Here is a 40,957-nt window from a genome sequence, read left to right on the forward strand (position 1 = left end):
TCGCCGCCACCGCCTACAACCTCAAACGCATCTACATCCTCCAGAAATCCCACTAAAACAGCTCCCATCCACACTCAACAATGAAATCCTCCAACAACGGCTCACTCATCCAGAGAGATGATGCCTCTCTCACACAGACTCTTTAGCCCTGGGCCTTTTTTCTCCATCAGGGAAAAAGCCCAGGGCTTAAAGCCCGCACGTTTCTTGAATCGATAGACCGTGGGCTAAAAGCCCACGGCTCCCACCCTGGTTCGAGCTTCGCTCGAATGCCCATGTCCCCGAGGGACATTGGGCACCCGGTGTATTGGTTCGTTGAAATCCTTTAGCGTCCGAAGCGTCCCATGCTGCCCATCTGGCTCATCAGGCGGCGTTGCATCTTACCGCCGCCGGCGCCCATGCCCTTGAACATCTTCCGCATCTGCGCGTACTGGCGCAGCAGGTTATTGACCTCCTGCACGCTGGTGCCGCTGCCTGCGGCGATGCGCTTACGGCGACTGCCGGAGATGATCTCGTGGTTGAGCCGCTCCTTCGCCGTCATCGAGTTGATGATCGCCTCCACGCGGGTGAACTGGCTCTCGTCTACCTGTCCGGCAGCTGCCTGCAGGCCCTGGAACGGGCCGACCGAGGGCAGCATCTTCAGGATGGACTGCATGGAGCCCAGCTTTTTGATCTGCCGCAACTGATCGCGGAAGTCTTCCAGGGAGAAGCCGTCGCCGGCGAGGGCTTTCTTGGCGAAGGCCTCAGCCTTGCCCCGATCGAGCTTCTCTTCGGCGCGCTCCAGCAGGGTGGCGATATCGCCCATGCCCATGATGCGGCTGACGATACGGTCGGGGTGGAAGGGCTCGAAGGCGTCGGGTTTTTCGCCCGTACCGATGAACTTGACCGGAGCTCCGGTGACCTGACGAATCGAGAGCGCTGCGCCTCCGCGGGCATCGCCGTCCATCTTGGTCAGCACCACGCCGGTAACGCCGAGCCGGTCGTGGAAGGCCTTGGCCGAGTTCACGGCGTCCTGGCCGGTCATGGCGTCGGCGACGAAGAGGATCTCAGAGGGATTGAGGAGCTTCTTCAGCTCCGACATCTCGCCCATCAGCTCTTCGTCGATGCCCAGGCGTCCGGCGGTATCGACCAGCAGGATGTCGCAGCCGAAGTTGGCGGCGTCCCGCTTGGCTTCTTTGGCCAGGCGAAGCACCAGGGGCGTTCCGGCTTCGTCGGCGCCTACATTACCGGTGTAGAGCTGGGCGCCGATGGACTTGGCGACAACGGCGAGCTGTTCGCGGGCGGCGGGACGATAGACGTCGACCGAGACCAGCATCGGGCGGTGGCCGCCCTTTTTTAGCCATTGAGCCAGTTTGCCAGCGGTGGTGGTTTTACCGGAACCCTGCAGGCCGGCCATCAGGATGACCGAAGGCGGCTGCGAGGCGAACTTGAAGCGGGCGGTGTCGCGGCCCAGCAGCTCGACCAGCTCGCCGTGGATGATCTTGATGACCTGCTCTGTCGGCGACAGGGCCGTCGCTACCTGCTGGCCCATCGCCTTTTCGCGGATGTGCTCGATCAGGTCTTTGGTGACGTTCAGGTTGACGTCGGACTCGAGCAGGGCAAGGCGGATCTCGCGCAGCGCCTCGGTGATGTTCTCCTCGCTGATGGTCCCCTGACCACGGAGGTTCTTAAACGCGCGCTGCAGTTTTTCCTGGAGATTCTCAAACATAGTCGCTTTTCAGTTTATCGCGGAGCGGGGGATATCGCCGCCGGCGCCTCCAGTGCGAATTCTGTCGTCCAACGCTGGGTTTTACCCGGAGCGACGTGGATGGCGATATAGGCCTCCGGGCAGGTAGCCCGGCTGTGCCCCCAGAAGTAGAAGCGGACGATCGGGGAATCAGTCTTCTGGCGGACGCGGAGACCGGTCGAAGTGTCCGATATCTCAGAGGTGTTTGGCGTCTCAGGAGTGTAACCAGTCAGGTAGGAGCCGATCGCCCTGCCATTGGGTGGGGGACCGAGAAAACGGATCGTCCTGTCTTCGACGGAGACCGACTCAGGGAAGGGCGTCTCCACGGTCGGCGCAAAGCCGAGGGTGACGCTGGTCCCGGGCCCCGGACCTTTCCCATCCAGTTGCAGAAAGACGTGGTTATACAGCGCCGAATCGATAGGGCGTTTACCCAGGTTCGTGAGTGTATGGCGCAGCCGGACAATGTTGGACTTCTTGTCGATCTCCACCGTCTTGGTATAGCGGTAGTCGAAGCCGATGGTGGAGTGCACCACCTGGGTCGAGGTGACCGAATTGCGGTTCGAGGTCGTCTTCCAGACGCCGGTGTCGACGATGGGATACTTGCCGCCGAAGCTGTAGGGTTTTTCGTCAAGCCGGCGAAGGACACCAACGCCGAGTTTGACGAAGAGGCCGCCAGGCGCGGCTTCGTTATAGCCGGGTTCGGCCCCGTCGGGCGAGCGGAACTCTTCCGCTGGGCCGGTAATGGCGTCGTTGCCCAGCGGATCATAGTGGGAGAACCACTGCCCCCAGAAGGTATGGCCATTCAGCGTGGCGCAGGCGATGCTTCCGCTCCAGTCGAAACGGTTTGAGCGATAGTAGCCGCGCTGCGCATCCGGCAGATGCACGACGGCGGTCAATTTGCCGTTGGTGATGGTGACGCGAGGAGCATCTGGTGCGGCGTCGGCGGGGCACTGTGCAAAGGCAACGTGCGCGGCAAGAAGGGGGACGGCCAGGGCGAGCATCAGTGATTTCATCGTGCCCATGGTAGCGCGGCGAACGATTAGGATGACCTGATGAAGAGTCTTCTGGTTCGTTCGGTTGTGCTGATGGTGTGCCTTGGTGGAATTGCGGGAGCCCAATCCGTAGCCCAGACTGCAGCTTTCCGCTCCGTTGATCCGATGATCGGCACAGGCCCTGACGGACATACCTTTCCCGGCGCCGTTGTGCCCTTCGGCATGGTGCAGCTCAGCCCCGATACCGAGATCAAGCCCTTCAAGCAGAGCTACAAGTGGGCCGCGGGGTATCGCTATGAAGACAGTTCGATCCTCGGCTTCAGTCATACGCATTTCTCAGGTGCAGGCCACTCCGACCTCGGCGATGTGCTGATTACTCCGGAGACGGGCGAGGTGAAGCTCGAGCCTTCCGACTACCGATCGACCTTCCAGCACCAGAGCGAGACGGCCGAGCCTGGCTACTACGCTGTGACGCTCGATACCCCGCAGGTGCGCGCGGAGCTGACTGCAACAACCCGCGTCGGTGTCCATCGGTATACCTTTCCGTCAGACAAGCCGGCGCACCTGGTCGTCGATCTGCGATCCTCGATCTACAACTACGCGGGAAAGGTGATGTGGTCGCGGGTTCGCCTGCGCGAAGGCGGTCTGGTGACGGGGATGCGTGAGACGCGTGGCTGGGCTCCAGCGCGTCAGCTGTACTTTGCCATGCGGTTCTCCGCGCCGTTGAACGGGCATCTCTTCCGCAATGTGGAGCCTTTACCGCAGGAGTATCTCGGCTTCTCCGGCGTGCGCCGCGATGCGACCGACGTTCCATTCAAGGAGGGCCGCGGTCTGGTCGCTGCCTTCGACTTCGGACAGCTTGCCCGTCCCTTGGTCGTAGAAGTTGCGCTCTCAACCGTAAGCGAAGAGGGAGCGATCGCCAATCTGAATGCCGAGGTTAAGGGTTTCGACTTCGATGGCATGCGTGCACAGGCTCGCGCCATGTGGGAGAAGGAACTGGGCCGCGTGGAGTTCTCCGGTACGGAGGCAATGAAGAAGAACCTCTACACCGCGCTCTATCACGCACTGATGGCTCCGAGTACGGCGATGGATGTGGATGGCCGTTACCGTGGTCCGGATGAAGAGGTGCACCAGGCGAAGAACTGGGAGTTTGTCTCGACCTTCTCGCTATGGGATACCTATCGTGCCGAGCAGCCGTTGATGACATTGCTGCAGCCAGAGGAGCGCACCAACAATCTTGTCCGTTCTCTGATCGCGTCGCAGCAGCAGAGCCCCTATGGAATCCTGCCCGTCTGGCAGTTTGCAGGGCTGGAGACCTGGTGCATGATCGGCTACCACGCCGTGCCGATCCTCGCCGATGCTTACAGGAAGAGCATTCGCGGGTATGACGCTGAGGCTGCGCTGAACGCTATGGTCGTCAGCGCCCGTTATCGCCAGTATGAGGGAGTCGGCGAGTACATCGATCGCGGCTATGTGCCGGTCGATCACGATGATGAGTCTGCATCGGAGACCATGGAATATGCCTTCGATGACTGGACCATCGCACAGATGGCCCATGCGATGGGTAAGAAAGAGATCGAGCAGGAGTTCACCAAGCGTGCAGCGTACTGGCGCAATGTCTTCGATGCAAAGAGCGGTTTTGTCCGTCCCCGGCTTGCGGACGGCAGCTTCCGTGAACCCTTCGATCCGGCTAAGGCGGGCAACGGCAGCGGCTTCACTGAAGGCAATGCCTGGCAATATTCGTGGTATCAGCCTCAGGATGAGGCCGGCTTGATCCAGTTGCTCGGTGGCGATGACAAGCTGATCCAGAAGCTCGATGCCATGTTCGATGCCAAGGTCGATCCCAAACAGTATGCGGATGTTGAAGACATCGCAGGCATGATCGGACAGTACATCCATGGCAATGAGCCCAGTCATCACCTGGCGTATCTCTACGCCTACGCCGGCGCGCCATGGCGGACGCAGGAGCGGCTGAAGCAGATCGTCGAGTCGCAGTATCGTCCTGCTCCGGATGGCCTGGTAGGCAACGACGATCTCGGGCAGATGTCCGCGTGGCTCCTGTTTACGTCGATGGGCTTCTATCCGGTGGCTCCGGGAAGTAATGAATATGTATTGGGCCGGCCATTCGTTGACGAAACTAAGCTGCACTTGCCGAACGGAAAGACGCTGCGCATTGTGAAAGAGGGAAGCGGCGACTACGTCGGCGGCGTTTCGTTGAATCGTCAACCTCTGACTCGGGTCTTCCTCCGTCATGACGAGCTGCTCGCTGGCGGTGAGCTTCGCTTCACGATGCAGAGCACACCCAACAAGGAGTTTGGACGCGCGGCTTCGGCTCGTCCTTACTCCATGTCGACGATTACACATTGAGGATGGAATAATTCCTCCGCTGAAACTCAGGGAGATTCCATCGCGATGAAAAAGCTGTTGTGCGTTCTTGGTATGGCGGCCATGGTGGCCGTGGCTCATGCTGCCAGCCGACCTGCGGATATTGCCTTTCGTACAACGATGATCGATCCGGGATATGGCGAGACCGTCGCCGTCGCGGACCTGAATAAGGACGGCAAGCTCGACATCGTCGCTGGCGAGAGCTGGTACGAGGGGCCGCGCTGGGTGAAGCATCCGCTGCGCCAGATCGACTACGCCAGCGGCTACATTGACAACTTCAGCGACCAGATTATGGATGTGGACGGCGATGGCTGGCCCGACGTGATTCAGTGCAGCTACTTCGCGCACAACATCGTCTGGCTGAAGAATCCGGGCAAGGCGGGCGGTGCGTGGAAGGTGACGGAGATCGACAACAGCGGTCCTACCGAGTTTGCTTTCCTGGTCGATCTGAACAATGACGGCAAGGCTGAGGAGCTTCTGCCCGAGTTCGACCGTGAGAACGTTCCTGCCGCATGGTTCGAGCTCAAAGACCATAAGTGGGTGAAGCACACTGTCTCGCACCAGAGCTACGGTCACGGCATTGGCGCGGGCGATCTGAACGGCGATGGCCGCATCGATATCCTCACACCGCGTGGATGGCTGGAAGCGCCTGCGGACATCAATAGCTCCGCGGAGTGGACCTTCCATGCCAATGACTGGGGTGCGAAGCCGATTCTTCCCGCGGGCACGCGCCAGGATGCGTCTGTGGTCCCCGTCAACAACGGGCGAATCTCCATGAGTCAGCTTCACCTGATCGATATCAACAGTGATGGCCGCAAGGACATCGTTGCGGGTATGGCCCACGACTATGGCTTCGCCTGGTACGAACAGAATGCGGATGGCACCTGGACGCAGCACATCATTGACGCTTCCTGGTCGCAGGCGCACGAAGTTGTTCCTGTAGATCTCAACGGTGATGGTCAGATTGATTTCGTCGCAGGAAAGCGCTACTTCGCGCACAACGGCAACGACCCGGGCGAGCGCGACCCTATCGGTATCTACTGGTACGAGTGGCGTAAGCTGCCCGGGATGCAGGCGAACCCTCGGAACGGCGGAGTGGAATGGATTCGTCACATCGTCGACTACGGCGGTCGCATGGGTGCGGGTGTTCAGACAGTCGTTGTTGATATCGATGGCGATGGAGACCTCGATATTGTCAGTGCGGGAAAGTCCGGCCTCTTCCTGGCGGAGAACCTGACAAAGTCGTCGAAGTAGAGCATTTTCCCTGTTACTGGGTATCCCGGAAGGGTCGTGCAGTGGCGTTTTCATTGCGGGAACGCCCATAGGTGCGAAAGCCCCACACTACACCCACAGCGAAAATGCTCTAGCCGTTACCATAGAGCGATGTCCTCGCTCTTCGCCCTGCTCTTCAAACGGAGCTATTGGCAGGTCGTTCTGGGCAAACACAGTTGGGTGCAGGCCTATGCCGACCTGAAGCGTGCCCGTAAGGACCGCCGTGCGCGCAAACGGTTGCGGCAGTTTCTGGCGCTACTGATTTTGCCAACACTCTGTCTCGCCTACATCGCATGGCTTTTAGGCAGCCGCGCAATGTTTATGCTCCCGCTCGTGTTCTCCGTGATCTGGTGGCTTAACCGGCGCGAACAGCAGGGTGATTCACCACCGAGCATCGCCCCCTCGAAGCCAGAAAGGCCGCTGCCTTCGGCCGAGGAGATACAGGGTGTTTGCAAACACTTTGCGGAGCAGATGTTGCTGCTCGCGGTCATGGTCGACCGCGCTGGGAGCGAAGGCTTCCTAAAGGAGAAGACCATCCCGGAGGGGATGGAAGTGCTCTCCCGCCGTCTCCACATCGACCTGCTACGGAAGCACGATCTGTGGGATCGCATGCCTCCAGAGGACAGAGAGGCCGTTCTAATGGCGGACGGCCACTGGGATCGTACAACGATTCACTGCGTGGCTCTTGAAGCCGAACCATTGCGTCTGCTTCGCTGGATCCTGCGACTGGACTTCTATCTGCCGACCGTCGGGCAGTGTATGCGCACCGACTACACCATGGCCTCCGATTTGGTGAAGACCCCCGAGCGTGCTTTTCAAGGGGACAAGCTCATCGATCTGCAGACCCTCGACGATGGGTTCGATGCAGCGGAGCAGACCTTTGCCCGCTGCATCGCTGAAGGTATCCATCGCGGCTACTATGAGCCGCGCGATCAGGAGGCTGCTGCGTGGGCGACCGGAGTGGTGAAGCGCCTTGGAGGCGATCAGCATGAGGATGTTGTTCTGGGTTCAGTGCTGGTCAGCGAGGCAAGCGAGGAAGAGGTGCGCTGGGCAACGGAACTCGCCTCCAGGCGCAGAAGCTTTCTTGCCTGGGTACGCGCCCTCCTTCGCGGTGAACAGCCGCTGACGGAGGGTTTTATCGTGACCAGTGTTTATACAGCCCGGGCGGCGATACCTGAGCTGTCAGGGGACGAAGCGCAGGTAGACCAGATAGGCAATCAAAGCTCCGGCGGCGGCGACAATCATGCCGGAGACTCTGCGCTTATACACGAAGAACAGAAGCACCAGACCAGTCAGTGAGACCAGCGTCAGTAGCGCGGCACAGATGTCGATGAACATCGACCAGGCCGCGCCTGTGTCACGTCCCTTGTGCAGGTCGTTGATAACGGCGACGAAGCCATTGCGGGTCTCCGTCAGGTCGTACTTGTTGGTGTCGCGATCGATGAAGATATCTGCCGCGTATCCCGGTCCTTTGAAGGAAACCTCAAGCTGGTTGTCATCGACACGAAAGTCCGAGACTGCGCCATGCAGCTTGTGACGCGCGCGGAGATCTTCGGCAATCTTCAGCTTGTCGGGCTCTGCACCGTTCGCAGGACGCAGCCACTCGTGCGGAAGCTCACCTTTAGTGACCGTGGTCTTCTCTTTTCCTCCCAGTGCCTCAGCATGGTTCAGTGTGATGCCGGTGATCGAGAAGAAGAGAACGATGGCGAACGAGACCATCGAGAGATAGATATGCAACCAGCGCGAGATGATGGCAGTGCGCCTGCGTAGACGCACTGCCATCGTGATCGGCCGCTTGGGTGGTGTGACCATTGTTGCCATAGAGCATTTTCCCTGTGGGTTGTAGTCCAGCGCTTCCTCATCATAGGGCGTTTTCCGTAATGAAAACGCCGCTGCACGCCCCTTCCGGGATACCGAGCAACAGGGAAAACGCTCTAGATCATCTTCCCGTCTTCAGCTCAATGCTTTCCGTAGTCGACCGTTGCCGTGCCAACTTCGGCCTTGCCGTTGAGCGTGAACTTGGCTGGGGTCTTGCCGTCGAGGTTGATCTCCTGCCGCAGCAAATCATAGCCACCGTGTTCACGCGCAGCTTCGATCAGGACGGTGTACTTGCCAGGCTTCACCTGCTTGCCGCTGTTGTCTTTTCCATCCCAGCGCAGCGTATAGGCTCCCGGGACGCGGGTCGCGGAGCTTAGCGTGGCGGTCAGATCGGTACCCTCGGCCATATTGCGCATCTGGTCATCGCGGTACCACTGCTTCAGCTCATGCAGCCAGCGCGGCTTGGCGAACCAGAGAGCCAGGGTGCGGACGGGGAAGTGATCCTGGTCTTCCACCCACACCGCGACGTAGGGACGACGGTATCGTGGGCTGTCGATGCGCGCAATTTCGAAGTTGATCATTAGGTCCAGACCGGCGGTCTTGGTCGCGGGTGCAAACCCGGTGGTGACCAGGCGAGGAACCTCGCGGTTCTGCCAACCGGCGGATGCGATCGTTGAGCCGTCGCGCAGCACGAGCATGTAATCGACGCCGGAAAGCTTCGCGGCGAGCTTCTTCGACTCTTCGGGCTGCATCACGCTGAATGCGGTCGCCAGTGCGCCGGCCATTGCCGGGTCCTTCGCGATGACGGTCGACGAGATGACGTTCTCTGCCGTCTCGCCGGTGCGCGGATCGATCAGGTGCGAATAGTGCTGCCCGCCGATGTCGAAGCCACGGCGGTAGTCGCCGGAGGTAGCAATGGTGCGGTTGGTTACACGGACCATGTCGATGGGTTCGTCATTATCGGCAGCGGCCTTGGGATCGGTAATGGCAACACGTTCCGTCAGGTCGCCGCGAACGACGATATCGCCGCCGATGTTGAGCAGAACGCCACTCGCGCCCGCAGTCAGGGCCTTATCGGCCGCATGGCCGGCGATGTAGCTCTTCGCGAATGAGTTCAGCGCGACAGGAGCGTCATCCAGATGGGTTGCGGTGCCGTGAACCTTATCCAGAGTCCAGTGCGGCTGCTGCATCTTCTCGACTGCTTTGCTGAGTTCCGCCTGCGTCGGGACGCGATTCTCCACGGCTGCCCGCTTCCAGACGCGGGTGGCGGTCTCTGCGCTGGGGTCCAGGGCCCCGCCGGTTTGCTGACGGTATTCATCGAAGAGAGCAAGCACTTCGAGCAGCTCTGGAGAGACCTTCACCGGAGTGTTGTGGGTCTTCATCCAGCGTGAAAATTCTGAGTTCGACTGCCAGGCGGAGAGAATTTTGTTCTCACTCTCGATCTCGCTCAGGACGGCCTTTTCGGCACGGTTAGTCTCACCGGCGGAGGCCGTATGCAGCTTCAGCTCCATCGAGGTGCCAAGGACGTTGTCGTAGTGAAAGACGTGGGTAGCCGGCTTCTGTGCCAGGGCAGAAGCGGTAAGGCAGAGCAATAGCGCCGTGTTCTTGTGAAAGGACATGCAGACCTCTTTCTTCGTTATACGAACCAGTTGGGCTTCCGTACGCGGTTGGCGGCGAAGTTAGTTGCGAGGGGCGTCAGACCGTTGCCCCTCGGGCACGCCTTCCGGCCGAGGTCCGCGCTGCTGCTGCGGCATATTGGCGAAGTAGGTAGTTGCTTCCTGCAGATCGATACCGCCGTCATGGTTCGTGTCGATCAGGCTGAACTGCGGTCCCATGCGCTCCGGGGCCTCTTCGATGGTTACCTTGCCGTCCTTGTTGGTATCCCACTCTTCAAAGAAGTGCGCTGCGCGGTCGGCGGGTGTCTGCTGGCGCATGCGAATCTCGACGGCGGAGAGGCTTCGGTCTCCATCCTTATCGAGAGCCTTCAGTGCTGCCGGTGCGGCGGCGATCTCAGCTGCGGAGATGACGCCGTCATGGTCGGCATCGAGCGCCGAGAGGATCGGGTCCATGCGAGTGACATTGGTTCCGCGCTCGACCCGCCCGTTTGGTCCGGCTGTCTTTGAGGCGGTGGACTTCAGCTCATCGGCGTTGATCTTTCCGTCGCCGTTCTTGTCCGCACGGGCGAAGATGCCGGCCATACGTTCCGGAACTTCGTCCCTGGTCAGAACTCCGTCACCGTTCTTATCGAAGGCCATCAGGCGCTGGGCCATCTCGTCGGCATTGTTCGCTTTGGGATCGGCCTGATTCGGCAGATACTCCAGCGAGGTCAACTGACCGTCATGATTCACATCCAGAGAGAGCAGGCCGGCTGAAGCTGCGGCAATCTCTGCAAGCGAGAGCTGGCCGTCGTGATCGGTATCCAATGCCTGCAGCACAATGCGCGGCGGAGGTCCGCCGGGGCCTCCACCTGGGCTGCCCGGTCCTCCAGGACCCTGGGCCAGGAGAGTAAGAGGAAGAGCAAAAAGAGAGAGGGGCAGGGCAGGACGCATACGAGAAACCGCCTTCTATTTAGGACACATTCAGTCCTATTTTTATAGGACAGATTGGTCGTAGTTCAAGAGGCGGCATCTGCGGTGAGTTGTTTCGTTCTATACGGGAGGAAGTCCGGAGACGATCTCGACCCCGGCAGGGGGTGTGAAGACGAAGTCGGAGTCCTTGGTCGGGACGTTCTCTTTCAGGGAGCTGAAGCTGAACTCAGTAACGGAGCCATCCTGCTCCTCGATCTTCAGACCCACGATGGCGCCGGTCTCGGCTATAACCGTGACCGTGAACTCCTTCACACGGTCTTCCATGCCCTTTGGGATCCCAGTGAAGATGGCGCGGTCGCCGGAGGTGGTCATGCCGAGGTGGTCGAGCTCTTTTTCGAGGTTGGTGTGGCCCAGCAGAAACCGCAGCGGGCTGCGCATGTCGTCCAGTTGCTTGGCCGGAATCTTCTGTGCCTGGGCGTCGCCTGGCGTGTAGAAGTAAGCGTTCTTACCATCCAGGACGAAGAGCTTGCCCTCAGGAGCGGCGTAGCTCCAACGCATCTTGCCCGGTTTCCTCAGCAGCAGCGTGCCGCTCTCGGTCCGGTTCATCCCCATACCGGTATATCGCTCAGTGTACTTTGCCTCCAGCGAGCTAAGCCGGTTGTAGTGGTCATTCACGCGTTTAGCGACGTCATGCAGCGTCTGAGAGAAGGCCGGAACGGCAAAGAGAAGAACAAGACTTGCGAAGCGTCGAACCATGGTTTCTATGATGCTCGAAATTTCTGCTTGACATATAACAAAATAGTTATATAAATAAATTGCTATGGAAGCGGCTATGGACTCGATAAACCATCTCGACATCACGTTTCAGGCACTGGCGGACCCCACCCGCCGCGCGATTCTCGCGCGGCTGGCACAGGGCGAGGCATCCGTCAACGAGCTCTGCGAGCCATTTGCCATGAGCCAGCCCGCCATCTCGCGGCACCTGAAGGTGCTGGAGCAGGCCGGGCTCATCTCGCGTGGCCGTGATGCGCAGCGGCGTCTGAGCCGCATTGAAGGAGGTCCCATGGCGGAGGCAAATGCATGGCTGGAAGGCTTCCGGCGTTTCTGGGAGCCAAGCTTCCAGCGACTGGACGGACTTCTGGAAGAGATGAAAGCGGAAGAGGCAAAGAGAAGGAAGGAGAAATAGGAATGCAATTGGGAAAGCTCACACAGGAACGGCTCGGAGCGAAACAACTGGTCATCACACGCTCCTTCAATGCTCCACGGGATTTGGTGGTCAAGGCGAATACGCAACCTGAGTACGTCCGCCGCTGGCTTCTTGGGTCTCCGGGATGGGAGATGCCGGTCTGCGAGATGGATCTCCGTGTCGGTGGACGGTACCGCTGGGAGTGGTTTCACGCGGAGAAAAACATGCGGATGGGGCTCGGTGGTGAATACCTTGAGTTGGATCTTCCGCAGCGCATGCGAGTCACCCAGGCGTTCGACGATTCCTGGGATGGGAAACAGGGAATTATCGAGACCGAGTTCCTGGAGCAGGGTGCACAGACGGTAATGAAACTGACGATCACCTACGAGTCCGAGGAGATTCTGGAGCGGGTGATGCAGAGCCCCATGGCCAGCGGTATGGAGATGGGCTACGAGCGTCTTGAGACGCTCCTTAACGAGATGGAGGTCAAGTAGATGGCAATCACCAAAGGGAAGTCCACAGTCGAGATTCATGGCGAGACAGGCATCGTCGTAACCCGTACCTTCGCTGCACCACAGATTATGGTCTTTGAGGCGCTCACCAAGCCGGAGCTGCTGCAACGCTGGCTGCTGGGTCCCGAGGGCTGGACCATGCCGGCCTGCGAGGTCGATCTTCGGGTTGGCGGCCGAATCCGCTTCCTCTGGAAGAGCGCCGACGGCAAGGAGTTACAGCTAAGCGGTGTCTTCATGGCGATTGACGCCCCTAAGGGATTCTCCGCAAATCAGCGTTTCGACCTCGGTTTTATTGGGCCGGAAGAAAAGCTCACTTACATTCTTGAAGCCCAGGGTGACGAGACTCTGATGCGCGCCGAGATCGTGTACCCCACCCGGGAGATTCGCGATGGCAGTCTGCAGGGCGGTATGACGGACGGCATGGAGACCAGCTATGCGCGGATGGATGAGGTGCTGAAGTCCCGTTAAGCTACCAATGCAGAAAAGCCCGCCGGATGGCGGGCTTTTCTTGTTCGATAAAGCTGTCGCTACTGGACAGGAGCGGTGCAGGCGGTGCCGCCGGCAGCGTCGTACTTCACCTGCTGTGACTCGTCGGAGCAGAAGCCGCGGTCGCCGGTCTTGCCGACCTGCTGCGGAACTGCGGTGATCTCGTACGAGGTGTACTGATCTGTATTGTTTACGGTCACCTTGGTGCAGTTGGTGATAGCGAAGGTATAACCCGCCTTCACGCCACTGGTCAGATCGGGCGGCAGCAGATGTGCCGATGTCGGACTCGCAGCACCAGAAGAGTCCTCGCCGCCGAGAGCGGAGAGGGAGCAGGCAAATCCGTTCGCCGGATAGTTTGACGAGTACATCTGCTGTGCCTGGGCGATGGCGCGGACCGACTGAATGGCCGAGGTTTCGTTGGCCTTGCGGCGAATCTTCGTGAGCTGCGGAATGGCCAAGGTCATCAGGATCAGGATGACGGACATCACGATCAAGAGCTCGACCAGGGAGAAACCATGCTCCTTGGAGCGCTCATAACGTTGGGAAAGAGACTTCGTGTTCATGATTCCTCTGCGAAATGGAGTTTAGCAGGCGAGATCGCTGCGTTGGATGTCGATGCCGTCGAGGTTGCCAAGCAGTGCCAGGGCGAGAGCGTCAGGATGGAAGAGTTCCTGCGCCAGCACCTGCAGGTCCTCGCGGGTAACAGCCTCCACCTGATCGATGATCTCGTCCACGGTAAAGAAGCGGTCGAAGTACATCTGCTGGCGCGCCAGGTTAGCCATGCGGCTGGACGACGACTCCAGGCCGAGCACGATGTTGCCCTTCAACTGATTTTTGGCGCGTTCCAGTTCGTCCTCGGTAACCAACTCCTGCTTCAGACGGCTTAGTTCGGAGACCGTGAGCAGGATGGCCTCCTTCGCCTTCTCGGGAGCAGTGCCGGCATAGACGCAAAGGGAACCGGTATCGCGGAAGGGGTTCATCTCGGAATAAATGCTGTAGGCCAGGCCGCGGTCTTCGCGGATGGTCTGGAAGAGGCGGGAGCTCATGCCTCCGCCTAAAATCGTATTGAGCAGATAGACGGGGTAGCGCAGTTGTGAGGCGACGGCAGGCGCGGTCGCACCAAGGCAGATCTGCACCTGTTCGAGCGATTTCTTATTGCGCAGAGTCAGGTGATGCTGCGACTCTGGACGAGCACGTCCAGGCAGGGCGCTGGAGGTCGCCGAAAGCGTCGAGAAGTGCTGCTCTACCAGCGCTACGAAGGTATCGTGATCCAGATTGCCGGCAGCGGAGAAGACCATATTGGCCGCGCTAAAGTGCCCAGCATAGAAGTCGAAGACCATCTGCTGGCGGAAGGAAGAGACGGTCTTCTTGGTTCCGAGGATCGGGCGTCCCAGGGCGTCGTTTTTCCAGAAGTTCTGGGTGAAGAGTTCGTGGACCAGGTAGTCCGGGCTATCCTCATCCATCTTGATCTCCTCCAGGATGACGGATTGCTCACGGACGATATCGTCCGGGGTGAACGTTGGATGCAGCACGAGATCGGCGAGCACATCCATGGCGACAGCTACGTTGCTGTCCAGCACCTTGATGTTGAAACAGATGGTCTCTTTCCCGGTGAAGGCGTCCAGGTTGCCGCCGATGGCATCGACCTCGCGGGCGATCTGCTGAGCGCTGCGCGACGTGGTGCCCTTGAAGACCATGTGCTCAACAAAGTGCGAGATCCCGTTCAGCTCCGGCGCCTCATCGCGTGAGCCCGTACCCACCCAGACACCCATGGAGACGGAGCGGAGATGTGGCATGCGTTCGGTCAGGACCAGGAGGCCGTTGGGAAGGCGGGTTTTACGGATGTTGCGGGCCGGATGGCCGGAGGTCGCGGTCGTTGAGTTTTCGGCCAGGGTAATGTCCAGGGACAAATGTTGCTCCTTCATGGCAAACGCCTCGAAAGCGTGCGGAAACGGCTATTGTTTCATAAGACGAACCGGAAGGCGTTAGAGTGAGAACAGGGGAAACGCACCAAATGGCCGGCAGTTCACAGACCACGCAGAATGAACAGCTTACCGCTCCGGGCAAGGCTCTGGTGCAGCGCGCTCTCTTCGGCATGACGCTGAAGCAGTTGACGGCTCTGGTCGATAGCCTGCGCCAACCCCTCTTCCGCGCCAAGCAACTGCATGATGCTCTCTACCGGCAACGGGTGGAGTCGATTGAGGATATCTCTACGCTCCCGGTGGCGGTACGCGAGAAGTTGAAGGCGGATGGTTGGAGCGTCGGCCTGCCCCAGGTAGCCCTGGTGGCGAAGTCTGTTGATGGCACGGAGCGCTACCTGGTCAAGCTGGGCGACGGCGAGACGGTGGAGACCGTCTGGATGCCTGGAGGCGATGGTGGCGAGCAGGGAGATGGAACACCTGCTGCGGAAGAGGAAGAAGCCGTCGCCGCTCCCGTTGATGAGTACAAGCGTGGGACTATTTGTATCTCCAGCCAGGTGGGCTGTGCGGTCAATTGCCAGTTCTGTCTCACTGGAAAATTGGGATTGCGCCGCAACCTGACCGCCGGTGAGATCGCCGGACAGGTGGCTGTGGTGCTGAACCGTCAGGGGATGCAGGTCGGCAAAGACCGCATCAATCTCGTTTTCATGGGGCAGGGAGAGCCCTTCCATAACTTCGACAACTTCATGGATTCGGTTCGTTTGATGGTCGGGCCGATGGGAATCCCCGAGTCGCGCATGACAGTCTCGACCTCCGGCATTCTGCATGGCATTGACCGCTATATGCAGGAACCGGTTCGGCCGAAGCTGGCGATCAGCCTGAATGGCTCCAATGACAAGGTGCGCACCGCCGTGATGCCGATCAATAAGAAGTGGCCGATCGGCGTGCTGCTGAATGTCGTCCGGCAGATCCCGCTGCGTCCGCGGGAGCGACTGACCTTTGAATACGTCCTTCTGGGCGGCGTGAACGACAGCGTGGAGAATGCGCGTGAAGTCGTGCTACTGCTAAGGGGATTGCGGGCGAAGGTGAACCTGATCGTCTGGAACCCCGGTCCCTATATGCCCTTCGAGCAGCCTGACGATGAGCATGTCGCGGCCTTCCAGCAGACCTTACGCGATGCCGGACTGCCGGCTTATATTCGTCGCCCACGGGGACGGGATATCTACGCGGCCTGCGGGCAGCTGAAGCGCACTATGGACGATGAACGGCTGGTCACGATCCACTAAACCCGGATTACGCGGATATCCTTCGCCGCATATGCGGCAGCAACCGACTCAGGCAGCCCGGTGTCAGTGATCAGGATGTCGATATCTTCGAGCGGAGAGACGAAGGCCGGCGAGACATTGCCGAACTTTGACGAGTCAGCAACGACAATCACTTGCTTGGCCTGTCGTGCCATGGCGCGGAAGACAAGAGCCTCTTCCTGTTCACGGGTAGTGGCGCCGCGTTCGAGGTCCACTCCGGTCACCCCCAGAAACACCTTGTCCATATAAACCGTGTTGAGAAAATCAAGCGTCGCCTGGCCAGAGAGAGAGAAGGCCCATGCCCATGCCAGCAGACCGCCGGTCAGCGATGTCTTGATGCCGGGTTGATTGCACAGCTCCATACCGATGTTGATGGCATTGGTCACGACCGAGATATTGCGGCGATGACGGAGTGCGCGACCTATCTGGGTCGTCGTGGTGCCGGCGTTTAGGCCAATGGTCTCGTTCTCCTGGATCAGGTCGGCTGCCGCAAGACCAATGCGCCGTTTTTCTTCGGCGAAGCGTCCCTCGCGCGATTGAAAGCTGATGTCATACCGAAAGGGCTCATACAGGAGCGGCTCCACCAGGGTGGCGCCGCCATGGGTACGGCGGATCAGGCCGCGTTTTTCCAGGCGGGTGAGATCGCGGCGGATCGAGGGTGCGGAGGTGCCGACGGTCGCAACAAGCTCCTCAACGGAGATATCCCCATTGCGCAGCAACAATTTCATGATTCGCTCGGCGCGCTCTTCGGTCTTCGTAGACATAATGGTCTCGAACAGCTTATACCCAGTTCTCATTCAAATGGGCAGAGTATTTGATCGTTTGGATACGAATAAACCGTAATTTCGCAGATGATTGAGCGTATTGTGGCGATATAATCACTTTTGAGGTGATGCAATGCAAGAGGGACTGAATGGCTTTCCGCACTGGATGCTGAAGGAGATCTTCGAGCAGCCCGATGCGCTGGATCGTACGTTGGCGGCCTATGGGGCGAGCGTCCTTGCACCGGTGCAGCAGTGGCTCAAGGGCGTGCAGGAGATCGTGATTGCGGCGAGTGGCTCCAGCCGTCATGCAGGTCTGGTGGCCGAGCTGATTCTGGAAGACCGTGCCGGTATCCACGTGGATGTGGAGTACGCCAGCGAGTACGTCTACCGCAGCGAAGCACGTCTCAAGCAGGCAGCGGTGATCGTCGTCTCGCAGTCGGGAGAGACGGCCGATACCCTGGCGGCTTTGCGCAAGGCCAAAGAGATGGGGCAGAAGACGCTCGCGATTACCAATGTCGCCACCTCGTCCATGGCGCGCGAGGCCGATGTGGCGCTGACCACGCAGGCGGGTGTAGAGAAGGCAATTCCGGCGACTAAGAGCTTTACCACGCAGCTTCTGCTGCTGGCAGTATTGGCGGAGCAGGCGGCTGCGCAGCGGGGTCTGCCGGCTATCGGGCTGGAGAAGGTTGTGCCGCAGATCATTACGCAGATGCGTGCATGGCTTCCGCGCTGGCAACAGGTGGTTGCCGTAGCGGCAGGCCGTCTGCAGGCAGCGGAGACGTTTCTCTTCCTTGGCCGCGGTGTTCACTATGCGATTGCCCGTGAAGGTGCTCTGAAGCTGAAAGAGAGCAGCTACATCCATGCCGAGGGATATCCCAGCGGAGAGTTGAAGCACGGCCCCAATGCCCTGGTAGGCAGCAAGACTCCGCTGGTGATGCTGGCGACCGTGGACCACAACGATGCCGAGAGCGTACTGCGTTACGAGAAGGTGATGCAGTTGATGCAGGACATGCGTGCGCAGGGAGCCCCGATCCTGGCGATTGCCAATGAGGGAGACGTGCAGGCGGCTGCGTTGGCCGATGCCATTGTGGAAGTGCCGGCGGCGCCCGAGCATCTTCTGCCGATTCTTGAGGTGGTGCCGCTGCAGCTCTTCGCCTACTTCATGGCCATTGGACGCGGAATTGACGTGGATAAACCGCGCAACCTCGTGAAGTCAGTGGTAGTTGAGTAGGTTCCTGCAGGCGTGGTTTGTGCTTGCAGGTGTAAGTACGGCTGTGCTCTTCTGGTCGCTCAGAAGCATATATGGGAGATGGTCCGCTGATGCAGTCTCGTCCTGTACGGCTTGAAGTTGCCGTGGACTCCACAACGTCGCTGAACGCCGCTCTTGAAGGAGGCGCCGATCGGATTGAGCTGTGCTCGGCTCTTGCCGACGGCGGACTCACGCCCAGTCTCGGCTTTATCGGCGCCGCTCTACAGGTCAGTGAAGTGCCTGTGCATGTCATGATCCGTCCGCGCGCCGGCGATTTTCTCTATACCGAGGAAGAGCTGACCGTAATGCGGATGGACATTGAAGGCTGCAAGGAGGTCGGCGCTCAGGGTGTCGTCTTCGGCGTCCTGATGAAGAACCATACGGTCGACGTAAAGCGCACACTGGAACTGGTGGAGCGAGCCCGGCCGATGAAGGTGGTCTTTCACCGTGCTTTCGATGTCACGGCAGATCTGGAAGAGGCTCTTGAAGACCTGATTCAGTGTGGTGTGGATGAGGTGTTGACCTCAGGCGGAGACGACTCCCTGGAGCATGGCCAGCAGATGGTGTCGTCACTGGTGCAGCAGGCCGCGGGGCGCATCCGGATTATGGGCGGAGCCGGCGTGACGGTACGCAACGCCAGGCAGCTTTGGGACGCAACTGGCGTCGACTGGTTGCATGGATCCTTCCGAGGTGAGGCCATAGCCGGCAGCAGGCTGGCCATGGGAGACGAAGAACGCGAGCTGGTGCGGATTACTTCGCGGGAAGATGTGGCGCGCGTCAAACATTTACTGACAATTGAGCGGCAGCCTGCCGTGTAAAATCTGTAATACACGCGAGCAACTGTGCCGAGTGATCTTCGTGGGGTACGTATGTTTCCACAATTCCTGACGTCAGGGAATTGTGAGACATGCCTGACCTGCGCTTTAAGAGAATCGACGCGGTGAAATGTTCGGGAAGCGCGGTGAGATTCCGCCACTGCCCCGCAACTGTAAGCGCACGTCACTCCTTGGAGCGTTACTCCAGGAGAGCGGCGATCAGCAGCCGGCTATTTCTCACTGTTCCTGAGGACGGGAAGGGAACGCCCAAGATATCTGCTGGAATGCGTAAAGTCAGGAGACCGGTTTCACTGTGACCAGCCAACGTTCCGAGGGGGAACGGAGGAGTCTTATGAGTATTCCTGCAGGCCGGCTGCGAGCGGCCATTCTAGCCATACTGTTATCTGCTTCCGCGGCACATGCTGTCGTTGTACGTGGTCGTGTGACCAATCAACTGGGCGCCGGCGTCAGTGGAGCGCGATTGCAGCTCTTGCTCGGCAATAGTGTCGTCGCTAACGGCGTGAGTGGACCTGAGGGCGAATATGAGCTGCGTACCTCAGAAGGCGGGCGCTTTCTGCTGCTGACCTCCAGCCAGGGTTTTGCAACGACACCATCACGCAGCTTTTACGGCGGACGGCTGGACCTCGTACAGCAGGATGTCACGCTGCGTCTCGATGAGCGCAAGGATGAGATCACGGTGACCGCCACCGGTCTGCCGACAACGCTTTCCCAGACCAGTTCTTCCGTAAGCCTGATTCAGCCGGACTCTCTGTGGCCTCGTTATGGTGTCAGTGAAGAGCTTCGTTTGATGCCCGGAGTGCAGATCGTTCAGAGCGGACAGATGGGCGGACAGACCTCGCAGTTCGTGCGAGGCGGCCAGTCGGATGGCAACCGTGTCACCATCGACGGTATTCCGGCTGAAGATATGGGAGGCCGTTTCGATTACGGCAACCTGGCGAGCTTTGTGCTAGATACCATCGAAGTCCATCGTGGTCCGGACAGCGTTACGGTCGGGTCTGGCGCGACGGCAAGCGCCGTGCGCCTGGTTACGCAGCAGGGAACATCGATTCATCCTGTCCTGCGATACACCGGAGATGCCGGAAATTTTCACACCTGGCGGAATGAGGGAGACCTCAGCGGCTCCGCACGTAAGCTCGATTACCTGCTCGGTTTTTCGCGCGTAGATTCTTCGAATGCTCTCCCCGGGAACCGCTATCACAATGCGACTTCCGCGGCGAACCTCGGCTTTGTGCTCAATGCGAAGACCTCGCTGCGCTTTACGCTGCGCAATACGGATGCCGCAGTGGGTGTGCCCAATGCGCATGATTTCTACGGCGTCTCCGACAACGCCAAGCAGGCCGATCAGATCCTAATCTCCGGCGCGTCTCTGGATTATCAGGCAACCAGCGCGTGGCACAACCTGGTCCGCTATGGTGTCACGCGTAAACGGGAACAGTTGTTCCAGTTCTCTCCTGTCGGCACTCCGATTACGAGCTTTGGCTTCACGACCTACTACGGTCGTCCGGTGACGATCACTGGAGCGAATGGATATTCGGTGAGCGGCCAGGCGGCGATGGATTTTGGTCTCGCCTATCCCACGCGTTCTGACCAGGTGAGTAACCGCGACCAGCTCTACTATCAGACCGACTATCGCTTCTCGCAGCACCTGGCGGTCCTGGGCGCCTTCCGCTACGAGGACGAGCGCGGCATCTACAAGAACTCAGCCTATGGCACGTTCAATAAGGCCGATCGTGGCAACTATGGCTATACCCTTCAGATGCAGGGTGACTTTGCCAGCCGTGTCTTCTACTCTCTCGGCGGAGAGCTCGAGAAGAACGCGCTCTTTGGTCTGGAAGGTGTGCCAAAGCTGGGCATCGCCTGGTACCCCATCGCTCCTGGAAACGGATTCGCGCGCGGCACGAAGCTGCGTTTCAACTTCTCCAAAGGTGTGCAGGAACCAACCCTGACCGAGCAGTTCTCTTCGCTCTATTCGTTGTTGCTCAGCTCCGGGAATTCGGCAGCGATCAACACCTATCACGTCACTCCGATGAATGCGTTGCGTTCGCGGAGTTATGAGGGAGGTTTGGAGCAGAGCCTGCTGAGCCAGCGCGGAATCGTGAAGCTCGGATACTTCCATACGCAGTTCGATCGGCAGATCGAGTATGTAGACGCGGGTACGCTGATCAATATCTTCGGCATCCCATCGGGCATTGCGTATTCCATCTTCGGTGCTGATCTAAACTCACTGGCCTATCGCGCACAGGGACTCGAAGCAGAGAGTGAATGGCGGCTGACGAAGCACTGGTTTGCACGCGGAGGATATACGTATCTCGATGCCAACGTGCAGCGTTCGCTTTCGGGGGATGCGGTCTCGGGTGGACTGGCGACGACGAATCCGAACTTCCCGGGAATCGCGATTGGAAGCACCTCGCCGCTGGTGGGGCAGCGACCATTCCGGCGTCCTACACACGCGGGCTTCTTCGCCGTGCAGTGGACGGCAAGCAAGTGGTCCGCAGCGCTGAAAGGTGGTCTGGTTGGCCGCAGCGATGATTCGACGTTTCTTTCATACTCCGACATCAACAGCGGAAATACCCTGTTGCTGCCGAATAAGAATCTCGACTATGCCTATCAACGTCTGGACGCGAATATCGCGTATCAGTGGAAGCCGAGCATGTCGATCTTTACGCAACTCGATAATCTGACAAGCCAGCAGCGTACGGGACCGATCGGTTATCCGGGACTTCCGTTTACGTTCCGTGCCGGCATCAAGCTGAGACTGGTGCGGGAGTAAGACGGCATAGATCAACAAAACGAACATAAAAAGCCCTTCCATCCGGAAGGGCTTTTATGTTGGGGAGGTAGAGGCCTTAGCGAATACGGTACACGACACCGACGCTGATAGAGTACGGGGTAAAAGTCAGATCCGGGCTTCTGCCGCCGCCTGAGATTCGGATGTGCTGATAGTCGAATTCTGCGCGGGCAGCGAACTTGTTGACGACGGGAACGTCAAAGCCGCCGCCAAGAATGTAAGAAGATCCTGAGTCATTGATACCAGAGGGTTTTTGCTTCACGCTGCCGATGCCCATATCGGCAACGGCATAGGGACGCAGGTGAAAGACAACAGGCAGGCGGACATCCAATCCGGCGCCAAAGAATGGCTCATTGACCACTGCACCGGTCGAAGCCCTATACCGGATGTTGACGCCCGGCTGAAACATTCCGAAATACCGGAACATGTAGTCTCCGCCAACCGTGTAGACGTTATTCCTGACGGGGCCGAAGTCTGTGCGTGCGCGCCCATAGGTGAAAAATGCATCGAGGTCACCACCGCGTTTTCTGCCGGCTGGGATGGCTTGTGCATTGGCGGGGAAAGAGGAAACAGCAAAAATCGAGATAACGGCTAGTACAGCTACAGCTAGCTTCGTTCGAACGTGCATTGAAGGACTCCGAAAAAAAGACGAATTTGGTCCAACGAACAGGGACAGCAGGTTAGAGATTCGTATGCAGTTGAAAATTCACTCCTGCGTACGATGCCCTAACAAGGCTGGGGGGCTGCTTTGGAGCTCAACGGTCGGATAGCAGGGGGCAGGCTGAAATCAGCCCGTAGGGACCTGCTGCGTCTATTGGAAGAGATTTTTCCTTGGAGCGCAAGAATAAAGTATTGAAAAATAGGGGTTCTCTTGCGCTGCATGAGACGGGAACGCAGGTGTTGAAGCGTACAACGGCTATTTTTTTAGCGGAACAGTTTGTTCATCGAACCGTAATACAGGTATGCTGAATGTACACAACAACAGCAACATAAGACGGAGACGACTTTGTACATGTCAGCCGCAATCATCGCATTCCGGGAATATCCCGGCGCTTGTCTGGCCCCTCAGGCCGGCATGACGGCGTGCTGTTGTTATTAGGGACCCCGTTCCTCTTCACACGCGAAAAAACGTAGCAAAAGTCAGTTAACGCATCAACAGACCCCAAACGTAGTCGTTTCACTACTTCAGGAGCCAGTCATGCGCATTACCCGCTTCTTCCGAAGCATCGTTGCATCTCTCTTTGTGTTGTTGACGGTGTCTCTGTCGGCACAGACCTTCCGCGGTGGTATCGCCGGAACGATTCTGGACAGCACCGGCGCAGTTGTTCCGCACGCCAAGATCACACTGCTCGGCCAGGACACCGGCATGAACCGTGAGACCGAGTCCACCGGCGACGGAACCTATTCTTTCCAGGACCTTCCGCTCGGCAAGTACACGGTGACGATCACCGCTGCCGGTTTCTCGGACACGAAGATCACAGACATCGCTACTCGCCCAGGCGAGGTGTACGCCCTGTCTCCCAAGCTCTCGGTAGCCACCAACAATCTGGTGGTCGAGGTAAATGCGGCGGATGTTGCGGTTGATACAGTCTCTTCGACCAATACCGCTGTGGTAAACGAGAAGGCCGTTGCCAACATTCCTCTTAACGGACGTGACTTTACCCAGTTGATCAAGATTACTCCTGGCGTCAACGGTGCCGGTTCCCTGAATGGCGCCCGTACGAACCAGAACAACTGGCAGATCGACGGCGTCGATAACAACGACATCTGGCACAACTCGCAGGGTGCGAACCAGGGTGGTGTTTCTGGTATCGCTGGTGTGACGCTTCCCATCGAAGCCATCGATCAGTTCTCCGTCCAGTCACAGGGCAACGCCGAAGTAGGGCGTAACGGCGGCGGCCTGGTTAACATGGTGGTCAAGAGCGGAACGAACAAGTTCCATGGCAGCGCCTACTACTATCTCCGCAATGAGTTTTTCGCAGCGAAGAGTCAGATGCTTGCGACAACGGCTCGTAAGCCGAAGATTCGTAACAATCAGTGGGGCGGGTCACTAGGAGGTCCGGTCCTTCATGACAAGCTCTTCTTCTTCGTCGACTATGAGCGCCAGAAATATGTGATCGGCGCCAGCGGTTCGGCAACCGAACCCACAGACCAATGGGTCGCGAAAGCAACCACGTTGCTCAACAATCACAGTGTTGCTGTAAGCCAGACCTCTCTCAATTTGTTGAGCGCACTTTGGCCTCTTGGTAATAAACCAGGTGCGGCGACCACCAACAACTTTACCGATGCTCGTCCGCAGAGCGGCTACAGCGACAATGCAGTCGGCAAAGTGGATTGGAACATCAACTCGAAACAGACACTCTCGGTACGTGCTTTTATCGGTTCGGGCCGTCAGTTGGGTAACGCCGGTGTCAATATCTGGGAGTATTATCAGGTCGCTCCGGATCACGTTCACAACTACGCCATCACGCACAACTGGATGCTGTCGAATCATCTCTCGAATCAGGCTCTGGTCGGTATCAACTACTTCGGACAGACCTTCAACGACAATGTTCACAACCAGAACATTCCTGCCCTGGGCCTGAACACTGGCGTTACCAATTCATCCCTTTTCGGCGCTCCCAGCATCACTATCACTAACTTCGATCAGGTCGGTGTTACACCCCCATTGGGCCGTCAGGACTACACGGGGCATATCACTGACACGGCGACGTTGGTCTGGGGTAAGCACCAGTTCCGTTTCGGTGGTGAGTTCCGCCGGAACTATATGAACCTGCTCTATCAGCGCAACGTTCGTGGTGTCTTCTCCTACAATGGAACCGCTTCGGGTACGCTGAATGCCAACACGAAGGGTGATTACTCTACAGATAGCTCCCTTGAGTCCGCTGCATCGGACTTCTCGGTTCGCTCGCTCGCTGACTTCCTGGCCGGTTATGCCGCCAGCGGCAGCATCGTTCGCGGCGTTTTGCAGCGTGATGTTTTCGTCAATCAGTGGGATATCTTCGCCCAGGATCAGTATCAGATCAGCCCAGCCCTGACGCTGAATTATGGCGTCCGTTGGGATTACTCCGGACCGGTCTATTCAACGAACGGCACCTTCTCTAACTTCAATCCGAACGCCACCAACGGTTACTCGATCGTCGGTCAGGACATCTCCACGTTGTATCCGCGCCGCTATACCAATGTTTCGCCTCGCTTTGGCTTCAGCTCGAAGCTGACGGACAAGCTGGTAGTTCGTGGAACATACGGCCTGTTTTTCGATCTGCCTAACCTGAACGGTTTCTTCGACAACCGTCCCGGCAATGGCGCTTCGGTTGGTGTCCAGGCAAATAACGCTGGTCCGAATCCTGTGTTTACCGTCTCGAATTCGTCTCCATTCCGCATCGTTACCAACACGGATCCATTGCCGAGCTCCCCGAGCGCTGGTGCAGTCTTCGGCGTCTCTACGGTCTCGCAGAACTTCAAAAACGCTTACCTGCAGAACTTCAACCTGAACACCGAGTACCAGTTGAGCCGCAACACTGTCTTGCAGGTCGGCTACGTTGGTTCGGTGGGCCGTCACCTGTTCAACCTGCGCGACATCAACCAGGCGGCGCAGAATACGGGCAAGAGCACGGTCCAGAGCACCCGTCCGTACTACTCGAAGTTCCCAACGTTTGCTGCTATCAACCAGTATGAATCGAGCGCCGGGTCGAACTACAACTCGCTTCAGGGATCGATCCGTACCAGCGGATTCCATGGCATCACGGCGCAGGGGTCGTATACCTACGGTCACAGCTTCGACAATGTCTCCGGAACCCGCGGTTTTGCTCCGCAGGATTCACGTAACCTCGCCGCCGAATACAGCAGCGCGGACTTCGATGTGCGCCACACGTTCAATGGCTACATCGTTTACGAGATTCCCACATTCAGCAATAACCTGAAGGCTCTTACGTCGGGATGGGAGGTCAACAGCTTCATGACCTTCTTCACGGGCAAGCCGTTGAATCCGAAGACCAGCGTCAATAACAGCGGTACTGGCGAGTTCCAGGATCGTGTGGACAAGGTTGCCGACCCCTACACCAGCGATCGTACGGTGACGCGTGCCAGCGCCTCCGCCGGTGCCTATGTGCAGTGGTTCTCCAAGTCCGCTTATGCAGCTCCGGCTGCCGGGACCTATAGCGCCACGCAGAGAAACTCGGTACGTGGCCCGGGTCTTGGAACGGTCGATGCCTCGTTGGTGAAGAACACCGCGCTGTACGAGGGTGTCAAGCTTCAGCTCCGTGCGGAGATGTTCAACATCTTCAATCGTCTGAACCTCGCGGCTCCGAGCGGTAGCTTCACCTCGGGCAACTTCGGCCGCTCGACCACAACCGTCGGCGACGCTGCCGGTGCACCTGGCATCGGTTCGGGCGAGCCCTTCAACGTGCAGTTCGCTGCGAAGATCATCTTCTAACACTGCAATTATCAACAAGTTGCGAAGGGCCGGAGGATTCTCCGGCCCTTCGTACGTTTGTATCTTTTTCTCTATCTCACGCGTCTTATAACCCGCAGGAGGTTCGCTATGCGTTGGTTACGATTCGCGCTGATGGGTGTATTGACCGCTACCGCGGTCGCACAGGTGGAAGGTCCGGTCTCAACCTCGGCCCTGGTGCGCGTTGAGGATAAGCGTGGGCCGGAAGCTCCGCATATCGACATCTCTCAGGTCAAGGTGAAGTTCGGTGATGATGATCGCCGTGTCACGGCGTGGAATCCTGTTCTTAGCGGGTCGGGGCATGGGCAGGGAACAGGTGTGGAGCTGGCAATTCTGATCGATGATGGTCTGCAGAGCAGCTTCGGGCGCATGCTCGGCGATATCCAGAGCTTTATTCAAGCTCTGCCTCAGGATGTCGCGGTGACGGTCGGCTACATGCAGAACGGCCGTGTCGTTACGCCGCAGGGATTTACTACCGAACATGATATGGCTGCCAAAGCGATTCGTCTGACACAGGGACTTCCTGGAGCAAGTGCAAGCCCCTACTTCTGTCTCTCGGACTTCGTAAAGAACTGGCAGCCCAATGGCAAGGCGCATGTCGTTCTGATGATCACCAGCGGCGTCGATCCCTATAACGGCAGCACGAGCCCACTGAACCAGAGCAGTCCGTATGTGGATGCAGCCAAGAGCGATGCGCAACGTGCGGGTGTCGCGGTTTATTCCATCTACTTCACCGGAGCGGCAATGCGCGGCATGCAGGCGTCTTTCAGCGGCCAGAACTACCTAACGGACGTCGCGGCTGCCACTGGCGGAACGGCCTACTATCTCGGGACAGGAGACCCGCCCAGCTTCAGCCCGTTCCTTAAGCGGTTTAGTGATGCGCTTTACGATACCTATCGCGTGGAGTTCGAAGGCGGAGGAAAGGGTCTACAACGGTTCAAGGTGTCGGTTGAGGGAACCAAGGTCGCCGGCCCAATGATGGTGGAGGCTTCACCGCGATAGAGTATTTCCCCTGTAGGTGTTGTGTAGGGATTCCCTATCTATGGGCGTTTTCCGCAATGAAAACGCCGCCGCACACCTCTTCCGGGATACCCAGCAACAGGGAAAATACTCTAAGACAACGATGAGGGCAACAAATGGTCTTTGCCACCAAACGGTGGTTCATTCTCCCGGACACAGTAGTCTAAGGAGACTGGAGTTCTCCTTTTTGACCGCAGATATGACCATGAAAGCCCTTGTTGTCGACAGCTTTGAAACCGGAGCATTCCGGATCGCCGAAGTCCCTCAACCCCAGATTGGTGACCATGACGTACTGGTACGTGTTCATGCCAGCGGCGTAAACCCAATCGACAGCAAGATCCGTACCGGCAAGGCTCCGCACGGCGGGATGACCGCTCCGTGCATCCTGGGCACAGATATGGCCGGTGTGGTGGAGGCTGTAGGTATCGGTGTCTCTGAGTTCGAAGTTGGCGACGAGGTGTACGGTCTTGCCGGCGGAGCCGGTGGCATCCAGGGATCGCTGGCGGAGTACATGGCCGTCGATGCCGACCTGATTGCTCCGAAGCCGAAAAGCCTGAGCATGCGCGAGGCTGGGACTCTACCTCTGGTCTCGCTTACCGCGTATGAAGGTCTCGCAGACCGCGCGCAGGTGCAGGCTGGTGATCGTGTCCTCGTCACCGGCGGCGCAGGTGGCGTCGGTCATATCGTTGTGCAGATGGCAGTCTCCGCGGGCGCGGAGGTCTTTGCGACCGTCTCAGAGTCCAAGGCTGAGATTGTTCGAGGCTATGGCGCAACGCCCATCGATCGCGATGAGCCGGTGGATCAGTATGTGCAGCGCCACACAGGCGGTGTGGGATTCGATGTCGGCTATGACACGGTCGGTGGCAAACCCCTGGACGACTGTATGGCAGCGATTCGTAATTATGGCCGAGTGGCCAGTTGCTATGGATGGGGAGCACACGATCTAAAAGCACTCTCGCGTCACGGCGCCAGCTACTCAGGCGTCTTTGTCCTGTTGCCTCTGATTACTGGAGAGCGTCGGAGCCACCATGGATGGATATTGCGCGAAGTAGCTCGCATGGTAGAGCGGGGGAAACTCCGCCCCATCGTCGATGAGCGTCGCTTTACTTTCGAGACCGCGCTCGAAGCGCATGAACTTGTCGAGAGCGGTCAGGCGAACGGAAAGATTGTGATTGATGTCGTTTAGAAGGTTTTGCTCGACCCAAAGATATGCGGCCGAAATGAGTGGAAGAAAGTCGATTGATTACTAAACGCAGCTTTTGAGTGGCACATGGTTGTGCTTATTTCGGGTGCCCCACCCCTCGCAACGCTAGGGTGGGTTCGATGGCACGGGACTCTAAACGACGAGAGGAATGTTGTAACTCGACCACTGCCACATTTCGGGCAAAGGAACGAGCCCTCGTACGACAGGGTTGTTATGCATGTAGTCGAGCTTTTCTCGAATCTTCGCCGTAGTGAGAACGTTGAAGTCGTAATAGCGGGGTAAGCAGAATGGTTTCTGCGGAGAGCGCTTTGCGACTGAGACTTTAAGGGCTTGAATGAAGGTCCAGAGAGCTACTTCTTCTTTTTCTTTGGGAATGGCAATCAGCAGGTGGACATGCTCTGGCATGATGACATAGCCGATGACCTCAACCTGGTACTTCTGACTGGCAGACCGCAGGGTCTCCAAAAATAGATCCTTTGCCGCAACGGTTCCTAAATACGGACGCCGACCATCGCAACTAAAGGTCACGAAATGAACCTCAGCTGTATGACGGGCAAGTCCTAATGGCATGAGGAGATTGTAGGTTAACCGCGCTGATTGCCATCGAACCCACCCTAGCGTTGCGAGGGTGGGGCACCCGGTATAGAGAGGCTTTCTCGTTGGTTTTCCTCCGAGATGGTGATGTCGATGACAGATAAAAGCAGAAAGGCCCCGGAAACCGGGGCCTTTCTGTGCCTTTGCGCCAAAGGCGCGATTCGCCGTCCGCGCAGGACCTAGTACATGCCGTCCATGCCGCCGCCGTGGCTGTGGCCACCGGCAGCCGCAGCAGCCTTCTCGGGGATCTCGGAGATCAGAGCCTCGGTGGTCAGCAGCAGGCCGCTGATGGAAGCAGCGTTCTGCAGGGCGGTGCGGGTTACCTTGGTCGGATCGATGACGCCGGCAGCAACCAGGTCCTCGAAGACGCCTGTGGCTGCGTTGTAACCCTGGTTGTCCTTGCCTTCCAGGATCTTGCCGACAACCACTGCACCCTCTTCGCCGGCGTTGCCGACGATCTGGCGCAGGGGCTCTTCGATGGCGCGACGGATGATGGTGGCGCCGATCTTCTCATCGCCTTCGAGGGTCTTGATCAGAGCGTCGACATCTTTGGCGCAGCGAACCAGAGCGACGCCGCCGCCCGGAACGATGCCTTCTTCAACGGCAGCGCGGGTTGCATGCATTGCGTCCTCAACGCGAGCCTTCTTCTCCTTCATCTCGGTCTCGGTAGCAGCACCGACCTTGATGACGGCAACGCCGCCAACTAGCTTGGCAAGGCGCTCCTGCAGCTTCTCGCGGTCGTAATCGGAGGTGGTCTTCTCGACCTGCGCACGGATCTCACGTACACGGCCTTCGATCTCGGTGTCCTTACCAGCGCCGTCGACGATGGTGGTGTTGTCCTTGTCGATGGTCACGCGCTTGGCGGTGCCCAGATCCTCGAGCTTCACGCTCTCGAGCTTGATGCCGAGGTCTTCGGTGATGGCGCGGCCACCGGTCAGGATGGCGATGTCGCCCAGCATGGCCTTGCGGCGGTCACCGAAGCCAGGCGCCTTGACGGCGGCGACGTTCAGCGTGCCACGCAGCTTGTTGACGACCAGGGTCGCCAGGGCCTCACCGTCGACGTCCTCTGCGATGATGAGCAGCGGCTTGCCGGTACGGGCAATCTGCTCCAGCAGGGGCAGCAGGTCCTTCATTGTGGAGATCTTCTTCTCGTAGATCAGGATGTAGGGGTTCTCGAGAACGGCTTCCATGCGCTCCGCATCGGTGACGAAGTAGGGCGACAGGTAACCGCGGTCGAACTGCATGCCCTCAACGACGTCGAGCTGTGTCTCCATGGTCTTGGACTCTTCCACGGTGATCACGCCATCCTTGCCAACCTTCTGCATGGCGGCAGCGATGATGGAGCCGATCTGCGAGTCGGAGTTGGCCGAGATGGTGCCGACCTGGGCGATCATGTCGCCGGAGACCGGCTTGGAGAGCTTGGCTAGAGCGCCGCCCTCAACCGAGCCGTCTTCCTTGCGCTTGCCCACGATGGTCTCGACAGCCTTGTCGATGCCGCGCTTCAGAGCAGTAGGATTCGCGCCGGCGGCAACGGTCTTCACGCCCTCGCGATAGATAGCCTGCGCCAGAACCGTGGCGGTGGTGGTGCCGTCACCGGCAACGTCCGAGGTCTTCGAGGCCACTTCCTTCACGAGCTGGGCGCCGACGTTCTCGATCGGATCCTTGAGCTCGATCTCCTTGGCAACTGTCACGCCGTCCTTGGTGATGGTCGGAGAGCCGAACTTCTTCTCGATAACAACGTTGCGGCCCTTGGGGCCCAGGGTGACCTTCACTGCGTCGGCCAGCGTGTTCACGCCGCGCAGAATGGCCTGGCGGGAGTCTTCACCGTGCAGGATTTGCTTTGCCATATTTCTTTTCCTCTAGTTCGTTAGCCCGCAGAACGGGCGAGATAGGATTTCGTCCATGCCCGACGATGGGGCAGGGGATACGAATCGGTTGTGAGGATTTACTTGACGATGCCGAGGACTTCTTCCTCGCGCATAATCAGGAACTCTTCTCCGTCGAGCTTGATCTCGGTGCCGGAGTACTTGCCGAAGAGGATCTTGTTACCCACCTTCACATCGAGCGGGAAGACCTTGCCCTCATCGTTCGACTTGCCCTTGCCCACTGCGATAACCTCGCCCTGCGAGGGCTTTTCCTTCGCTGAATCGGGGATGATGATGCCGCCGCGCAGAGTCTCACCCTCTTCTACGCGCTTGACCAGAATGCGGTCATGCAGCGGAGTAAACGTCGTCGATGCCATGTGTTGACTTCTCCTTGGAATGGTTGGTCCGGCGGAATTAGCACTCACGCCTTCCGATTGCTAACGATATGCAAATGGGAAAGCGAAGTCAAGTTGTGGAGATTAAATATGAGTGAAACGCGCTCATATTACTTCAGCATTCTTGCTGGGAGCTATCGAACGATATCCTCCCCCGTCTTATGGGGGCGGAAGTACAATAACGTCAGCTTTTTGAGGGGCTCCAGGATGCGGTTTGCAGGTGTTGTAGTGTTGGCGGCGGTAATGGCGGTTACGGGCGTGAGCGGAGCCCAGGACAACCATGATGATCGACATGGGCGTAAGTACAAGGCGCCGCCGGAGACCTCGCGTATTGAAGTTCTGGTGGTGAAGGACTTCAACGGCAAGCCGATTCAGAATGCGGCCGTGATCTTCCGTCCCATGGAAGACGGTCAGCCGAACGGAAGCTATGAGGTGAAGACCGGACCCGACGGTAAGGCGACGATCGATGTTATTCCGCGCGGAGCGACCGTAGTGCTGCAGGTGCTAGCGACCGGGTTTGCCAGCTATGCCAAGGAGTACCAGGTAGCAGAGGCGAATAAGGCGATCGAGGTACGCGTTATTCGGCCGCGGGAGCAGGTCTCTGCGTATCAGGACCACGGCGACAAGGAGTCGCAGCGTAAGGCTGGCGTACAGGAAGCGAACCGGCCGAAGGACAGTAAGACGAACAATACTCCGGACAACAAGACGAACAATACCTCGTCGCCGAAGTAATCATGATGTTCTCGAACGGGCCGCCTGTGGGCGGCCCATTTGCTTTGTTGCGAAGTTTCGGGGTCCCCAGCGAACTTGTTCGCAGGGGTGAAGTTTTGGCTGTTTGCGCCGTTTTCCGCGAAGAAACGGCATTCGCAGATTTTCCAAACCTACAGTTTTAGGAGAAATGCTCTAATTCCGGCATGGGTCTGCTTTCAGGGAAGCGAGCGCTGGTCACCGGGGGCGCCAGAAGAATCGGTCGTGCGATCGCGTTGGAGCTGGCGCGTGCGGGTGCGGATGTAACCATCACCTACCGGGAGTCTGCTGCCGAGGCCGAGCGTGTGGTCTCGGAGATCAAGGCGTTGAGTGTTGCGGCCTATGCCATCTCCTGCGAATTACGTCTGCCGCAGAGCGTGCGGGAGGCGGTGCATCGGGCGGCGGAGACGATGGGCGGGTTGGACCTACTGGTAAATAATGCGGGCCGCTTTGAAACGGCAGCCCTTGAGCACCTTACAGTCGAGCAATGGGACGCCATGGCAGAGACCAATACGCGTGGACCATTTCTGGTAGCCCAGGCGGCGTTTCCATATCTGAAAGCCAGTCGTGGACGCATCGTGAACATCGGCTCCATGGGAGGTCTGCATCCCTGGGCGACGCACGCGCATTACTGCACCTCCAAGGCGGCGCTGCACATGCTGAGTCAGACGATGGCCAAGGCCTGGGCTCCGGAGATCAGTGTGAATTGTGTCGCGCCGGGAATGATTGTCTTCGGCGAGGTGGAGGCTGAGTATCAGCATTTCGCCGAACGTACCCCGATGAAGCGCAACGGGAGCGCTGAAGAGGTAGCCGCCGCGGTGCTCTTCTTCGCGACTGGACCGCATTTCATTACCGGGCAGCTAATCAGCGTCGACGGGGGACTGTCGCTGTAAAGACGAGTTGCTAGAGCAATTCTCCTAATACTGTGGTGTTGGAGAAATCTGCGAATGCCGTTTTCTTCGAAGGAAAACGGCGCAAACTGCAAACGCTTCGCTCTACACCTTTAGGAGAACTGCTCTAGTTGCTGGTTCCTGGTTGCTAGTTGGATCGAAAAATTCGGTCGAGCCGATACTCTCGTTGCCCCATTCTTCGCAGCTTTATCGCGAAGGGTGGGGTTCCCGGCGAACTTGTTCGCTGGGGTGGTCACCCGAAGCGTGAGTGGAAAATTCGAGCTATGCTCGGACCGCCTTTCGTCCGTCATGTCGAAGCGGACCCGGAGATCAAACCAATTCGATCTGCGCTCGAACATCCCACCCATTGCTATTCACCCCAGCGAACAGGTTCGCCGGGGACCCCGGTACGCAATGGATGGGGCACCCAGTTTGGTGACCAAATCAGCGTTCTAGCGGCGGAGCAGTTTATCGAACCAGGACTTCTTCGGCTGCAGATCCCCATAGATGCCGATTGGTTCCGGCTGCTCTCCCAACGGCTTTCCGTAGAAGATGCGCCTTGGGTTCTCGATGCAGAGGCGGCGGGCAGTCTCAGCGCCGTACATCTCCTCAATGGCATCAGTTGCCTGACGCATCTTTGGCGGGCGGCTGGAGACGTTATGTGCGTCCGTCGCGATGATATGAACCCAGTGATCCGCAAGCATGCGGGAGGCCAGGGCCTGCGCCAGGCGGCCGAAGCGGCCGATCACGGAACCTGCCGTGACCTGGACCAGAAGGCCCCCGCGGATCCAGTTCTTCATCCGGTCCGGGTTGCGCTGTAGCGTGGCGTTGCGCTCCGGGTGTGTAAGGATCGGCGTCAGGCCGGCGAGCTGGAGCTGGTAGAAGGTCTCGGTCAGACCGACGGGAATGCCTTCATCGGGAAGCTCCACCAGGAGATATCCGTTGCCATTGATGCTGTATTTGGCAGGATTCACCTTGGCGTCTTCGATGTTGTCGTACGTCATGTGGAAGTCGCAGCCGAGTCCGAAGGTGATCTTGTCGCCATCGCCGCTGCGATTCAGCTCCTGCTTGATATCGTTCAGGCGCGCGTTGTTGATCTCCGGATCGAAACGATACCGGTGATTGGCATGTGGCGTACACACAATGTGAGTAATGCCATCTTCGATGGCCATGCGCGTCATGTTGAGCGAATCTTCCAGCGTTCGCGCACCATCGTCGAGACCATAGAGCAGATGATGATGAAGATCGATCATTCTGAAGTGCTTAGCCTATCATCTGGCGGCAAGCGCCGACACCATGTTCTGGAACAGTTTCAAGCCATCGGCAGAGCCGAGCATCGCCTCGCTGGAGCGATCCGGATGCGGCATCAGACCGAGTACATTGCGGCCTTCCGAGAGGATGCCGGCAATGTTCTTCAGGGAGCCGTTGGGATTTGCTTCAGGTATGACCTGGCCTTCGGGAGTGGCGTAACGGAAGGCGATGCGATTCTGCTTTTCAAGCTGAGCCAGCGTGGCCTCATCGCAAAAGTAATTGCCTTCCATGTGGCCGACCGGCATCTGTAACACCTCTCCCTGGGAGAGGGAAGCGGTAAACGGGGAGTCGGTCGTCTCTGTCCGCAGGTGAACCTGTTTGCAGATGTACTTCAGGCCGGCGTTGCGCATCAGTGCGCCTGGCAGCAGACCGCTCTCGGTCAGAATCTGGAAGCCGTTGCAGATGCCCATCACCAGCCCGCCGTTCGCCGCGAACTTCTTCACGGCGCCCATCACTGGGGCGAAGTGGGCGATGGCTCCGGTGCGGAGGTAGTCGCCATAAGCGAAGCCCCCCGGCACAAGGATGGCATCGCAGCCCTGCAGATCGGTCGACTCATGCCACAGGAAGGTGACCGGCTGATGCGCGACGGTGTCGAGCACGTTGTAGGTATCGTGGTCGCAGTTGGATCCGGGGAAGACGAGGACACCAAACTTCATGGCTTGATTGTAGCCGTTTCGGAGAATTTCTTTGCAGAAGAGGAAGGTGTGCGGCTATAAGTTGTATATACAACTTCATGTCACAGGAGTCATCATGCGCAAATTTCTTCTCGTCGTCCTGCTTCTTGCCGGTTGGGGAAGCGTGCATTCCCAGACACCCATGAAACCCACCTGCGTTCTGGTGAGCCTCACCGTTAAGCCGGAGATGCGGTCGAAGGTGGCGCCCGTCATGCAGCAGGAGGTGATGGATACCGTCCAGGCTTATCTCGACGGCAAGATCCTGCAGTGGTATTCGCGTGCCGATGGCACCGGCGTCGTCTTTCTGCTGAATGCCACCAGTGTGGACGATGCCAAGGGCATCATGGGCGCGCTGCCCCTGGATAAGGCCGGCCTTGTCGATCTCCAGTTCACACCCCTGGCGCCGCTGCAGCCACTCAAGCGGCTGCTAGGGGCAAAGCAGTGACAACTCTTCCAGAGCTTCCATGTGCCTGCATGTCTGCCCGTCGTCTGGCGAGAATGTTGACGCGCCTGTATGCCGAGGAGATGGCGGGACACATGGAGCCGGCACAGTTCGGTCTGCTGCAAATGATGGAGCATATGCCGCTTTGCACCCAGGCCGGTCTTGCCCATGCTCTGTGCATGGATAAAACCACCGTCTCCCGCGACATCGCTGTGATGAAGAAACGCAACTGGGTAGAGGGGGGACGCGGCGGACTGCGCGTCACCCCCCTTGGCCGCCGGCTTTTGGCCGACGCGATGCCGCATTGGCAGCGGGCGCAAAAACGTCTCCGCAAGGCTTTAGGTGACGAGGGTTGGCAGGCACTGTTTGCCGCAATGCGCGCCGCCGGAGCATTTTCCCTGTAGGTGCAGGTGTAGGGCTTCCGCATCTATGGGCGTTTTTCCCCAATGAAAACGCCGCTGCACGTCTCTTCCGGAATGCCCGGCAACAGGGAAAATGCTCTAATTACGAGGCTTCAGCATAGGCTGCCCGAATAGCCCCGGCCAGACGATTGCTATCGGCATACTTCGGCTTGAGTTCGGCAGTTAGCGTGGATGTCACTTCTTCCAGAGATTTTCCTTGCCGCTTGAGCGCCGCGGTGCGATCACGCACGGTGGTCAGCAGCGACTGATATCCGGTGATGTAGCCGGCATCTCCAATCGGTCCATGACTGGGAACAACGATGGCCGGTTTCAGGGAAGCAAAGGTCTGCAGGCTGGCCAGCCACTGCTTCACGCTGGAGTCGGGGCCGGCAAATGACGGCATCCCCTTCATGGCAACATCGCCGGAAAACAGGACCCGATCGGCAGGTACCCAGACTGCGGTGTCGCCACGGGTATGGTTTGGCCCCATCGCCAGAATGCGGACAGCAACACCGCCCAGGTCGAGGTCGTACGATTTGTCGAAATGAATGTCGGCAGTGCGGAAATTTGCTCCGGTTAGCAGCTCGGCATTGACGGTGCTGCGGGCGATGAAGGTGTTGGCCATGCTCAGGCCATACTGGGCGATGTCCTTCTCCTGGTCGGCTGAGCGGATCATCTTCGTCTGCGGCGGGAAGGCTTCGGCGCCGAGATCGTGTTCGGGATGCACATGCGTGGTGACGAGATAGATCTGGTGTCCGGGCGCCAGCTTCTGGGCTTCGGCAACGACGACCTTGCCGTTTCGCGGCCCCATCCCGGTGTCGATCACCAGGACTCCACGGGAACCTACGACGAAGCCGATGTTCGGCACGCCCGGAGTCGTGTCTTTGTCTTCAATCGCATAGGTATGAGCGGTCAGCTTCCGCGTCTCGCCGCTGGGGATCATCGGCGGCTTGGGTGCGGCCTGCTGTGCTGCGGCTAAGGAACCGGCGACGGACAGGACGATGTGCAGGGAAAGGGAAAAGGGCTTCACGGTGGCACACTCCTGGAACCAAGCGATGCCTGCCATGATAGCCCTTGCTATCGACTAGCTGTCCTTGCGGTAGAGCAGGTTCTTCATGGAAGAACGCCGGGCCTCGTTGACCTCGGCCTCGTACCGGACTTGATCGGCGTCCTTCGGGGCCTGTTTGGCGGCAGCTTCTTCCAGCTCGAATGCAGTACAGGTTGGGCAGTGGTTCGCGAAGCCGGGCTTGTCAGGCTTCAGTTCGAATTCTTCCTCACAGAGGGCACAGATTTTTTTCGGCAAGGCCATAACGACATCCATGCTAGAGCATTTTTCCTGTTGATGGGTATCCCGGGAGGAGCGTGCAGCGGCGTTTTCATTGCGGAAAACGCCCATAGATGCACAAGCCCTGCTCTACACCTACAGGAAAAATGCTAATGGACGTTTGAGCGGTGGAAAGGTTGACCCCGTTATTTTGTGGTCCTAATCCTCTACCGGAACGTAGACACAGTATCCCCGCGGAGGCGCGGGAAACTCCGCCTGGCCCTCCTCGTCCGTATAGCGTTCGTCCGGGTGGGCGATGTCGTGCCCGTCCCAGGCAAGGGGGCGGAACTTCTGGTTCGGCCAGCGAGTCTTAACCTGTGTTCCGGACCATTTGTCTCCGAGATTGTTCAGGACGTAGACCAGCCCCTGCTGTTGTTCGAAGCCCCCGCGCTGCAGGATGTAAAGATCCGGATCCGCGTGCAGAATGGAGGCATCACCGCCGGCGTACCGGTGATGCACGTCGATCAGAGCATCGATTCCATTGGGGGTCTGTGGTCTTGCCAGGCCGTGGTTGAAGTAGTCGTACCAGAAGATGCAGGGGTAGCCCTCATTGACCAGGATGAATGAGTAGGCCAGCATCTTGTCGTTGATGATCTCGCCGCCACCCATGTCGTGGTTGTCAACGAAGGTCACAGCATTGAATGGGCGTTTGGTAACGACGGCTCCGTCGTCAGTCAGGTTCCGAAGATCGTACTGCAGCGTGTCACACAGATCCTTGAGCTTGTACCGCAAAGGGAAGTCAAATGCGGCAATCTGTGAGTCAGTGTGGCGGTTTACCCGTTCCAGCCACCCGCCGATTTCTTCCTTCGACGACCAGTGTTCGCCTACGACAAACGGGACGAAGTCTTTGCCATCGCGCTCATAGCGATACTTCGCCAGCAGCCCGATCATCCACGGCTCATAGCCCTTGACGAAGTCGAAGCGAAAGCCGTCAAACTTCAACTCTTCAATGAGCAGGCGGGAGTACTCGTACATGGCCTCATAGACCCGCGGATTGCGATGACACAGGTGAGGGAAGCCGGCGAAGTTCTCGCCCTCCATCATTACCTGCTCATAACGGGAGGGATGAAAGCAGTTCCAGTCTCGAGGAAATTTACCCGACTTCGGGGTGAACTTCGTCCATCGCTTCTGTCCATCCAGCGGATTTAGCTCCTCTCCGTCGGCGCCGGAGTTGTGATTGATCACCATATCGGCATAGGCTCCGATCTTGTGGTCATGGATGGTCTTGATCAAAGCCTCCAGTTCGGCGCGGTTGCCGTACAGTGTCTTGACGCCGCCCTTCTGGTCGAAGTCTCCAAGGTCAAAGTAGTCATAGGGGTCATAACCGTTCGACTTGATGTCCGCGGCTTTTGAGATCGGAGGAAGCCAAAGCGCATTGATGCCCGAGTCCGCAAGCTGCGGTGTAAGTTCTCTGAGGTGATTCCACCATTCGCCGGCCTTGTTTTCATGGATCGGGGCGTCCCAGTAAAAAGCCTGCATCATGACGGCCATATCGCGTTCTCCAGGGGAAGATGGTGCATGCGCTGTGCTGTAGTCTTATGTGCTTGATGGCGCATCCAAAGTGTTTGGATGCCGATTTCTTCGGAGGGCTGCTTTGACCGGCTTTGATCGCGAGAATGCACTAAAGACGGCCGGCGGAGCCTTGGTGGCGTGGTGGCGCGCCACGACACTCGATGCACTGATCGTGGGTGCGTTGTGGTGGCTTGGACTTACCCTCATCGGTGTCCCACTGGCTCCGCTGTGGGGCATGCTCGGCGGGCTGCTGCAGTTCATTCCCAACTTCGGTCCTGTACTTGGCGTCTGCGGTCCTGCGCTGGCGCTCCTGTTTACCGATAAGGACTGGTACAGCTACTGCTGGCTGCTGGGCCTCTATGGCGCGATCGCGGCCATAGACGGTCTGCTGATTCAACCCTATCTGCTGAAGCGGACGGCGCGTGTTCCCTGGTGGGCAGCCTTCTTCGGGCCGATTGTGCTGGGCATCATCATCCCCTTCTGGGGAGTCTTGCTGGCCCCGCCACTGCTGGCCATTATCTATGCGTTTCGGAAGCCCAAGGTAAATTAGTGTGGCTAGAGCGATCAGCCGTTTGCATGCCTTCGTTGACTCATTCTTCGCGGTTTTATCGCGAAGGGTGGGGGATCAGCGGAGCGAGACCGGTTTCTTTTTTAGAAAGTACAAATCCTTCAAGTGTTTCGAAGAAACGGTCGCGCATAGCGCGATACCCTGTTCTTTCGCTTACCAGCGAAGGAACGGGGCAACGAGAAAGTCGACTCTCCTATTATTTGCTGCCTAGCTGGCTAACCTTTGCGTTTCGATTCGCGAATGCGCCGGATCTCCTCCATGCGCTGCGCGAGTAGCTTTTCACGGCCATCCTGCGTGGGATGGTAGTAGCGGCGGTTCGCGAGAGACGGAGGCAGGCAATCCATATCGGCCACCTTGCCTTCGATGTCGTGGGCGTACTGATAATCCTTCCCATAATCGAGTGACTTCAGCAGCGAGGTGGGAGCATTGCGAAGGTGCAGCGGCACAGGCTCCGCGGCCGTGCGCTGGATATCCTGCTGGATCGCACCCCATGCGGTGTAGACCGCATTCGACTTCGGCGCCAGGGCGAGGTAGGTCACGGCCTGGGCGAGCGCGAGCTCTCCTTCCGGAGAACCGAGGAAGTGCATGGCATCGCGCGCCGAAAGGCAGAGATTGAGCGCCTCCGGCGCCGCCAGGCCGATATCTTCTACGGCCATCCGAACCACTCTGCGAGCCACATACATGGGGTCTTCGCCGGCGGCGAGCATCCGGCCAAGCCAGTACAGAGAGGCATCGGCGTCGGAGTTCCGCACCGACTTGTGCAGCGCCGAGATCAGATCGTAGTGCTGTTCGCCGCTCTTGTCATAGAGCAGCACGCGCTGCTGCAGAGCATCGGTGACCAGCGATTCTGTCAGCGCGTTCTGTTTACGCGAGACCGCCAGCTTGGCGGCGACCTCCAGCGCATTCAGCGCATACCGTGCGTCTCCGCTGGAGTAGCTGGCAAGTGTGGCCATGGCAGCTTCGTCCGCGGTCAAACCCAGCTTGCCGAGGCCCCGCTCTTCATCGCGCAACGCACGGTGCAGCAGGCTGATAATTTGCGGCTGCGTGAGCTGCTGCAGGGTGTAGACGCGGCAACGGGAGAGCAGCGCGGCATTAATTTCAAAGGAGGGGTTCTCGGTCGTCGCTCCGATCAGGCGAATAGAGCCGCGCTCGACATAGGGCAGAAAGGCGTCCTGCTGTGCCTTGTTGAAGCGATGAATCTCGTCGATGAACAGGATGGTGCGCGAACCCATCTGCGCGGCTTTCTCCGCGTCGGCCATCACCTGCTTGATCTCCTTGATGCCGGAGAGCACTGCCGAAAACTCGATAAAGGTGGCCTGCGTTACGCGCGCGATGATCTTTGCCAGGGTCGTCTTACCGACTCCCGGCGGCCCCCACAGAATGATGGAGGCGGCATCGTCCTGTTCGATCTGGGTGCGCAGCGGCTTGCCGGGGGCAAGCAGGTGTTCCTGCCCGGTGAATTCATCCAGCGTGCGCGGCCGCATCCGTTCAGCCAGCGGAGCACGTGACGTGCCGGTATCCCGCACCATCGGCGATACATCAAAGAGTCCCATCGTTGGAGTATTTTCCCTGTAGGTGTAGTGTAGGGCTTCCGCATCTATGGGCGTTTTCCGCAATGAAAACGCCGCGGTACTCTTTTTCCGGGACACCTGTGATGTTTCAAGAGGTTGTTGTCCATCCGTTTGTATCTGGAGATTCTGTTTGTGACGAGCAAATAGAAGTTTCCGGAGGAACGGATGGACTATCACTATCATGCCCGATTGACGGTGCATGGTCGAAGAGCGATGTGTGTAGC

General features: G+C 58.5%; 37 protein-coding genes and 1 riboswitch. Of the genes, 18 read left to right on the forward strand and 19 right to left on the reverse strand.

Annotation, left to right across the window (positions count from 1 at the left end; translation table 11 throughout):
- Positions 1–322: 322 nt before the first annotated feature.
- A complete protein-coding gene (gene ffh, locus AB4Y89_RS22735) occupies positions 323–1,705 on the reverse strand; it encodes a signal recognition particle protein (RefSeq protein WP_442303230.1) in 1,383 nt (460 codons plus the stop codon).
- 14 nt (positions 1,706–1,719) lie between these two features.
- Positions 1,720–2,736 (reverse strand): hypothetical protein, encoded by a 1,017-nt coding sequence (locus tag AB4Y89_RS22740; RefSeq protein WP_442303231.1) that lies wholly within the window; start codon positions 2,734–2,736, stop codon positions 1,720–1,722.
- A gap of 39 nt (positions 2,737–2,775) precedes the next feature.
- Between AB4Y89_RS22740 and AB4Y89_RS22745 the strand changes: the two genes are divergently transcribed.
- The 3 genes from AB4Y89_RS22745 to AB4Y89_RS22755 all read left to right on the forward strand — a co-directional run bounded on the left by AB4Y89_RS22745 (position 2,776) and on the right by AB4Y89_RS22755 (position 7,671).
- Positions 2,776–5,082: a GH92 family glycosyl hydrolase gene (locus tag AB4Y89_RS22745; RefSeq protein ID WP_442303232.1), complete on the forward strand. Its 2,307-nt coding sequence runs from the start codon at positions 2,776–2,778 to the stop codon at positions 5,080–5,082.
- Between the two features lie 45 nt (positions 5,083–5,127).
- Positions 5,128–6,354, forward strand: a complete 1,227-nt coding sequence (locus tag AB4Y89_RS22750; protein WP_442303233.1) for an FG-GAP repeat domain-containing protein — start codon at positions 5,128–5,130, stop codon at positions 6,352–6,354.
- 129 nt (positions 6,355–6,483) lie between these two features.
- A complete protein-coding gene (locus AB4Y89_RS22755; protein WP_442303234.1) occupies positions 6,484–7,671 on the forward strand; it encodes a hypothetical protein in 1,188 nt (395 codons plus the stop codon).
- Here the strand turns inward: AB4Y89_RS22755 and AB4Y89_RS22760 are convergent.
- The 4 genes from AB4Y89_RS22760 to lolA all read right to left on the reverse strand — a co-directional run bounded on the left by AB4Y89_RS22760 (position 7,555) and on the right by lolA (position 11,474).
- Positions 7,555–8,193 carry a PepSY-associated TM helix domain-containing protein gene (locus AB4Y89_RS22760; RefSeq protein ID WP_442303235.1) on the reverse strand — a complete coding sequence of 213 codons (639 nt, stop codon included), beginning with the start codon at positions 8,191–8,193 and terminating at the stop codon, positions 7,555–7,557. The genes AB4Y89_RS22755 and AB4Y89_RS22760 overlap by 117 nt on opposite strands.
- Positions 8,194–8,330: 137 nt before the next feature.
- Complete coding sequence (locus AB4Y89_RS22765; RefSeq protein ID WP_442303236.1) at positions 8,331–9,809, reverse strand: DUF2271 domain-containing protein; 1,479 nt, start codon at positions 9,807–9,809, stop codon at positions 8,331–8,333.
- A 60-nt stretch (positions 9,810–9,869) separates the two neighbouring features.
- Positions 9,870–10,739: an EF-hand domain-containing protein gene (locus AB4Y89_RS22770; RefSeq protein ID WP_442303237.1), complete on the reverse strand. Its 870-nt coding sequence runs from the start codon at positions 10,737–10,739 to the stop codon at positions 9,870–9,872.
- Between the two features lie 99 nt (positions 10,740–10,838).
- Positions 10,839–11,474, reverse strand: a complete 636-nt coding sequence (lolA, locus tag AB4Y89_RS22775; protein ID WP_442303238.1) for an outer membrane lipoprotein chaperone LolA — start codon at positions 11,472–11,474, stop codon at positions 10,839–10,841.
- 76 nt (positions 11,475–11,550) lie between these two features.
- On the opposite strand from lolA, the gene AB4Y89_RS22780 reads away from it, so the two are divergent.
- Genes AB4Y89_RS22780 through AB4Y89_RS22790 form a run of 3 tightly spaced genes read left to right on the forward strand, consistent with a single transcriptional unit; the run spans position 11,551 to position 12,884 of the window.
- A complete protein-coding gene (locus tag AB4Y89_RS22780; RefSeq protein ID WP_442303239.1) occupies positions 11,551–11,904 on the forward strand; it encodes an ArsR/SmtB family transcription factor in 354 nt (117 codons plus the stop codon).
- A 2-nt stretch (positions 11,905–11,906) separates the two neighbouring features.
- Positions 11,907–12,398, forward strand: a complete 492-nt coding sequence (locus AB4Y89_RS22785; RefSeq protein ID WP_442303240.1) for an SRPBCC domain-containing protein — start codon at positions 11,907–11,909, stop codon at positions 12,396–12,398.
- Positions 12,399–12,884, forward strand: coding sequence for an SRPBCC domain-containing protein (locus AB4Y89_RS22790; RefSeq protein ID WP_442303241.1), 486 nt, complete (start codon positions 12,399–12,401; stop codon positions 12,882–12,884).
- A gap of 59 nt (positions 12,885–12,943) precedes the next feature.
- Here the strand turns inward: AB4Y89_RS22790 and AB4Y89_RS22795 are convergent, their stop codons facing one another.
- The gene (locus AB4Y89_RS22795; protein ID WP_442303242.1) at positions 12,944–13,465 is read right to left on the reverse strand and encodes a type IV pilin protein; all 522 of its coding nucleotides are present in this window, start codon (positions 13,463–13,465) and stop codon (positions 12,944–12,946) included.
- A gap of 21 nt (positions 13,466–13,486) precedes the next feature.
- A complete protein-coding gene (locus AB4Y89_RS22800; protein ID WP_442303243.1) occupies positions 13,487–14,827 on the reverse strand; it encodes a M16 family metallopeptidase in 1,341 nt (446 codons plus the stop codon).
- A gap of 89 nt (positions 14,828–14,916) precedes the next feature.
- Here AB4Y89_RS22800 and rlmN point away from each other — a divergent pair, with 89 nt between their 5' ends.
- Complete coding sequence (rlmN, locus tag AB4Y89_RS22805; RefSeq protein WP_442303244.1) at positions 14,917–16,107, forward strand: 23S rRNA (adenine(2503)-C(2))-methyltransferase RlmN; 1,191 nt, start codon at positions 14,917–14,919, stop codon at positions 16,105–16,107.
- On the opposite strand, the gene AB4Y89_RS22810 is transcribed toward rlmN, so the two are convergent.
- Positions 16,104–16,889: a DeoR/GlpR family DNA-binding transcription regulator gene (locus AB4Y89_RS22810; protein WP_442303245.1), complete on the reverse strand. Its 786-nt coding sequence runs from the start codon at positions 16,887–16,889 to the stop codon at positions 16,104–16,106. The two genes, rlmN and AB4Y89_RS22810, sit on opposite strands and share 4 nt — an antisense overlap.
- 133 nt (positions 16,890–17,022) lie before the next feature.
- Here AB4Y89_RS22810 and AB4Y89_RS22815 point away from each other — a divergent pair, with 133 nt between their 5' ends.
- The 3 genes from AB4Y89_RS22815 (at position 17,023) to AB4Y89_RS22825 (ending at position 21,744) form a co-directional block, all read left to right on the forward strand.
- The gene (locus AB4Y89_RS22815) at positions 17,023–18,120 is read left to right on the forward strand and encodes an SIS domain-containing protein (protein WP_442303246.1); all 1,098 of its coding nucleotides are present in this window, start codon (positions 17,023–17,025) and stop codon (positions 18,118–18,120) included.
- An 89-nt stretch (positions 18,121–18,209) separates the two neighbouring features.
- Complete coding sequence (locus AB4Y89_RS22820) at positions 18,210–18,956, forward strand: copper homeostasis protein CutC (protein WP_442303247.1); 747 nt, start codon at positions 18,210–18,212, stop codon at positions 18,954–18,956.
- Between the two features lie 108 nt (positions 18,957–19,064).
- A riboswitch (cobalamin riboswitch) is annotated at positions 19,065–19,278 on the forward strand.
- Between the two features lie 27 nt (positions 19,279–19,305).
- Positions 19,306–21,744 carry a TonB-dependent receptor gene (locus AB4Y89_RS22825; protein ID WP_442303248.1) on the forward strand — a complete coding sequence of 813 codons (2,439 nt, stop codon included), beginning with the start codon at positions 19,306–19,308 and terminating at the stop codon, positions 21,742–21,744.
- A gap of 76 nt (positions 21,745–21,820) precedes the next feature.
- Here the strand turns inward: AB4Y89_RS22825 and AB4Y89_RS22830 are convergent, their stop codons facing one another.
- A complete protein-coding gene (locus AB4Y89_RS22830) occupies positions 21,821–22,390 on the reverse strand; it encodes an outer membrane beta-barrel protein (protein WP_442303249.1) in 570 nt (189 codons plus the stop codon).
- Between the two features lie 570 nt (positions 22,391–22,960).
- Between AB4Y89_RS22830 and AB4Y89_RS22835 the strand changes: the two genes are divergently transcribed.
- From AB4Y89_RS22835 to AB4Y89_RS22845, 3 genes are all read left to right on the forward strand, one after another.
- Entirely contained in the window at positions 22,961–26,197 is a 3,237-nt protein-coding gene (locus AB4Y89_RS22835) for a TonB-dependent receptor domain-containing protein (protein ID WP_442303250.1), read from the forward strand.
- A 108-nt stretch (positions 26,198–26,305) separates the two neighbouring features.
- Complete coding sequence (locus AB4Y89_RS22840; RefSeq protein ID WP_442303251.1) at positions 26,306–27,217, forward strand: hypothetical protein; 912 nt, start codon at positions 26,306–26,308, stop codon at positions 27,215–27,217.
- Between the two features lie 223 nt (positions 27,218–27,440).
- Complete coding sequence (locus AB4Y89_RS22845) at positions 27,441–28,421, forward strand: zinc-dependent alcohol dehydrogenase family protein (protein ID WP_442303252.1); 981 nt, start codon at positions 27,441–27,443, stop codon at positions 28,419–28,421.
- A 150-nt stretch (positions 28,422–28,571) separates the two neighbouring features.
- On the opposite strand, the gene AB4Y89_RS22850 is transcribed toward AB4Y89_RS22845, so the two are convergent.
- From AB4Y89_RS22850 to AB4Y89_RS22860, 3 genes are all read right to left on the reverse strand, one after another.
- The gene (locus AB4Y89_RS22850) at positions 28,572–29,009 is read right to left on the reverse strand and encodes an REP-associated tyrosine transposase (protein WP_442303253.1); all 438 of its coding nucleotides are present in this window, start codon (positions 29,007–29,009) and stop codon (positions 28,572–28,574) included.
- Positions 29,010–29,212: 203 nt separating this feature from the next.
- Positions 29,213–30,880 (reverse strand): chaperonin GroEL, encoded by a 1,668-nt coding sequence (gene groL, locus AB4Y89_RS22855; protein WP_442303254.1) that lies wholly within the window; start codon positions 30,878–30,880, stop codon positions 29,213–29,215.
- Positions 30,881–30,978: 98 nt separating this feature from the next.
- Positions 30,979–31,275 (reverse strand): co-chaperone GroES, encoded by a 297-nt coding sequence (locus AB4Y89_RS22860; RefSeq protein WP_442303255.1) that lies wholly within the window; start codon positions 31,273–31,275, stop codon positions 30,979–30,981.
- 225 nt (positions 31,276–31,500) lie between these two features.
- Between AB4Y89_RS22860 and AB4Y89_RS22865 the strand changes: the two genes are divergently transcribed.
- Positions 31,501–32,025, forward strand: a complete 525-nt coding sequence (locus AB4Y89_RS22865; RefSeq protein ID WP_442303256.1) for a carboxypeptidase-like regulatory domain-containing protein — start codon at positions 31,501–31,503, stop codon at positions 32,023–32,025.
- A 182-nt stretch (positions 32,026–32,207) separates the two neighbouring features.
- Positions 32,208–32,933, forward strand: coding sequence for an SDR family NAD(P)-dependent oxidoreductase (locus AB4Y89_RS22870; RefSeq protein WP_442303257.1), 726 nt, complete (start codon positions 32,208–32,210; stop codon positions 32,931–32,933).
- A 449-nt stretch (positions 32,934–33,382) separates the two neighbouring features.
- On the opposite strand, the gene AB4Y89_RS22875 is transcribed toward AB4Y89_RS22870, so the two are convergent.
- Together AB4Y89_RS22875 and purQ are read right to left on the reverse strand one after the other, a co-directional pair.
- Positions 33,383–34,183, reverse strand: coding sequence for a tyrosine-protein phosphatase (locus tag AB4Y89_RS22875; protein ID WP_442303258.1), 801 nt, complete (start codon positions 34,181–34,183; stop codon positions 33,383–33,385).
- A gap of 18 nt (positions 34,184–34,201) precedes the next feature.
- Complete coding sequence (gene purQ / locus AB4Y89_RS22880; protein WP_442303259.1) at positions 34,202–34,897, reverse strand: phosphoribosylformylglycinamidine synthase subunit PurQ; 696 nt, start codon at positions 34,895–34,897, stop codon at positions 34,202–34,204.
- Between the two features lie 94 nt (positions 34,898–34,991).
- Here purQ and AB4Y89_RS22885 point away from each other — a divergent pair, with 94 nt between their 5' ends.
- Positions 34,992–35,360: a hypothetical protein gene (locus AB4Y89_RS22885; RefSeq protein ID WP_442303260.1), complete on the forward strand. Its 369-nt coding sequence runs from the start codon at positions 34,992–34,994 to the stop codon at positions 35,358–35,360.
- Between the two features lie 29 nt (positions 35,361–35,389).
- On the forward strand, positions 35,390–35,761 hold the full coding sequence (locus tag AB4Y89_RS22890) for a MarR family winged helix-turn-helix transcriptional regulator (protein ID WP_442303261.1): 372 nt from the start codon (positions 35,390–35,392) through the stop codon (positions 35,759–35,761).
- A 100-nt stretch (positions 35,762–35,861) separates the two neighbouring features.
- Here the strand turns inward: AB4Y89_RS22890 and AB4Y89_RS22895 are convergent, their stop codons facing one another.
- The 3 genes from AB4Y89_RS22895 to AB4Y89_RS22905 form a co-directional block, all read right to left on the reverse strand.
- On the reverse strand, positions 35,862–36,824 hold the full coding sequence (locus AB4Y89_RS22895; protein ID WP_442303262.1) for an MBL fold metallo-hydrolase: 963 nt from the start codon (positions 36,822–36,824) through the stop codon (positions 35,862–35,864).
- Between the two features lie 18 nt (positions 36,825–36,842).
- Positions 36,843–37,154 carry a hypothetical protein gene (locus AB4Y89_RS22900; protein ID WP_442303263.1) on the reverse strand — a complete coding sequence of 104 codons (312 nt, stop codon included), beginning with the start codon at positions 37,152–37,154 and terminating at the stop codon, positions 36,843–36,845.
- 87 nt (positions 37,155–37,241) lie between these two features.
- The gene (locus AB4Y89_RS22905; protein WP_442303264.1) at positions 37,242–38,573 is read right to left on the reverse strand and encodes an alpha-amylase domain-containing protein; all 1,332 of its coding nucleotides are present in this window, start codon (positions 38,571–38,573) and stop codon (positions 37,242–37,244) included.
- Positions 38,574–38,676: 103 nt separating this feature from the next.
- Here AB4Y89_RS22905 and AB4Y89_RS22910 point away from each other — a divergent pair, with 103 nt between their 5' ends.
- Positions 38,677–39,144 carry an AI-2E family transporter gene (locus AB4Y89_RS22910; RefSeq protein WP_442303265.1) on the forward strand — a complete coding sequence of 156 codons (468 nt, stop codon included), beginning with the start codon at positions 38,677–38,679 and terminating at the stop codon, positions 39,142–39,144.
- A 233-nt stretch (positions 39,145–39,377) separates the two neighbouring features.
- On the opposite strand, the gene AB4Y89_RS22915 is transcribed toward AB4Y89_RS22910, so the two are convergent.
- Positions 39,378–40,715, reverse strand: a complete 1,338-nt coding sequence (locus AB4Y89_RS22915) for a replication-associated recombination protein A (protein WP_442303266.1) — start codon at positions 40,713–40,715, stop codon at positions 39,378–39,380.
- Positions 40,716–40,957 lie beyond the last annotated feature (242 nt).

The sequence above is a fragment of the Terriglobus sp. 2YAB30_2 genome (assembly GCF_052114765.1).
Taxonomy (GTDB): Bacteria; Acidobacteriota; Terriglobia; order Terriglobales; family Acidobacteriaceae; genus Terriglobus.

Bases quoted from the DNA above. Each gene is read 5' to 3' on its own strand.
- ffh (WP_442303230.1), bottom strand. From the start codon at position 1,705: ATGTTTGAGAATCTCCAGGAAAAACTGCAGCGCGCGTTTAAGAACCTC.
- AB4Y89_RS22740 (WP_442303231.1), bottom strand. From the start codon at position 2,736: ATGAAATCACTGATGCTCGCCCTGGCCGTCCCCCTTCTTGCCGCGCAC.
- AB4Y89_RS22745 (WP_442303232.1), top strand. From the start codon at position 2,776: ATGAAGAGTCTTCTGGTTCGTTCGGTTGTGCTGATGGTGTGCCTTGGT.
- AB4Y89_RS22750 (WP_442303233.1), top strand. From the start codon at position 5,128: ATGAAAAAGCTGTTGTGCGTTCTTGGTATGGCGGCCATGGTGGCCGTG.
- AB4Y89_RS22755 (WP_442303234.1), top strand. From the start codon at position 6,484: ATGTCCTCGCTCTTCGCCCTGCTCTTCAAACGGAGCTATTGGCAGGTC.
- AB4Y89_RS22760 (WP_442303235.1), bottom strand. From the start codon at position 8,193: ATGGCAACAATGGTCACACCACCCAAGCGGCCGATCACGATGGCAGTG.
- AB4Y89_RS22765 (WP_442303236.1), bottom strand. From the start codon at position 9,809: ATGTCCTTTCACAAGAACACGGCGCTATTGCTCTGCCTTACCGCTTCT.
- AB4Y89_RS22770 (WP_442303237.1), bottom strand. From the start codon at position 10,739: ATGCGTCCTGCCCTGCCCCTCTCTCTTTTTGCTCTTCCTCTTACTCTC.
- lolA (WP_442303238.1), bottom strand. From the start codon at position 11,474: ATGGTTCGACGCTTCGCAAGTCTTGTTCTTCTCTTTGCCGTTCCGGCC.
- AB4Y89_RS22780 (WP_442303239.1), top strand. From the start codon at position 11,551: ATGGACTCGATAAACCATCTCGACATCACGTTTCAGGCACTGGCGGAC.
- AB4Y89_RS22785 (WP_442303240.1), top strand. From the start codon at position 11,907: ATGCAATTGGGAAAGCTCACACAGGAACGGCTCGGAGCGAAACAACTG.
- AB4Y89_RS22790 (WP_442303241.1), top strand. From the start codon at position 12,399: ATGGCAATCACCAAAGGGAAGTCCACAGTCGAGATTCATGGCGAGACA.
- AB4Y89_RS22795 (WP_442303242.1), bottom strand. From the start codon at position 13,465: ATGAACACGAAGTCTCTTTCCCAACGTTATGAGCGCTCCAAGGAGCAT.
- AB4Y89_RS22800 (WP_442303243.1), bottom strand. From the start codon at position 14,827: ATGAAGGAGCAACATTTGTCCCTGGACATTACCCTGGCCGAAAACTCA.
- rlmN (WP_442303244.1), top strand. From the start codon at position 14,917: ATGGCCGGCAGTTCACAGACCACGCAGAATGAACAGCTTACCGCTCCG.
- AB4Y89_RS22810 (WP_442303245.1), bottom strand. From the start codon at position 16,889: ATGTCTACGAAGACCGAAGAGCGCGCCGAGCGAATCATGAAATTGTTG.
- AB4Y89_RS22815 (WP_442303246.1), top strand. From the start codon at position 17,023: ATGCAAGAGGGACTGAATGGCTTTCCGCACTGGATGCTGAAGGAGATC.
- AB4Y89_RS22820 (WP_442303247.1), top strand. From the start codon at position 18,210: ATGCAGTCTCGTCCTGTACGGCTTGAAGTTGCCGTGGACTCCACAACG.
- AB4Y89_RS22825 (WP_442303248.1), top strand. From the start codon at position 19,306: ATGAGTATTCCTGCAGGCCGGCTGCGAGCGGCCATTCTAGCCATACTG.
- AB4Y89_RS22830 (WP_442303249.1), bottom strand. From the start codon at position 22,390: ATGCACGTTCGAACGAAGCTAGCTGTAGCTGTACTAGCCGTTATCTCG.
- AB4Y89_RS22835 (WP_442303250.1), top strand. From the start codon at position 22,961: ATGCGCATTACCCGCTTCTTCCGAAGCATCGTTGCATCTCTCTTTGTG.
- AB4Y89_RS22840 (WP_442303251.1), top strand. From the start codon at position 26,306: ATGCGTTGGTTACGATTCGCGCTGATGGGTGTATTGACCGCTACCGCG.
- AB4Y89_RS22845 (WP_442303252.1), top strand. From the start codon at position 27,441: ATGAAAGCCCTTGTTGTCGACAGCTTTGAAACCGGAGCATTCCGGATC.
- AB4Y89_RS22850 (WP_442303253.1), bottom strand. From the start codon at position 29,009: ATGCCATTAGGACTTGCCCGTCATACAGCTGAGGTTCATTTCGTGACC.
- groL (WP_442303254.1), bottom strand. From the start codon at position 30,880: ATGGCAAAGCAAATCCTGCACGGTGAAGACTCCCGCCAGGCCATTCTG.
- AB4Y89_RS22860 (WP_442303255.1), bottom strand. From the start codon at position 31,275: ATGGCATCGACGACGTTTACTCCGCTGCATGACCGCATTCTGGTCAAG.
- AB4Y89_RS22865 (WP_442303256.1), top strand. From the start codon at position 31,501: ATGCGGTTTGCAGGTGTTGTAGTGTTGGCGGCGGTAATGGCGGTTACG.
- AB4Y89_RS22870 (WP_442303257.1), top strand. From the start codon at position 32,208: ATGGGTCTGCTTTCAGGGAAGCGAGCGCTGGTCACCGGGGGCGCCAGA.
- AB4Y89_RS22875 (WP_442303258.1), bottom strand. From the start codon at position 34,183: ATGATCGATCTTCATCATCATCTGCTCTATGGTCTCGACGATGGTGCG.
- purQ (WP_442303259.1), bottom strand. From the start codon at position 34,897: ATGAAGTTTGGTGTCCTCGTCTTCCCCGGATCCAACTGCGACCACGAT.
- AB4Y89_RS22885 (WP_442303260.1), top strand. From the start codon at position 34,992: ATGCGCAAATTTCTTCTCGTCGTCCTGCTTCTTGCCGGTTGGGGAAGC.
- AB4Y89_RS22890 (WP_442303261.1), top strand. From the start codon at position 35,390: ATGTCTGCCCGTCGTCTGGCGAGAATGTTGACGCGCCTGTATGCCGAG.
- AB4Y89_RS22895 (WP_442303262.1), bottom strand. From the start codon at position 36,824: ATGGCAGGCATCGCTTGGTTCCAGGAGTGTGCCACCGTGAAGCCCTTT.
- AB4Y89_RS22900 (WP_442303263.1), bottom strand. From the start codon at position 37,154: ATGGGCGTTTTCCGCAATGAAAACGCCGCTGCACGCTCCTCCCGGGAT.
- AB4Y89_RS22905 (WP_442303264.1), bottom strand. From the start codon at position 38,573: ATGGCCGTCATGATGCAGGCTTTTTACTGGGACGCCCCGATCCATGAA.
- AB4Y89_RS22915 (WP_442303266.1), bottom strand. From the start codon at position 40,715: ATGGGACTCTTTGATGTATCGCCGATGGTGCGGGATACCGGCACGTCA.